The 56593-nt window shown below is 74.2% G+C and carries 52 protein-coding genes (1 of these 52 cut by a window edge); 14 read left to right on the top strand and 38 right to left on the bottom strand.

All coding sequences use genetic code 11. From position 1 onward, the window contains the following. The 3 genes from QP089_RS45640 to QP089_RS45630 all read left to right on the top strand — a co-directional run. Positions 1-46: the 3' portion of an ABC transporter ATP-binding protein gene (locus QP089_RS45640; protein WP_285920850.1), read on the top strand. 1745 nt of this gene lie to the left of the window's left edge; only the last 46 of its 1791 coding nucleotides appear in the window; its start codon lies off the left edge, out of view; the stop codon is at positions 44-46. A gap of 49 nt (positions 47-95) precedes the next feature. Next, positions 96-1349, top strand: a complete 1254-nt coding sequence (locus tag QP089_RS45635; RefSeq protein WP_285920849.1) for a hypothetical protein — start codon at positions 96-98, stop codon at positions 1347-1349. Positions 1350-1463: 114 nt separating this feature from the next. Further along, the gene (locus QP089_RS45630) at positions 1464-1910 is read left to right on the top strand and encodes a hypothetical protein (RefSeq protein ID WP_285920848.1); all 447 of its coding nucleotides are present in this window, start codon (positions 1464-1466) and stop codon (positions 1908-1910) included. Positions 1911-1922: 12 nt separating this feature from the next. Here QP089_RS45630 and QP089_RS45625 read toward each other — a convergent pair whose 3' ends face one another. Beyond that, the gene (locus tag QP089_RS45625; RefSeq protein ID WP_285920847.1) at positions 1923-2513 is read right to left on the bottom strand and encodes a phosphorylase family protein; all 591 of its coding nucleotides are present in this window, start codon (positions 2511-2513) and stop codon (positions 1923-1925) included. 79 nt (positions 2514-2592) lie between these two features. On the opposite strand from QP089_RS45625, the gene QP089_RS45620 reads away from it, so the two are divergent. Next, entirely contained in the window at positions 2593-3768 is a 1176-nt protein-coding gene (locus QP089_RS45620) for a winged helix DNA-binding domain-containing protein (RefSeq protein WP_285920846.1), read from the top strand. 28 nt (positions 3769-3796) lie between these two features. On the opposite strand, the gene QP089_RS45615 is transcribed toward QP089_RS45620, so the two are convergent. Genes QP089_RS45615 through QP089_RS45605 form a run of 3 tightly spaced genes read right to left on the bottom strand, consistent with a single transcriptional unit; the run spans position 3797 to position 5852 of the window. Further along, on the bottom strand, positions 3797-4078 hold the full coding sequence (locus QP089_RS45615) for a hypothetical protein (RefSeq protein ID WP_285920845.1): 282 nt from the start codon (positions 4076-4078) through the stop codon (positions 3797-3799). A gap of 38 nt (positions 4079-4116) precedes the next feature. After that, on the bottom strand, positions 4117-5316 hold the full coding sequence (locus QP089_RS45610; RefSeq protein ID WP_285920844.1) for a hypothetical protein: 1200 nt from the start codon (positions 5314-5316) through the stop codon (positions 4117-4119). Further along, positions 5313-5852: a SigE family RNA polymerase sigma factor gene (locus tag QP089_RS45605; RefSeq protein WP_285920843.1), complete on the bottom strand. Its 540-nt coding sequence runs from the start codon at positions 5850-5852 to the stop codon at positions 5313-5315. The genes QP089_RS45610 and QP089_RS45605 overlap by 4 nt, the downstream gene beginning before the upstream one ends. 132 nt (positions 5853-5984) lie before the next feature. On the opposite strand from QP089_RS45605, the gene QP089_RS45600 reads away from it, so the two are divergent. Continuing rightward, on the top strand, positions 5985-7139 hold the full coding sequence (locus tag QP089_RS45600) for an acyl-CoA dehydrogenase family protein (protein ID WP_285920842.1): 1155 nt from the start codon (positions 5985-5987) through the stop codon (positions 7137-7139). Between the two features lie 30 nt (positions 7140-7169). Here QP089_RS45600 and QP089_RS45595 read toward each other — a convergent pair whose 3' ends face one another. Further along, on the bottom strand, positions 7170-7829 hold the full coding sequence (locus tag QP089_RS45595; RefSeq protein ID WP_285920841.1) for a hypothetical protein: 660 nt from the start codon (positions 7827-7829) through the stop codon (positions 7170-7172). 150 nt (positions 7830-7979) lie between these two features. On the opposite strand from QP089_RS45595, the gene QP089_RS45590 reads away from it, so the two are divergent. Then, complete coding sequence (locus QP089_RS45590; protein WP_285920840.1) at positions 7980-9665, top strand: CocE/NonD family hydrolase; 1686 nt, start codon at positions 7980-7982, stop codon at positions 9663-9665. Positions 9666-9743: 78 nt separating this feature from the next. Here QP089_RS45590 and QP089_RS45585 read toward each other — a convergent pair whose 3' ends face one another. The 9 genes from QP089_RS45585 to QP089_RS45545 all read right to left on the bottom strand — a co-directional run bounded on the left by QP089_RS45585 (position 9744) and on the right by QP089_RS45545 (position 16989). Continuing rightward, entirely contained in the window at positions 9744-10655 is a 912-nt protein-coding gene (locus tag QP089_RS45585) for an ATP-grasp domain-containing protein (RefSeq protein WP_285920839.1), read from the bottom strand. Between the two features lie 71 nt (positions 10656-10726). Next, positions 10727-11488, bottom strand: coding sequence for an imidazole glycerol phosphate synthase subunit HisF (gene hisF, locus QP089_RS45580; RefSeq protein ID WP_285920838.1), 762 nt, complete (start codon positions 11486-11488; stop codon positions 10727-10729). Continuing rightward, on the bottom strand, positions 11485-12204 hold the full coding sequence (priA, locus tag QP089_RS45575) for a bifunctional 1-(5-phosphoribosyl)-5-((5-phosphoribosylamino)methylideneamino)imidazole-4-carboxamide isomerase/phosphoribosylanthranilate isomerase PriA (RefSeq protein ID WP_285920837.1): 720 nt from the start codon (positions 12202-12204) through the stop codon (positions 11485-11487). Before priA ends, hisF begins: the two co-directional genes overlap by 4 nt. Positions 12205-12243: 39 nt before the next feature. Then, complete coding sequence (hisH, locus tag QP089_RS45570; protein ID WP_285920836.1) at positions 12244-12882, bottom strand: imidazole glycerol phosphate synthase subunit HisH; 639 nt, start codon at positions 12880-12882, stop codon at positions 12244-12246. After that, positions 12879-13064, bottom strand: coding sequence for a CG2302 family histidine operon protein (locus QP089_RS45565; protein WP_285920835.1), 186 nt, complete (start codon positions 13062-13064; stop codon positions 12879-12881). Before QP089_RS45565 ends, hisH begins: the two co-directional genes overlap by 4 nt. A gap of 2 nt (positions 13065-13066) precedes the next feature. Further along, positions 13067-13660, bottom strand: a complete 594-nt coding sequence (hisB, locus tag QP089_RS45560) for an imidazoleglycerol-phosphate dehydratase HisB (protein ID WP_285920834.1) — start codon at positions 13658-13660, stop codon at positions 13067-13069. Further along, on the bottom strand, positions 13657-14745 hold the full coding sequence (locus QP089_RS45555) for a histidinol-phosphate transaminase (protein ID WP_285920833.1): 1089 nt from the start codon (positions 14743-14745) through the stop codon (positions 13657-13659). The genes hisB and QP089_RS45555 overlap by 4 nt, the downstream gene beginning before the upstream one ends. Beyond that, positions 14742-16049, bottom strand: coding sequence for a histidinol dehydrogenase (gene hisD / locus QP089_RS45550; protein WP_285920832.1), 1308 nt, complete (start codon positions 16047-16049; stop codon positions 14742-14744). Before hisD ends, QP089_RS45555 begins: the two co-directional genes overlap by 4 nt. 115 nt (positions 16050-16164) lie before the next feature. Continuing rightward, positions 16165-16989, bottom strand: coding sequence for a PhzF family protein (locus tag QP089_RS45545; RefSeq protein WP_285920831.1), 825 nt, complete (start codon positions 16987-16989; stop codon positions 16165-16167). Positions 16990-17177: 188 nt separating this feature from the next. Between QP089_RS45545 and QP089_RS45540 the strand changes: the two genes are divergently transcribed. Together QP089_RS45540 and ybaK are read left to right on the top strand one after the other, a co-directional pair. After that, positions 17178-17840: an LON peptidase substrate-binding domain-containing protein gene (locus QP089_RS45540; protein ID WP_285920830.1), complete on the top strand. Its 663-nt coding sequence runs from the start codon at positions 17178-17180 to the stop codon at positions 17838-17840. A gap of 54 nt (positions 17841-17894) precedes the next feature. Further along, positions 17895-18401 (top strand): Cys-tRNA(Pro) deacylase, encoded by a 507-nt coding sequence (gene ybaK / locus QP089_RS45535; RefSeq protein WP_285920829.1) that lies wholly within the window; start codon positions 17895-17897, stop codon positions 18399-18401. On the opposite strand, the gene QP089_RS45530 is transcribed toward ybaK, so the two are convergent. Beyond that, entirely contained in the window at positions 18285-18887 is a 603-nt protein-coding gene (locus QP089_RS45530) for a hypothetical protein (protein WP_285920828.1), read from the bottom strand. The genes ybaK and QP089_RS45530 overlap by 117 nt on opposite strands. Positions 18888-19029: 142 nt before the next feature. Between QP089_RS45530 and QP089_RS45525 the strand changes: the two genes are divergently transcribed. Continuing rightward, positions 19030-19743 carry a DUF6882 domain-containing protein gene (locus QP089_RS45525; RefSeq protein ID WP_285920827.1) on the top strand — a complete coding sequence of 238 codons (714 nt, stop codon included), beginning with the start codon at positions 19030-19032 and terminating at the stop codon, positions 19741-19743. Positions 19744-19777: 34 nt separating this feature from the next. Here QP089_RS45525 and dnaE read toward each other — a convergent pair whose 3' ends face one another. Then, a complete protein-coding gene (gene dnaE / locus QP089_RS45520; protein ID WP_285920826.1) occupies positions 19778-23308 on the bottom strand; it encodes a DNA polymerase III subunit alpha in 3531 nt (1176 codons plus the stop codon). A gap of 474 nt (positions 23309-23782) precedes the next feature. Between dnaE and QP089_RS45515 the strand changes: the two genes are divergently transcribed. After that, complete coding sequence (locus QP089_RS45515; protein ID WP_353070767.1) at positions 23783-24166, top strand: chorismate mutase; 384 nt, start codon at positions 23783-23785, stop codon at positions 24164-24166. 38 nt (positions 24167-24204) lie between these two features. Here the strand turns inward: QP089_RS45515 and QP089_RS45510 are convergent, their stop codons facing one another. Genes QP089_RS45510 through QP089_RS45500 form a run of 3 tightly spaced genes read right to left on the bottom strand, consistent with a single transcriptional unit; the run spans position 24205 to position 26287 of the window. Continuing rightward, on the bottom strand, positions 24205-25140 hold the full coding sequence (locus QP089_RS45510) for an RluA family pseudouridine synthase (RefSeq protein WP_285920825.1): 936 nt from the start codon (positions 25138-25140) through the stop codon (positions 24205-24207). Beyond that, on the bottom strand, positions 25137-25853 hold the full coding sequence (gene lspA / locus QP089_RS45505) for a signal peptidase II (protein WP_285920824.1): 717 nt from the start codon (positions 25851-25853) through the stop codon (positions 25137-25139). Before lspA ends, QP089_RS45510 begins: the two co-directional genes overlap by 4 nt. A gap of 38 nt (positions 25854-25891) precedes the next feature. Then, positions 25892-26287 carry a TraR/DksA family transcriptional regulator gene (locus QP089_RS45500; protein WP_285920863.1) on the bottom strand — a complete coding sequence of 132 codons (396 nt, stop codon included), beginning with the start codon at positions 26285-26287 and terminating at the stop codon, positions 25892-25894. A gap of 825 nt (positions 26288-27112) precedes the next feature. On the opposite strand from QP089_RS45500, the gene ileS reads away from it, so the two are divergent. Further along, complete coding sequence (gene ileS / locus QP089_RS45495; protein ID WP_285920823.1) at positions 27113-30289, top strand: isoleucine--tRNA ligase; 3177 nt, start codon at positions 27113-27115, stop codon at positions 30287-30289. 299 nt (positions 30290-30588) lie between these two features. Next, entirely contained in the window at positions 30589-31368 is a 780-nt protein-coding gene (locus QP089_RS45490) for a DUF1707 SHOCT-like domain-containing protein (protein ID WP_353070764.1), read from the top strand. A gap of 471 nt (positions 31369-31839) precedes the next feature. Here QP089_RS45490 and QP089_RS45485 read toward each other — a convergent pair whose 3' ends face one another. The 19 genes from QP089_RS45485 to mraZ form a co-directional block, all read right to left on the bottom strand. Further along, positions 31840-33246, bottom strand: a complete 1407-nt coding sequence (locus QP089_RS45485) for a hypothetical protein (protein WP_285920822.1) — start codon at positions 33244-33246, stop codon at positions 31840-31842. Positions 33247-33385: 139 nt separating this feature from the next. Further along, positions 33386-34336: a DivIVA domain-containing protein gene (locus QP089_RS45480; protein ID WP_285920821.1), complete on the bottom strand. Its 951-nt coding sequence runs from the start codon at positions 34334-34336 to the stop codon at positions 33386-33388. Positions 34337-34385: 49 nt separating this feature from the next. Next, entirely contained in the window at positions 34386-34670 is a 285-nt protein-coding gene (locus tag QP089_RS45475; protein ID WP_173100065.1) for a YggT family protein, read from the bottom strand. A 21-nt stretch (positions 34671-34691) separates the two neighbouring features. Then, a complete protein-coding gene (locus QP089_RS45470; RefSeq protein ID WP_285920820.1) occupies positions 34692-35228 on the bottom strand; it encodes a cell division protein SepF in 537 nt (178 codons plus the stop codon). Between the two features lie 103 nt (positions 35229-35331). After that, a complete protein-coding gene (locus tag QP089_RS45465) occupies positions 35332-36063 on the bottom strand; it encodes a YggS family pyridoxal phosphate-dependent enzyme (RefSeq protein WP_285920819.1) in 732 nt (243 codons plus the stop codon). After that, entirely contained in the window at positions 36060-36791 is a 732-nt protein-coding gene (pgeF, locus tag QP089_RS45460; protein WP_285920818.1) for a peptidoglycan editing factor PgeF, read from the bottom strand. Before pgeF ends, QP089_RS45465 begins: the two co-directional genes overlap by 4 nt. Beyond that, on the bottom strand, positions 36788-38335 hold the full coding sequence (gene ftsZ, locus QP089_RS45455) for a cell division protein FtsZ (protein ID WP_285920817.1): 1548 nt from the start codon (positions 38333-38335) through the stop codon (positions 36788-36790). The genes pgeF and ftsZ overlap by 4 nt, the downstream gene beginning before the upstream one ends. Before the next feature lie 475 nt (positions 38336-38810). After that, a complete protein-coding gene (locus QP089_RS45450; protein WP_285920816.1) occupies positions 38811-39572 on the bottom strand; it encodes a cell division protein FtsQ/DivIB in 762 nt (253 codons plus the stop codon). Between the two features lie 86 nt (positions 39573-39658). Further along, complete coding sequence (murC, locus tag QP089_RS45445) at positions 39659-41068, bottom strand: UDP-N-acetylmuramate--L-alanine ligase (protein WP_285920815.1); 1410 nt, start codon at positions 41066-41068, stop codon at positions 39659-39661. Beyond that, positions 41065-42159 (bottom strand): undecaprenyldiphospho-muramoylpentapeptide beta-N-acetylglucosaminyltransferase, encoded by a 1095-nt coding sequence (gene murG, locus QP089_RS45440; RefSeq protein WP_285920814.1) that lies wholly within the window; start codon positions 42157-42159, stop codon positions 41065-41067. Before murG ends, murC begins: the two co-directional genes overlap by 4 nt. A gap of 122 nt (positions 42160-42281) precedes the next feature. Next, positions 42282-43538: a putative lipid II flippase FtsW gene (ftsW, locus tag QP089_RS45435; RefSeq protein WP_285920813.1), complete on the bottom strand. Its 1257-nt coding sequence runs from the start codon at positions 43536-43538 to the stop codon at positions 42282-42284. After that, positions 43535-45010 carry a UDP-N-acetylmuramoyl-L-alanine--D-glutamate ligase gene (gene murD, locus QP089_RS45430; RefSeq protein WP_285920812.1) on the bottom strand — a complete coding sequence of 492 codons (1476 nt, stop codon included), beginning with the start codon at positions 45008-45010 and terminating at the stop codon, positions 43535-43537. The genes ftsW and murD overlap by 4 nt, the downstream gene beginning before the upstream one ends. Next, positions 44992-46050 carry a phospho-N-acetylmuramoyl-pentapeptide-transferase gene (gene mraY, locus QP089_RS45425; RefSeq protein WP_285920811.1) on the bottom strand — a complete coding sequence of 353 codons (1059 nt, stop codon included), beginning with the start codon at positions 46048-46050 and terminating at the stop codon, positions 44992-44994. The genes murD and mraY overlap by 19 nt, the downstream gene beginning before the upstream one ends. Beyond that, entirely contained in the window at positions 46047-47441 is a 1395-nt protein-coding gene (locus QP089_RS45420; protein WP_285920810.1) for a UDP-N-acetylmuramoyl-tripeptide--D-alanyl-D-alanine ligase, read from the bottom strand. The genes mraY and QP089_RS45420 overlap by 4 nt, the downstream gene beginning before the upstream one ends. 18 nt (positions 47442-47459) lie before the next feature. Next, the gene (locus tag QP089_RS45415) at positions 47460-48980 is read right to left on the bottom strand and encodes a UDP-N-acetylmuramoyl-L-alanyl-D-glutamate--2,6-diaminopimelate ligase (RefSeq protein WP_285920809.1); all 1521 of its coding nucleotides are present in this window, start codon (positions 48978-48980) and stop codon (positions 47460-47462) included. A gap of 81 nt (positions 48981-49061) precedes the next feature. Further along, the gene (locus tag QP089_RS45410) at positions 49062-50774 is read right to left on the bottom strand and encodes a peptidoglycan D,D-transpeptidase FtsI family protein (protein WP_446474148.1); all 1713 of its coding nucleotides are present in this window, start codon (positions 50772-50774) and stop codon (positions 49062-49064) included. 607 nt (positions 50775-51381) lie between these two features. Continuing rightward, positions 51382-52197: a cell division protein FtsL gene (ftsL, locus tag QP089_RS45405; protein ID WP_285920807.1), complete on the bottom strand. Its 816-nt coding sequence runs from the start codon at positions 52195-52197 to the stop codon at positions 51382-51384. After that, on the bottom strand, positions 52194-53180 hold the full coding sequence (rsmH, locus tag QP089_RS45400) for a 16S rRNA (cytosine(1402)-N(4))-methyltransferase RsmH (protein WP_285920806.1): 987 nt from the start codon (positions 53178-53180) through the stop codon (positions 52194-52196). The genes ftsL and rsmH overlap by 4 nt, the downstream gene beginning before the upstream one ends. A gap of 242 nt (positions 53181-53422) precedes the next feature. Then, complete coding sequence (gene mraZ / locus QP089_RS45395) at positions 53423-53854, bottom strand: division/cell wall cluster transcriptional repressor MraZ (protein ID WP_285920862.1); 432 nt, start codon at positions 53852-53854, stop codon at positions 53423-53425. A gap of 492 nt (positions 53855-54346) precedes the next feature. Between mraZ and QP089_RS45390 the strand changes: the two genes are divergently transcribed. Then, positions 54347-55435 carry an AAA family ATPase gene (locus QP089_RS45390; RefSeq protein WP_285920805.1) on the top strand — a complete coding sequence of 363 codons (1089 nt, stop codon included), beginning with the start codon at positions 54347-54349 and terminating at the stop codon, positions 55433-55435. 4 nt (positions 55436-55439) lie between these two features. Then, on the top strand, positions 55440-56593 hold a 1154-nt coding region (locus tag QP089_RS45385; RefSeq protein WP_285920804.1), incomplete at its 3' end, for a DUF58 domain-containing protein.

The raw sequence follows: 56593 nt of genomic DNA, 5'->3' as shown, positions 1-56593 counted from the left end.
CTACGCCGACCTGCACGCCTCCTGGATCGCCCAGAGAAGCATCTAGGGACCAAAAGCACTTGCCCGTTATCTGGTCGGGTGCGCATTCTGCTGGGGTGAGCAACGAGGTCGTGTTGGAATCGGCGAGCACGCTGCGCGGTCAACTGCAGCGAGGGCTCGGGAGGGCCGCGCTCCGCGCGGCGGACAGGCCCGGCGCGGGCGAGTACGTCTACGACTGCGTCCGCACGGATCCGCGGTGGGATCGGCAGTGCGAGACGCGGAGCCTGTACTACGCCCGGTTGATGGTGGACCTCGAGTTGCCGGTGTGGCCGGTCGCGGAGCATCTCGCCGACCCGGCCGACCAGGCGGACGGGGACGAGTGGCGGGTGCGGCTGGCGCTGGAGGTGCTGGGGGACCTGGTGCGGCTGAGCCGGCGGGAGGCGGCGATCCCGCTGCGCCGGTACGCCGAGGAGGGCGCGCACTGGTTCGACGCGCTCGACGAGCTGGTGCGGCTGGGCGACCCGGCGCTGGCGGACGGGTTGGACGGCCTGGTGGCGGCGCGGTGCGACGACGGCGACATCCGCAGGCTCATGGTGTGGGGGCCGAATCCGGTGACCGAGAGATGGGCGGCGCGGCAGCCGCGGATAGCCGAGGCGCTGGCGCGGCGGCGGGAGGCGGGGCGTCCGCGGCGGCCGGTGAACACGATCCCGGGCGGGGCGCAGCGCACCGAGGCCGAGTTGCTGGAGCTGGCCAGGCGCCGCGACGACGCCGCCATCGCGGCGATCTTCGAGCTGGGGCGGCGGCGGACCCCGGCGCTGCTGGACCTCGCGCAGGAGGTGCTGCCGCAGCGGCCGAGCAGGTTCGGCGGCGCGATGTGCCGGGCGCTGCGCGAGTACGGGCCGGAGGCGCTGCCGTGGGCGCGGGCGTGGGCCGCCGAACGCGGCGGCTGCGCGTTCATGGGGCTCAGCATGCTCGCCAGGCACGGCACCCGCCAGGACGTCCCATTGCTGATGGACGAGCTGCGCGAGGCCCTGGAGGCGCGCGAGTGGCGCGCCGCCGCGAGCCCGATCGAGGGGCTCGGGAGGCTGCGCGCCGGCGAGGCCGTCCCGCTGCTGAAGACCGCTTGGACCGAATCCCCCTACGCTTTCCTACGACCCCGCATTGTGACCGCTCTGACCCGCACCGCCCCGCACACCTCCGAGGCGTACACCATCGAGGGCCTCTGGGACTGCCAGGAGGGCGTCCGCATCGAGGCCGCCCGGTTCGCGCCGCTCACCCGCGAGACGCGCATCCGGCTGCAACGCCTCCACAACGACGACGCCGAGGAGACCGACGTGCGGGCCGCCGCCGGAGCCCGCCTGGCGACCTGAACCCGCGTCCCGTCCACGCCGACCTGTTTCGGCTGGCGTGGTCCGGCTGAACCCTTCCGGGTCCGCGCGCGTATGCCCCGTCGTACCGCGCATCTCACCCCGGGAGGACGGGCCATGGGCTCAACGCATCACCTCGGACGCGCAGCGGGACTCCCCCGCGCCGGCCTGGCCCTGGCGGTCGCCGCCGTGCTGGTGCTGCCGCTGGCGGCCGGCTGCAAGGCCGGCAGGGCCGGGGCGTCCGGCGACGGCGACCGGGCCGCCGCACCGGCGAGCCTGGACGAGCTGGCCGCCCGGACGGGCTGCGACCTCGTCGGCCGGCGCAAGGCGCAGCAGCTCCAGCAGGGCAACTGCCGCAACTCGCGCGGCCAGTACGTGCTGGTCAGCTTCACCAGCGACCAGGGCATGAACGCGTGGCTGAACGAGGCGAAACCGTGGGGCGGGACGTACCTGGTGGGGACGCGGTGGGTGGCGGTCAGCACCCAGGCGACGCTGCAGTCGCTGCGCAAGGACCTGGGCGGGCACATCCAGTCCGGCGACATGCACGGGATGAGCCACTCCTGACCAGGGCCGCCGTCAGACCGGCTCCGCGGCCCAGCGCTCCAGAGCCGGGCCGGTGCGGGCAAGGACGCGCCAGGCGGCCACGCCGCGGGTGATCGTGCCGGGCCGCAGCAGCGGGTGGCGCGGGCCGTCCACGATGACGCGCAGGGCGGCGACCGGCGTCCCCTGGGGAAGGGCCGCCGCGACGCGCGCCGACTCCATGTCGACCGCGCAGGCGCCGTCCGCCGCCCACACGTGGCGTTCCCGCTCCCGGACGACCCGGTCGGCGGAGACCAGCGGCCCGACGTGGACGCGCAGGCCGTCGCGGGCGAGGTCGGCGGCCAGCGCCCGCGCGCCGGGGCAGGGCACGGGCTTGCCGCCGCCGCGGATCTCGTCCGCCACCACGACGGTCCCCGGGGCGAGCCGGTCGTCGAGCGCGCCGCCGAAGCCGACGACGGCGACGGCCGCGCGCTCGGGCAGGCGGGGAACGCGCCGGGCGCGGTACCCGACGACCACGGCGGGGGCGCGGGCGAGCCCGCGCCGCACCGCGCGGGCCTCCAGCCGCAGCGCCGCGCACACGACCAGGCCCGCCGTGTCGTCACCGGTCGTCCGTACGTCACCGGTCATCCGCACAGTGCAGCACGGGGCGGGCCGAAGATCCAGTTCCCCGGCGCGCCGGGCGCCGCGCGGGCCCTATGATTCGTTCATGCGTTCGATCAGCGTCGCCGAGCGGCGGGCCAGGCTCATGCGGCGGCACCGCCTCGCCCCGTCCGGCCGGACCGACGACGTCACGGAGATCGCCCGGTCGCTGGTGGTGCTGCACGCCACCGACCCGGCCACGGTGTTCCTGTCGGTCGCGGCCCGCAGCGTCACGGCCGGGCCGTCCGACGTGGAGCGCGCCCTCTACGACGACCGGACGCTGCTGCGGATGCTGGCGATGCGCCGGACGATGTTCGTCGCGCCGGTCGAGCTGGTCCCGGCGCTCCAGGCGTCCACCGCGAACGCCCTCGCCGCCAAGCAGCGCCGCAGGTACGGCACCTTGATCGAGCGCGGCAGCGACATCGAGAACGTCGCCGAGTGGATCCGCGAGGTCGAGGACGCGACGCACCGGGTACTGCTGGAGCGCGGCGAGGCGACCGGCGCGCAGCTGAGCGCGGCCGTGCCGGAGCTGCGCACCCAGGTCGACCCCGCGCCGGGCAAGCCGTACTCGCGGCCGACGAACGTGACGACCTGGGTGCTGGTGACGCTCGGCTGCGAGGGCCTGATCGTGCGGGGCCGCCCGAACGGCGGCTGGACCAGCAGCCAGTACCGGTGGGCGCCGATCGAGACGTGGCTGCCCGGCGGGATCGAGCGGGTCCCGGCCGACGAGGCGCGCGCCGAGGTCGCCCGGCGCTGGCTGCGCGCCTTCGGCCCGGCGCCCGCCGCCGATCTCAAATGGTGGACGGGCTGGACGGCCGGGGAGGTCGGCAAGGCGCTCGCCCGCCTCGACACCGCCGAGGTCGACCTCGACGGCGCCCCCGGGATCGTCCTCGCCGACGACCTGGACCCCGCTCCCCCGCCCGAGCCCGCCGCAGCCCTGCTGCCCGCGCTCGACCCCACCCCGATGGGCTGGCAGGAGCGCGGCTGGTTCCTCGGCGACCACGGCCCGCTGCTGTTCGACCGCAACGGCAACATCGGCCCGTCCATATGGTGGGACGGGCGGATCGTCGGCGGCTGGGCCCAGCGCAAGGACGGCGAGATCGCCGTCCGGCTGCTGGAGGACGCCGGAGCCGACGCCGAGGCCGCCGTCGCGCGGGAGGCCGAGCGCATCGCCGCCTGGTACGGCGACGTGCGCCCGATCCCCCGCTTCCGCACCCCGCTGGAGAAGGAGCTCACCGCCTGAACCGGCGCCCGGAGCGGGAAGGCACCGGTCAGGCCCGCTTCGAGCGGGGCTCGCCGCCCGGTGAGAAGGCGGCGCGGGCGATGAGGCTCGCCACGACCTGGGCGGTCTCGGGCGGTCCGGCGGCGAGCCGGCGCAGCACCCGCCGGTCGTAGTCGCCCAGTTCGACGCCGTGGTCGGCGCAGGCGCGCAGGAGCAGGTCGAGGTTGCGGGCCCGCATCACGCCGTGCTTGGCGTGGCCGGTGTAGATGTCGCGGACGTCGGCGAACACGTCCGCCTCGGTGTCGTACGGCCCGCTCATCGCGTCCTCCATCGATGCGGGGATCCTTAGGTGCGGAGTCCTTGCGGCGGTCACCGGACGCGGCCCAGGTGGTAGGCGCGGCCGTCGCGCCACAGGAGCCAGTCGCCGGCGGCGAGGACCGGGCCCTGCACGACCGCGAAGCGGATGCCGGTCGGGTGCTTGCGCGCGCTCTCCAGCGCCCCGGTGTCGATCACGCCCGAGACGCCCGCGTTCGTGTAGGCGATCAGGTGGTCGCCCGCGGTGAGCCGCGTGCCGCCGTCCGCCTTCGCGCCCCGCGCCTTCCCCTGGTCGAGGGCGGTGACGGTCTTCCAGCCGTCGCGGGCGACGATCCGCAGCGTCCCGTCCACGAGTGAGGCGAAGTAGTCGCCGTTGGCCGCCGCCCGCCACTTCTGCTCGGGGCCGGTGCCGGACACGGCCCGGCGCTCGCCGCCGTTGCCGGACTTGCCGGTGAGCTTCAGGGGGCGGACGCCGGGCGGCAGCGGGTGCTCCCGGACGATCGCGTCGGTCCTGACGTCGATCTCGCGCAGGACCTTGTCGTTCATGGTGTCCGCGACGAACAGCGTCGGGTACGTGAACGCCAGCGCTTGCCCCAGCATGCCCTTGCCGTGGTTGGCGACGGTGCGGCCGGCGTCGCCGCAGCCGGTGGCGACGAACGGCTGGTTCATCGGGTCGTCGCCGATGACCGCGCCCCCGCCGACGAGGACGGGATCGGCGGGCGTGGCCCCCTGCGGGCCGATGACGCCGGTGCGTCCCCTGGAAGTGCGGCAGCTGAGCTTCCACGAGCCCGGCGCGATCCAGGTGACGAAGCCCTTCCCGGCCGCCAGTCCGCCCTCGGCGCGGACGCCGAGCGGCCTGGGCCGGCCGCCCTTCGGCCCGGCGGTGTAGACGCGGCCGTCGGCGGTGCGGCCGACGACCGAACCGTCGGCCCCGAGCGCGTCCGGGGTGAACGCCGCGCCGCCCGGCAGCGCCGCGGGGATCGTGACGATGGTCGAGGGGTCCACCAGGTTCCCCGGCGACCGGACGCCCGTCGCCGCGTTCGGTCCCGCCCGGTGCGACGCCTCGGGCAGGACCGTCGGAGCCGCCACCGCGGCGGCGACTGCGGTCACTGCGACCGCCGGCGCGGCCACCCGGCGCCGGGTCCGGGACCGGCCGATCCGGCGGGCGTTCTCCGCACGTGCGCCGGGGTGCGGGCGGACGGCGTCCGCCCGCGCGCCGAACGCGTCCTTGAGCCGTTCCTCGATGCCGTTCATGTCGCCTCCTCGTCCTTCAGGCGCCTGCCGAGCGCCGCGATGGCGCGGGCGGTGTGGGCCTTGACCGTGCCGACGGCGATGCCCAGGGTCTCGGCGGTGTCGCGTTCGCCGAGGTCCAGCCAGTAGCGCAGGACCAGCACCTCGCGCTGCCGTCCGGGCAGCTCCGCGACGGCGGCCAGCAGCGCGCGGACGTCCTCGTCGTGCACCACCTGGTGCTCGGCGGACCCGACGTCGGGCGGCGGCGCGAGCTGCGCGTGCCGGCGCCGCGCCATCCGCAGGTGCCGCAGCCGGCTGCGGGACGCGTTGCACACGCTGGACCGCAGGTAGGCCAGCGCGGCGTTCTGGTCGCGCAGCGTGCGGCGCTTGCGGTGCAGCCGGACGAACGCGTCCTGCACCACGTCCTCGGCGTCGTCGGCGCCGAGCAGCGTCGCGAGCCGGACCAGGCCCCAGAAGTGGGCGGTGAACAGTTCCTCGTACCCGTCGCCGGGACGCGTGAGCCCCACCGCGATGGCCCCTGTCGTCTGCTGGTACGTCACGGAGCAGAGACGAACGCGCGGTCGGAAGGTTTACCACGCTCGGGCGTTTTTGTTCCCCGCGCCAAAAGGAACAAAGCGGAGACCATTTCCGGTCCGCCGCCCACAGGGCCTCTGATCAGCCATGATGTGGGCATGCCCGCAGATCGCATGCTCCCCTCGCCCGAGGCCGCAGACGTCGTCGCGCTCGCCCGCGACATCGCCCGCCGCGAGCTCGCGCCGCGCGCCGCGCCCGCCGAGGAGGCCGGCGCGTTCCCGCGCGAGATCTTCCGGATGCTGGGCCGCGCCGGGCTGCTCGGCCTGCCCTACCCGCCCGACCTCGGCGGCGGCGGCCAGCCCTACGAGGTGTACCTCCAGGTGCTGGAGGAGATCGCGGCGGTGTGGGCGTCGGTCGCGGTCGGGGTGAGCGTGCACACGCTGTCGTGCTTCCCGCTGTTCGCCTGCGGCACCGACGTGCAGCGCAAGCAGCTGCCCGAGCTGCTGGAGGGCGACCTGCTCGGTGGGTACGCGCTGGCGGAGGAGTTCACCGGCCCGGACGCGGCGGGGGTCAGCACGCTGGCGGTCCCGGACGGCGACGGCTACCGGATCACCGGCACCAAGACGTGGATCACGCACGGCGGCGAGGCGGACTTCTACGTGCTGTTCGCCCGCACGTCCGGCAGCCCGGGCGGCCTCACCTGCTTCCTGGTCGAGGGGCGCATGGACGGGCTGGCCTTCGGGCCGCCCGAGCGGAAGATGGCCCTCACCGCCTCCACCACCGCGCGGCTGCACTTCGAGGACGCCTGGGTGCCCGACGACTGGCGGATCGCCGACGAGGGCTGCGGGTTCCCGATCGCGGCGGCGGCGCTGGACGCCGGGCGGCTCGGCATCGCCGCGTGCGCGGTCGGGCTGGCGCAGGGGGCGCTGGACCACGCCGTCCGGTACGCGGCGGGGCGCGGCCAGTTCGGCCGCCCCGTCATCGCCAACCAGGGGATCGCGTTCCTGCTCGCCGACATGGCCGCCGCCGTGGAGACGGCCCGCGCCGGATACCTGGAGGCGGCCCGGCGCAAGGACCGCGGGCTGCCGTTCGCGCGGCAGGCGTCCATCGCCAAGCTCGCCGCGACCGACGCGGCGATGAAGGTGACCGCCGACGCGGTGCAGGTGCTGGGCGGCGACGGCTACACCCGCGACCATCCGGTGGAACGGTACATGCGGGAGGCGAAGGTGATGCAGATCTTCGAGGGCGCCAACCAGATCCAGCGGATGGTCATCGGCCGCCACCTCGCCCGCGACGCCGGCTACGCCTGCTGACCCCCGCACTCCCGCGCGCGGGCCGGGCCGTCAGTGCGGGGGCAGTCCGGTGGCGAGGCGGCCCGTCCGGGAGTTCCCTCCGGCGGCGCGTGCGCGCGCCCGCCGCCGGGCGCGGCGCCGGCTCGCCAGTGTGAGACCGAACACGGCCGCGACGGCAGCGCCGAGGCCGAGCGCGGCGGAGGACGCGGCGCCGGCGTAGCAGCGGGCGCCTGCGTCCGGCGTCACCAGCAGCGGGCCGTCCGTGCCCCGGCAGGTCAGCACGGCCGTCCCGGTCACCGGCGCCGTCATCGACGCGGTGTAGCGGTAGCCCGGCCGGTCGGCCGCGCGCGAGGAGTTCTTGCGGGTGAGCCGGACGCGGCCGTGCTCGGCGCCCAGCGCGACGGCGCAGCCGAACGGCGACGAGCCGTCCCGGCGCACGTAGAGGAAGTAGGTGTGCCCGGCCGACAGCCGAACGGGCAGGCCGCTCACCGCGTCGCCGGTCGCGCTCGGCCCGCGCGCGGCGCCGGAGTCGTCCCGCACCAGCGCCGCCACGGTCAGGAGACCCGCCGCCAGGACGACGAGCGCGACGGGGAGCGCGTACCAGCCCGCGGACGGACCCGCCGGCCCGGGCCCGGCGGGCGGCGCGAATCCGGGGGACGGCGCGGGTCCGGCGGGCGCGGGCCCCGCCGGACTGTTCGCTCCCGGCCACATCCCGGTCCCCCCCGATCCGAACGCCACCGTGTCGTGCCGCCACCCTCCCAGACCGCGGACCCGCACGTCAGGGACTTTCCGCGGGCCGCGGAGGTGTCGGCCGGGCGGGAGCGGTTACCTTACTAGGTAGTAGCAATCTTGGGAGGTCGCATGGCCCTCAGGGACCGACTGCCCGCCCGGCAGATCCGCGTCCGCCCCCCGCGCGGGCTCCGCTACACGGTGGAGCGCGACCTGCCGGTCACGATGCCGGACGGCGTGACGCTGCTCGCCGACCGCTACGTCCCGGAGGGGACGCGGCGGCCGCCGCCGACGATCCTGGTGCGCACCCCCTACGGGCGGCGCGGCCCCGCCGCGCTGGCGAACGGCCTGCTGTTCGTCCCGTTCGGGTTCCAGCTCGTCGTGCAGAGCGCGCGCGGGACGTTCGGGTCCGGCGGCGAGTTCGACCCGCTCGGCGGCGAGCGCGACGACGGCCTCGCCACCGTCGCGTGGCTGAAGGAGCAGCCGTGGTTCGGCGGGACGTTCGCGACCTACGGCGCCAGCTATCTCGGCTACGCGGCCTGGGCGATCGCCGCCGAGGCCGGGCCCGAGCTCAGGGCGATGTCGCTGCAGATCACCGCGTCGTCGTTCCGGGACGCCGCCTACGTCGGCGGCTCGTTCGCGCTGGAGTCCACGCTCACCTGGACCGACCTCACCCACCGGCAGCAGCAGCCGCTCGGGCTGCTGACCGCGTCGCTGCTGTCGCGCCGCCGCGCCGTCCGCGCCGCCCGCTCGGGCCTGCCCCTGTCGGAGCTGGACGTGGCGACCGGCGGCGCGCAGATGCGCTTCTACCAGGACCTGCTCGCCAACCACGGCACGGACGCGGGCTACTGGGACGGCCGCGACTTCAGCGGCACCGTCGGCGAGGTCGAGGCGCCCGTCCGCCTGCTCGGCGGCTGGTACGACGTGTTCCTGCCGTGGGAGATCAAGGACTACCTCGCGCTGCGCGCCGCCGGGCACCGGCCCTACCTCACCATCGGCCCCTGGTGGCACACCGACGCCCGGCACGGGCTGGTGTCGTTCCGCGAGACGCTCGCCTGGTTCCGCGCGCACCTGCGCGGCGACCCGTCCGGGCTGCGCGCCGAACCCGTCCGGCTGTACGTCACCGGCGCTCGCGAGTGGCGGCACTACAGCGACTGGCCGCCGCCCGGCATGCGGCAGGAGCGCTGGCACCTGCACCCCGGCGGCGGGCTCGGCGAGGACGGCCCGCGCCCGTCCGAGCCGAGCACCTACCGGTTCGACCCGGCCCGCCCGACGCCCGCGCTCGGCGGCCCCACCCTGCTCGGCAGCTCCCGCCCGGTCGACAACCGGCCGCTGGAGCGCCGCCCGGACGTGCTGGTGTTCACCTCGCCGCCGCTCACCGAACCGCTCGACGTGATCGGCCCGGTCGGCGCCGACCTGTTCGTCCGGTCCGACCGCGAGCACACCGACTTCGTCGTGCGGCTCTGCGACGTCGCCCCGGACGGGACGTCCCGCAACGTGTGCGAGGGCGGGCTGCGGCTCCCCGCGTTCGCCGAGAAGCCGGTCGGCACGGCCGGCGTCCGCCGCATCGCGGTGGACCTGTGGCCCACCGGGCACCGCTTCGCGCGCGGGCACCGCGTCCGCGTGCACGTGGCCAGCGGCGCCCACCCGAAGGTCGCCGCGAACCCCGGCACGGGCGAGCCGCTCCTCACCGCCCGCCGGATGGTCCCGGCCGACCAGGAGGTCTTCCACGACCCGGACCACCCCTCCGCGATCATCTTGCCGGTCGTGGACCGCTCCCCCGAGTCCTCCGCCCCCGACGACGAGGATCCCGCTTAGCCCCGGAAAACGGTCTCAGCCCCCGCCCCGGGCGACCGCAGCGACGCGACGCACGTCCCCGCACGGTCTCAGTCGGTCTCAGCCGCGGCGCGAGGTTCGACCGGCTCGTGACGGGGGTTCCAGGGGGTCGCCCCCCTGGGCCAACACGGCCTCGGCGAGGCGGGTTTCGCTGCCGGGGGCGTGTTCGAGGTAGAGGGCGGGTTCCGTCAGTTCCAGTTCGATCAGGAGCGGGTCGCCGTCCGGGCCGGGGACGAGGTCGACGCGCGCGTAGAGCAGGTCGCGGCCGCCCGGGACGGCGGCGAGGACGCGGTGGGCGACGTCCAGTTCGGCGGCGGTCGCGGTGGTGGCGGTGACCCGGCCGCGGGTGTCGCCGAGGCCGGTGAGGCCCTCGATGCCGGCGCCGGGGTTCAGCACGCGCGCCTTGCGGCCCGCGTGGCTGTACTCGCCGCCGATGAAGACCAGGGCCGTCTCACCGGCGGTGTCGACGGCCTCCAGGTACGGCTGGAGCATCACCGTGCGGCCGGCGTCGCGGAGGTCGCGCAGGTGGGCGCGGGCGGCGTCCTCCTCGCCGCGGCCCCAGCGCGCGGTGTCGCGCGAGCCGGAGGACACCGACGGCTTCAGCACGTACTCCGGCCAGTCGGCGGGGATGTCGTCGGGGTCCCAGCGGGTCGGGACGACGGGGACGCCCGCGGCCTCCAGGTCGCGCAGGTAGCGCTTGTCGGTGTTCCAGCGCAGCACGTCCGCGGGGTTGAGCACGCGCGGCAGGCTCTGCGCCCAGGCGAGGAACGCGTCGCGCCGGTCGGTGTAGTCCCAGGTCGAGCGGATGACGACCAGGTCGTAGGCGGACCAGTCCACGGACGGGTCGTCCCAGACGGCGATGTCGGCGGCGACGCCGAGGCCGCCGAGGGCGGCGGCCAGCATCCGCGCGTCGTCGCTGCCCTCGGGCAGCCGGGCGCAGGTGGCGAGGGCGCACCGGGGTGATGCGGACACGGGGGGTTCCTTCTCGCGGCGGGGGGTCGGCGGACGGGAGGTCAGCGGACGGAGGGGCAGCGGACGGGAGGTCAGCGGACGGGGTTGCCCGCGGCGCGCAGCGCGTCCTTCACCTCGGAGATCTTCATCTCGCCGAAGTGGAAGACGCTGGCGGCGAGCACCGCGTCGGCGCCGGCGGCGACGGCCGGGACGAAGTGCTCCACGGCGCCCGCGCCGCCGCTGGCGATGACGGGCACGGTGACGGTCTCGCGGACGCGGCGCAGCATGTCCAGGTCGAAGCCGGCCTTGGTGCCGTCGGCGTCCATCGAGTTCAGCAGGATCTCGCCGACACCGAGCTCCTGGCCGCGCCGCGCCCATTCGACCGCGTCGATGCCGGTGCCCTGGCGGCCGCCGTGCGTCGTCACCTCGAAGCCGGACGCGGTGCCGTCGGCGCGGCGGGCGTCGACCGACAGCACGACGCACTGGGAGCCGAACCGGTGCGCGGCCTCCCGCAGGAACTCCGGCCGCGCGATCGCCGCGGTGTTGATCGACACCTTGTCGGCCCCGGCGCGCAGCAGCCGGTCGACGTCCTCGACGCTGCGGACGCCGCCGCCGACCGTCAGCGGGATGAACACCTGCTCGGCGGTGCGGCGCACGACGTCGTAGGTGGTGGAGCGGTCGGCGCTGGACGCGGTGATGTCCAGGAACGTCAGCTCGTCGGCGCCCTCGGCGTCGTAGCGGCGGGCCAGCTCGACGGGGTCGCCGGCGTCGCGCAGGTTCTGGAAGTTGACGCCCTTGACGACGCGCCCGGCGTCGACGTCCAGGCAGGGGATGACCCGTACGGCGACGGTCACTTCACGGCCTCCAGCGCCTCTTGCAGCGTGAACGCCTGCGCGTACAGCGCCTTCCCGACGATCGCGCCCTCGACGCCCACCCCGGCGAGCTTGGCGAGTTCGCGCAGGTCGTCGAGGGACGAGACGCCGCCGGACGCCACGACGGGCTTGTCGGTGCGGGAGCAGACCTCGCGCAGCAGCTCGGTGTTGGGGCCGCGCAGCGTGCCGTCCTTGGTGACGTCGGTGACGACGTAACGCGGGCAGCCGTCGGCCTCCAGCCGGGCGAGGACCTCCCACAGGTCGCCGCCCTCGCGCGTCCAGCCGCGCGCGGCGAGCGTCGTGCCCCGCACGTCGAGCCCGACCGCGATCTTGTCGCCGTGCGAGGCGATGATCTTGCGGCACCAGTCCGGGTCCTCCAGCGCGGCGGTGCCGATGTTGACCCGCGCGCAGCCGGTGGACAGCGCCGCCTCCAGCGACGCGTCGTCGCGGATGCCGCCCGACAGCTCCACCTTCACGTCCAGCCGCCCGGTCACCTCGGCGAGCAGCTCCCGGTTGGAGCCGCGCCCGAACGCCGCGTCCAGGTCGACCAGATGGATCCACTCCGCACCCGCGTCCTGCCAGGCCAGCGCGGCGTCGAGGGGCGCGCCGTAGGAGGTCTCGGTGCCGGCCTCGCCCTGCACCAGGCGGACCGCCTGGCCGTCGGCGACGTCAACGGCGGGAAGGAGCGTCAGAGTCATGCGGGAACCCTATCGATACAGGTGAACGGGCAAGCGCCGTCAGGAGAGGGTGGACAGCCAGTTGCGCAGGAGCCGCGCCCCCGCGTCGCCGGACTTCTCCGGATGGAACTGGGTCGCGCACAGCGGGCCGTTCTCGACCGCGGCGACGAACCGGTCGCCGTGCTCGGCCCAGGTGACCAGCGGCGGCCGGAGGGTGCCGGTCGGGTCGGGCTCCAGCTCCCAGCGGCGCGCCGCGTAGGAGTGGACGAAGTAGAACCGGGCGTCCGCCAGCCCCTCGAACAGGACGGAGCCCTCCGGGGCGTCCACGGTGTTCCAGCCCATGTGAGGGACGATCTGCGCCTCCAGCCGGTCGACCGTGCCGGGCCATTCGTCGCAGCCCTCGGTGGTGACGCCGTGCTCGATGCCCTTGGAGAACAGGATCTGCATGCCGACGCAGATGCCGAGGACCGGCAGGCCACCGGCGAGTCGGCGGCCGATGAGCTGCTCGCCGCGCACCTCCCGCAGCCCCTTCATGCAGGCGGCGAACGCGCCGACGCCCGGGACGACCAGGCCGTCGGCGGCGAGCGCGGCGTCCCAGTCGGCGGTGACGGTGACGTCGGCGCCCGCGCGGGCCACGGCGCGCTCGGCCGAGCGCAGGTTGCCCGACCCGTAGTCGAGCACGACGACCTTCGGGTTCACAGCCACATCACACCCCCGGCGAACGCCAGCCCGGCGAGGAACAGCACGATCAGCGCGGCGCCCTTGAGCCCCTGCCTGACGAAGCTGTAGACGCCGGCGAGCAGGAACAGCGCGACCGCGAAGACCGCGACGTTGCCGAACGTGAAGTGCAGTCCGCCAGTTTCGAGAGCAGCAGTGCCCACGGCTACAGCGCTCCCTTGGTGGACGGGATGCCGTGCACCTTCGGATCGAACGCCACCGCGTCGCGCAGCGCGCGCGCCAGCGCCTTGAACTGCGCCTCGACGATGTGGTGGGCGTTGCGCCCGTACGGGACGTGGACGTGCAGCGCGACCTGCGCGTTCGACACGAACGACTCGAGGATGTGCCGGGTCATCGTGGTGTCGTACTCGGGGCCGATCATCGGGGCCATGCCGTCCGGCTCCACGTGCACCAGGTACGGGCGGCCCGACACGTCCACCGTGACCTGGGCGAGCGCCTCGTCCAGCGGGATGGAGGCGTCGGCGAAGCGGCGGATGCCGGCCTTGTCGCCGAGCGCCTCGCGGAACGCCTGGCCGAGCGCGATCGCGGTGTCCTCGATCGTGTGGTGGCTGTCGATGTGCAGGTCCCCGGCCGTCTTGACGGTCAGGTCGAACGACCCGTGCTTGCCGAGCTGCGCCAGCATGTGGTCGAAGAACCCCACGCCGGTCGCCACGTCGACCTGCCCGGTGCCGTCCAGGTCGATCTCGACGAGGACCTGGGTCTCCTTGGTCCCGCGCTCGATCCGTCCCTTGCGCGTCACACGCTCTCCTTAAGTGCAGTGCGGAAGGCGGCCGTCTCCTCGGGGGTGCCGACGCTCACCCGCAGCCATTCGGGCGGCCCGACCTCGCGGATCAGCACGCCGCGCTCCAGCAGCGCCTCCCAGACCCTCCGGCGGTCCGGGAACGTCCCGAACAGCACGAAGTTGGCGTCGGAGTCGGCCACCCGGAACCCCTCGGCGCGCAGCCACGCGACCAGGCCGTCGCGCTCGCGGCGCAGCGCCTCGACGGTGCCGAGCAGCTCCTCGCCGTGCGCGAGGGCGGTGCGGGCTACCGCCTGAGTGACGGCCGACAGGTGGTACGGCAGCCGGACCAGCAGCAGCGCCTCGATCACGGCGGGGTCGGCGGCCAGATAGCCGAGCCGGGCGCCCGCCATCGCGAACGCCTTGGACATCGTCCGGGTGACGATCAGCCGCGGGTGGCCGTCCAGCAGGGTCAGCGCCGACGGGGTGCCCTCCCGGCGGAACTCGCCGTAGGCCTCGTCGACGACGACCATGCCGGGCGCCGCGTCCAGGACCGCCTCGATCGCCGCCAGCGGCAGCGCGGTGCCGGTCGGGTTGTTCGGCGAGGTGAGGAACACGATGTCGGGCCGGTGCTCCTCGACGGCCGCGATCGCGCGGGCCGGCTCGAGGCCGAAGTCCTCGTCGCGGAACGCGTCGATCCAGCGGGTCCCGGACACCCCGGTGATGATCGGGTGCATCGAGTAGGACGGCTCGAAGCCGAGCGCGGTGCGGCCCGCCCCGCCGAACGCCTGCAGGATCTGCTGGATGATCTCGTTGGAGCCGTTCGCCGCCCACACCCGCCCGGCGGTGAGGCCGGCGCCGGGCGTGTCGGCGTTCAGGAACGCGGCGAGGTCGGTGCGGAGCGCGACGGCGTCGCGGTCGGGGTAGCGGTTCAGCGATCCGGCGACGTCCATGACGGCCTCGCCGAGCGCCTTCACCAGCCGGTCCGACGGCGGGTAGGGGTTCTCGTTGGTGTTGAGCGCGTACGGCACGTCCAGCTGCGGGGCGCCATAGGGCTCCCGGCCGCGCAGGTCGTCCCGCAGCGGCAGGTCGTTGAGCGAGGTCACGAAGGGATCTCCCAGTCGAAGCGGGCCTTCAGGGCGGCCCCGTGCGCGGGCAGGTCCTCGGCCTCGGCGAGCGCGACGACGCGCCCGGTGGCCTCGGCGAGGGCGTCGCGGTCGTACTCCACGACATGGACGCCGCGCAGGAACGACTGCACCGACAGCCCGGACGAGTGGCACGCGCACCCGCCGGTCGGCAGCACGTGGTTGGACCCGGCGAGGTAGTCGCCGAGCGACACCGGCGCGTACCGGCCGACGAAGACCGCGCCGGCGTTGCGGACGCGGGCGGCGACGGCGGCCGCGTCGGCGGTCTGGATCTCCAGGTGCTCGGCGGCGTAGGCGTCGACGACCTTCAGGCCGTCGTCGATCCCGTCCACCAGCACGATGCCGGACTGCCGCCCGGCCAGGGCCTCGGTGATCCGCTCGGTGTGCTTGGTGCGGGCGACCTGCGCCTTCAGCTCCCGCTCGACCTCGTCGGCGAGCCGGACCGAGTCGGTGACCAGCACGGCGGCGGCGAGCGTGTCGTGCTCGGCCTGGCTGATCAGGTCGGCGGCGACGTCCACCGGGTCGGCGGTGTCGTCCGCGAGGATCGCGATCTCGGTCGGGCCGGCCTCGGCGTCGATGCCGATCACGCCCTTGAGCAGCCGCTTGGCGGCGGCGACGTAGACGTTGCCGGGGCCGGTGACGAGGTCGGCGCGGGGGCACTCGTCGGTGCCGTAGGCGAACATCGCGATCGCCTGCGCGCCGCCCACCGCGTAGACCTCCTCGACGCCGAGCAGCGCGCACGCCGCCAGGATCGTCGGGTGCGGCAGGCCGCCGAAGTCCTTCTGCGCGGGCGAGGTCACCGCGAGGGACTGGACGCCCGCCTCCTGCGCCGGGACGACGTTCATGACCACGCTGGACGGGTAGACGGCGCGGCCGCCCGGCACGTACAGGCCGACGCGGCCGACCGGGATCCACCGCTCGGTGACGGTGCCGCCGGGCACGACCCGCGTGGTGGTGTCGGTGCGGCGCTGGTCGCGGTGCACGGCGCGGGCGCGGCGGATGCTCTCCTCCAGCGCGTCGCGCACGGCGGCGTCGAGCCCCGCGAGGGCCTGGTGGACGGCCCGGACCGGGACCCGGGTGCTCTCCAGCTCGACCCCGTCCAGGGCCCTGGTGTGCTCCCGGACCGCCTGCGAGCCCCTATGGCGCACGTCCTCGCAGATCGGCCGCACCTTGTCCAGGGCGGCCTCGACGTCGAGTTCGGCGCGGGGCAGCACGGTGCGCGGGTCGCCGGGAAGGGAGCCGCGCAGGTCGATACGGGAAATCACCCGTCCAGTCTACGGAGTGGCCTCCGTCCCCCGTGCACCGTCTCAGGTGCCGAGACGCCCGTGTCGCGTGTCCCCCGAGCCTCCCCCGTCACTGCCGTCACGGGTGCGGCGCCGCTCACACGCGCAACGTGCCGTCCAGCACGGTGACCGCCTCACCGGAGATGATCACCCGGTCGCCGCGCATCGCCATCCGGACGTAGCCGCCGCGCTCGGACGCCTGGTACCCGGTCATCTCCTGCAGGTTCGTCCGCTCCGACCAGAAGGGGGCGAGCGCGCAGTGCGCCGACCCGGTGACGGGGTCCTCGCCGTCGCCGAGCAGGAGCCGCGCGCCGAAGAAGCGGGACACGAAGTCGTGCTCGCGGTCGTGCTCGCGCTCGGCGAGGTGCGCCGTGACGACCACGCCGCGCGCGTCGATCCGCGCCAGCGCCGCCATGTCGGGCTTCAGCCGGTGCACCACGTCCTCGTCGGCGAGCTCGACGATCAGGTCGTTCTGGACGTTGCGCCCCGTCCACCCGATCTCGACGCCGCCGAGCGCCTCGGCCAGCCCGGCCGGAGGCGGGGTGAACTCGGGCGGGCAGGACGGGAAGTCCATCGCCAGGCCGCCGTCCGCGTCCCGGGCGACGGTGAGGACGCCGCTCTTCAGCGTCCGGAAGCGGATCGGGCGGTCGGCGGCCACGGCGCCGGTCTCGTAGAGGGCGTGGGCGGCGGCCATGGTCGCGTGCCCGCAGAGCGCGACCTCGACGAGCGGCGTGAACCAGCGCAGCTCGAAGTCGGCCTCCGGTTCGTCGATGCGCCGGACGAAGGCGGTCTCCGAGTGCTTCATCTCGGCCGCGACCCGCTGCATCCAGTCCGGGTCGGCGGCGCCGTCCAGCAGGCAGACCCCGGCGGGGTTGCCGGCGAACGGGCGGTCGGTGAAGGCGTCCACGACGAGCATCCTCATGCCGCAGACGCTACCGGTGGCGCGTCCGGCGGCGGCACGGCCAATCGCGCGAAGTGGCCCGGTCCGCCCCGCGCGCCCGGGGACGTGACACCCGCTTCACACTGTGAAAAATCGCCCCTTACCAAGATCATCGACGGCGGCGTACGCTGGCGCCGAGGGCGTCCCGGCCGGCGCGGGAAAGAGGCGACATGACGGAGCGGCTCCCCCTGTTCCCGCTGGGCACCGTGCTGTTCCCGGGCCTGGTGCTGCCGCTGCACCTGTTCGAGGAGCGGTACCGGCTGCTCATCGGCGACCTGCTCGAGCGGCCCGAGCCGCGCGGCTTCGGCGTGGTCGGCATCGAGCTCGGCCACGAGGTCGGCCAGGACGCGGCGCGCCGCCTCGCCGGCGTCGGCTGCCTGGCCGAACTGCGCGAGGCCCGGCGGCACCCCGACGGCCGCTACGACATCGTCACCACCGGGACGCGCCGCTTCCGGGTCAAGGAGCTGGACCGGTCGCGCCCCTACCTGCAGGGCGAGGTGGAGTTCCTGGCCGAGGAGCCGGGCGCCGGCACCGGGCCCGCCGCGCGGCGGGTGCGGCGGCTGTTCCGGCTCTACCGGGAGCGGCTCTCGGCCGCCGGCGCCGGCCCCGTCGCCGACCCGGACCTGCCGGACGACCCGGTCGCCCTGTCCTACCTGATCGCCGCGTCGGTCGTGCTCGACGGGCACGAGAAGCAGCGGCTGCTGGAGTGCGAGGACGCGGCGCTGCGGCTGGCGGCCGAGCGCGACCTGCTGCTGCGGGAGAACCGGATCCTGGACGCGCTGCCGATGATCCCCGCCGGCCAGTTCCTGGACGGCTCGTTCACCCTGAACTGACGCCGCGTCCAGGCCCGGCGCCCCCGCAGCCGAAGATCACGGCAGACTGTCCCCATGAGCAAGCAGGCAGGGGGGAGCAGGGCGGGCGGCAAGGGCACGCCCGCCACGGTCGCCGCGTCCAAGGCCGGGATCGAGTTCACGCTGCACTCCTACGAGCCGGACCCGGACGCCGACTCCTACGGCGCGGCGGCGGCCGACGCGCTCGGCATCCCGCACGACCGGATCTTCAAGACGCTGCTGGCCGAGGTGGACGGGCGGCTGACCGTCGGGGTCGTCCCGGTGTCGGGGTCGCTGGACCTGAAGGCGCTGGCCGCGGCGGCGGGCGGCAAGAAGGCGGTCATGGCCCACCCGCGCGACGCCGAGCGCGCCACCGGCTACGTGGTCGGCGGGATCAGCCCGCTGGGGCAGCGCCGCCGGCTGCCGACGGTGATCGACGCGTCGGCGTCAGCGCTCGCCACCGTCTACGTCTCGGCCGGTCGGCGCGGACTCCAGATCGAGCTCGTCCCCGCCGACCTCATCGCCCTCACCGGCGCCGCCGTCGCGGCGATCGCCCGGCGGTAGCCGGCGGAACACCACCTCCAGCAGGCCGTACGCGGCGACCGCGACCAGCGGCCAGGCCATCAGCACGCCCTTGGCGCGCAGGTCGGGGACGCCGGTGACGGTGGCGCCGTCGCGGCCGTGCCGGACGACGTCCTGGTAGTGGCCGAGCCCGATCAGGTGGCCGGTCTTCCAGGCGAGCAGGGACGCGGCGACGCCGCCGGCGGCCAGGCCGAGCAGCAGCGCGATGTCGTTGCGGCGGCCGCCCGCCAGGTAGGCGGCGATGCCGCACAGCAGGCCGGCCGACAGGGCGATCAGCGCGAACCGGCCGTCCACCCCGATCGGGCCCTCGCCTTCCGGGTCGGCGACCAGGGCCTCACCCTGGATGACGACATACCCGACCCGGGGGATGGTGTTTCCCCAGAGCAGCCCCGCGAGCGGCCCGAGAGGCGTCACGATGGCGGTGGTGACCAGCCAGGTCGTCAACTGCCTCCCGGTCGGTCGCCGCACTGCGTACGCTCCTCGGTGGAAGTGTCCTCTGACAGCGAAAGCCTAGCCTGCCCAGGTCAGCCGATCGACAATCGAAGGGTGCCCGACTCCCGTTGTGATTCTCACCCGCGACCGCCCCGGCTACTGGGATAATGTGCCCGACATGTCCGGATTCAGTCCCGCGTTCGAACGCCTCGGCGCCGCCCTGGCGGCCGTCGTCCTGCAGCAGCAGGAGACGCTCGCCGAGTTCCTCCCGCGCGAGGACTGGAGCGCCGACCTCACCGCCCGCACCTACACCAGCGGCGGCGCCACCGTCCGCGTCTCGCTGCTCGGCTCCTACGCCGCGCGCGAGCGCACCTGGCTGTGGGGCTGGGCCAACCCGCAGTTCGGCGACGCGCACCCGGCCGTCGTCCCGACGCTGGCGATCCGCGCCCTCGGCGAGCGGCTCGGCATCACCGAGTTCACCACCCCCGAGGTCGACCTGTCCTGGTACGACGGGCCGGCCGGGCACGGCGGCGAGCTGATCGCGATGGCGGCGGGCGGGGTGCTGCGCGGCGCCGGCTACATCGGCGCCGGCTACGACGGCGGCTCGGCCTACCTGCACGTCGACGACCCGCAGGTGCCGGCCGCCGGCTGGGACCCGATCCCCGTACCCCGGCTGCTGACCGGCGCGACGAGCCTGTTCCCGCACGAGCCGCGGCTCACCCTCGCGGGCCTGCTGTCGCACCACCGGGTCGCCTACCGGCAGCGCGACGAGGTGACCGAGATGCCGCTGCCCGGCGGCGGCACGGCCCGCGCGCGCTTCGACGGCCTGGGCCGCTTCGTCGACTGGCAGGCCGACCTGACGCCCGCGACCCCGGCCGCCCTCGGCAGCTGACCGCCGCCCGGCCCGGGCGGCGGCAAACCCCCGGCTAGCCCAGGCAGGACGGGCCGAGCAGCTGCTTCAGGTCGCCCATCAGCGCCGGCGACGGCGCGACGCGCAGCCGGTCGTCCAGCCGGACGACCGTGGTGCGCGGCCCGTTCTGCAGGTGCAGGTGCACCTCCGACGAGCCGGGGTGGGTGATCAGCACCTCTTTCAGCCGCGACACCGTCGGCGGCGTGCAGCGGCCGAGCGGCAGCGTCACCGACAGCGGCCCGGTGCCCTCGGTGATGGTCAGGTCGGGCTGGGTGACCTCCATCGCGATGATCTTCGCGACGTCCTCGCGGCGGTCCAGCTTGCCCTTGACGATCAGGATCGCGTCCTCGGCGAGCAGCGTGGAGCACAGCTGGTACGACGAGGGGAAGCACAGCACCTCGATGGAGCCGGCGAGGTCCTCCAGCTGGAACATGGCCCACGAGTTGCCCTGCTTGGTGACCTTGCGCTGCAATCCGGACAGCAGCCCCGCGATCGTCACGATCTGCCCGTCGGGCCGCTCGCCCTCGTTCAGCGCGGCGATGGTGCAGTCGGCCTCGCGCTCCAGGATGTGCTCGACGCCCAGCAGCGGGTGGTCGGAGACGTACAGGCCGAGCATCTCCCGCTCGAAGGCCAGCAGGGTGGTCTTGTCCCACTCCTCGCCCTCGGGGATCGCGACGGCGAACGCGTCCTCGCCGCCGTCGTCCTCCAGCGCGCCGAACAGCGAGTCCTGCCCGACGGCCTCCTTGCGCTTGATGTCGATGACCGAGTCGATCGCCTGCTCGTGCACCATCAGCAGCGCCTTGCGCTGGTGCCCGAGCTCGTCGAACGCGCCCGCCTTGATCAGCGACTCCACGACCCGCTTGTTGCACACCTGCGGCGGGACCTTGTTGAGGAAGTCGTTGAAGTCGGTGTAGGCGCCCTTCTCCCTGCGGGCCGCGACGATCCCGTCCACCACGTTGTGGCCGACGTTGCGGACCGCCGACAGGCCGAACCGGATCTCGGCGTCGCCGAGCGGGGTGAAGTCGGCCTCGGAGGTGTTGACGTCCGGCGGCAGGACCTTCAGCCCCATCCGGCGGCACTCCGACAGGTAGAGGGCGCTCTTGTCCTTGTCGTCGCCGACGGACGTCAGCAGGCCCGCCATGTACTCGGCCGGGTAGTTCGCCTTGAGGTAGGCCGTCCAGTAGGAGACGAGGCCGTACGCGGCGGAGTGCGCCTTGTTGAACGCGTAGTCGGAGAACGGGACGAGGATGTCCCACAGCGTCTTGACGGCCTCCTTGGAGAAGCCGTTGTCGAGCATGCCCTTCTCGAACCCGACGAACTGGGCGTCCAGCTCGGCCTTCTTCTTCTTGCCCATGACGCGGCGGAGCAGGTCCGCCTTGCCGAGCGTGTAGCCCGCCACCTTCTGCGCGATCGCCATGACCTGCTCCTGGTAGACGATCAGGCCGTAGGTGGTGTCGAGGATCTCCTTGAGCGGCTCCTCCAGCTCCGGGTGGATCGGGGTGATCTCCTGGAGGCCGTTCTTGCGCAGCGCGTAGTTGGTGTGGGAGTTCGCGCCCATCGGGCCCGGCCGGTACAGCGCGCCGACGGCGGAGATGTCCTCGAAGTTGTCGGGCTTCATCAGCCGCAGCAGCGAGCGCATCGGGCCGCCGTCGAACTGGAACACCCCGAGCGTGTCGCCGCGGGCGAGCAGGTCGTAGGTCGGCTGGTCGTCCAGCGGCAGTTCGAGCAGGTCGACGTCGACGCCCTTGTTCTTCTTGATCCCCTTGAGCGCGTCGTCGATGATCGTCAGGTTCCGCAGGCCGAGGAAGTCCATCTTCAGCAGGCCGAGCGTCTCGCAGGTCGGGTAGTCGAACTGCGTGATGATCGCGCCGTCGGCGTCCCGCCGCATGATCGGCACGTGGTCGGTGATCGTCTCACCGGACATGATGATCCCGGCGGCGTGCACGCCGGTCTGCCGGATCAGCCCCTCCAGGCCCTGCGCCAGATCCATGATCTGCTTGACGTCGGCCTCTTCCTCGTACAGCTTGCGCAGCTCGCCGGCCTCGCCGTAGCGCGGGTGCTTGTCGTCGAAGATGCCCGACAGCGGGATGTCCTTGCCCATGACGGCGGGCGGGAACGCCTTGGAGATCCGGTCGCCCAGCGCGTAGGGGAAGCCGAGGACGCGGCCGGCGTCCTTGATGGCGGCCTTCGCCTTGATGGTGCCGAAGGTGGCGATGAAGGAGACCTTGTCGGCGCCCCACTTCTCCGTCGTGTACTTGATGACCTCGGCGCGCCGGTCTTCAGGGAAGTCGATGTCGATGTCGGGCATGGACGCGCGCTCGGGGTTGAGGAACCGCTCGAAGATCAGCCCGTGCGGGAGCGGGTCGAGGTCGGTGATGCCCATCGCGTAGGCGACCAGCGAGCCCGCGGCGCTGCCCCGCCCGGGGCCGACCAGGATGCCGTTCTCCTTGGCCCACATGATGAAGTCGGCGACGACGAGGAAGTAGGACGGGTACCCCTTGCCGAGGATGACGCCCATCTCGTACTCGGCCTGCCGCCGGTACTCGTCCGGGATCCCGTCGGGGAAGCGCCGCTCCAGGCCCTTCCAGACCTCCTTGCGGAACCAGCTCTCCTCGGTCTCCCCCTCGGGGACGGGGAACCGCGGGCTGAGGTCGCGGTGCTCGAACATGCCCTCCGGCTCGACCCGCTCGGCGACGAGGAGGGTGTTCTTGCAGCCCTCGAGCCAGATGTCGGACGCGTCGATCGCCCGCATCTCGTCGGCCGTCTTCAGGTAGTAGCCGCTGCCGTCGAACCGGAACCGGTCGGGGTCGGCGAGCTGCTTTCCGACCTGGACGCACAGGAGCGCGTCGTGCGCGGTCGCCTCCGACTCGTGGGTGTAGTGCGAGTCGTTGGTGACGACCGGCCGGATGTTCAGCTTCTTGCCGATGTCGATGAGGCCCTGCCGGACGCGGCGCTCGATGTCGAGGCCGTGGTCCATCAGCTCGAGGAAGTAGTTGTCCTTGCCGAGGATGTCCTGGAAGGTGGCGGCCGCCTTGAGCGCCTCGTCGAACTGGCCGAGCCGCAGCCGGGTCTGGATCTTGCCGGACGGGCATCCCGTCGTGCCCATCACGCCCTCGGCGTGCTCGGCGAGCAGCTCCTCGTCCATGCGCGCGTACTTGAAGACGAAGCCCTCGGTGTAGGCGCGGCTGGACAGCTTGAACATGTTGTGCAGGCCGGCCTTGTTGCGCGCCCACAGCGTCATGTGGTTGATCAGGCCGCCGCCGGAGACGTCGTCGCGCTTCTGGCTCGGCTCGCCCCACTGGACCTTCTTCTTGTGGAAGCGGGACTCGGGCGCCATGTACGCCTCGATGCCGATGATCGGGGTGACGCCGGCGGCGGTGGCCTGCCTGTGGAAGTCGTAGGCGCCGTGCATGTTGCCGTGGTCGGTCATCGCGATCGCCGGCATCTCCTGCCGCCCGACCTCCTCGAACATCTGCTTCAACCGGGCGGCTCCGTCCAGCATGGAGTACTCGGTATGAACATGCAGGTGAACGAAAGAGTCGGCCATGCCCGCTGCGCCTCCTGATGCTCGCATGCGACCGCCCACGTGCGTGGCCCGCACGTGGTCGCGTTATCGGTCCCGGGGGAAGATCGCCACCCCGGCGGGACACCGGGATGACGCGGTCCTGAGAGCCTAACCCCGTCCGGGGGCCGTCCGCTCCCCGACTCGCCCACCGTCTCGTGCGTCACGGCGGACACCCGGCGGAACACCCGTCGCACCCCTCCGGGCCGTCTCACGACGCGAGACCGGTGTCCGGGATTTGACTCGGCCCCGGCGTCCCGCCGTACCATCGCCGGGTGGAACATCGCCATTCCAGGTTTACGCGGCCGGCTCCGGGCGAGCCGGTCACCGCGACGACCTGAGCGATGACCCCGGAGCCGGCCAAAGGCAGAGCCCACTCGGGCCCTGCCTTTTCGATGGACGCGGCCCCGGGCACGGATCCCCTGCGCGGCACGGCCGCCGCGAGAGAGGGAGACCGACATGCACGACCAGGTCATCGACGCCGGTGGCGCCTCCGGGCCGTCCTGCCCCGCCTGCGGGACGCCCGGGGAACCCGACGGGCCGCGCGCCCCGCTGCTGCGCGTGCCGCTGCCGCCCGTCGAGGACCTCGCCACCGTGGCGGAGGCGCGCGCGGCGATCGACGGGCTGGACGCGGCGCTCGCCGTGCTGCTGGAGCACCGCGCCGCCGTCGCCGCCGTCGTGCAGCGACTCAAGCCCGTCGGCGGGTTCGCGGGCCGCAACCACGACCGGGAGCGCGAGATCGTCGACGCGATGGCCGAGCACGCCCCGTCCCTCGGCCGCGACCACCTCGCCAGGATCATGAACGCGGTGATCGAGGCGGGCCTGGACGCCGCCGAACGCTGACCGCCGGATGCTGACCGGCGTCCGCGACGGCGCCGCGGTCAGGACTCGGTGGAGACGATCTCCAGCGCGTGGGCGAGGTCGTCGGGGTACGGGCTCTCGAACTCCACCCAGTCGCCCCGCGACGGGTGCTCGAAGCCCAGCCGGGCGGCGTGCAGCCACTGCCGCCGCAGCCCGAGCCGCTCCGCGAGGGTCGGGTCGGCGCCGTAGGCCATGTCGCCCACGCACGGATGCCGGATCGCCGACATGTGCACCCGGATCTGGTGGGTGCGGCCGGTCTCCAGGTCGATGTCCAGCAGCGTGGCCGCGCGGAACGCCTCCACGGTGTCGTAGTGCGTCACCGACGGCTTGCCGCCCGCCACGACCGCGAACCGGCCGTCGCCGAACGGGTGCCGGTCGATCGGCGCGTCCACCGTCCCGCGGAACGGGTCGGGATGGCCCTGCACCAGCGCCCGGTAGCGCTTGTCGATGCGGCGCTCCTTGAACGCCCGCTTGAGCCGCGAGTAGGCGACCTCGCTCTTGGCCACCACCATCGCGCCGGTGGTGTTGGCGTCCAGCCGGTGCACGATGCCCTGCCGCTCGGACGCGCCGCTGGTGGCGATCGTGTGCCCGGCGCCGAGCAGCCCGCCGAGGACGGTCGGGCCCGTCCAGCCGGTGGTGGGGTGCGCGGCGACGCCGATCGGCTTGTTCACCACGACGATGTCGTCGTCCTCGTACAGGATCCCCATGCCGGCGACGGGCTCGGCGACCGGTGCGGGCGGCGCCGGCGGGGGCGGCAGCGTGACCTCCAGCCAGGCGCCCGCGTGCAGCCGCTCGGACTTGGTCGCCACCTCCTGGCCGTCCAGCAGGACCTCGCCCGCGGCGATGATGTCGGCGGCCCCGCCCCGCGACAGCCCGAACAGCCGGGCGAGCGCGGCGTCGATCCGCTCCCCCTCCAGGCCGTCCGGCACGTGGAGGCTGCGCACCTCGCCCGTCAAGGCTTCTCCTCCCGGGCCGGGACGTCACCGTTCGCAGCGGCGGGCCCGGTCTCCCGGGCGGCCGGCTCGTCACGGGCGGCCGGCTCGTCCCGCGCGGGGGGCTCGCCCTCGGCGGCGGGCGCGGACGGCCCGGCGGAGGGCGCGTCCGGTTTCCCGGGCCCTTCGTCGACCCCGTCCTCGACGGCGTCCCTCTGGGCGTCGCTGTCGGCGTCCTTGTCGTCCGCCAGGCGCGTGCCGTCGATCTGGAGGCCGCGGGCCGCCAGCAGGACGGCGAGGACGCCGCCGCAGACGATCGCCGAGTCCGCCAGGTTGAACACCGGGTAGTGCGGGAACTCGATCCAGTCGACGACGTGGCCCTTCAGCGGCGCCGGGGCCCGGAACAGCCGGTCGATCAGGTTGCCGATCGCGCCGCCGAGCAGCAGCCCCAGGCAGACCGCCCAGGGCAGGCTGCGCAGGTTGCGGGCGGTGCGCAGGATCGCTACCACCACACCGCAGGCGATCACGGTGAAGACGATCGTGTAGCCGGTGCCGATCGAGAACGCGGCACCGCTGTTGCGGGTCTCGCGCAGCTTCAGCAGCCCGCCGAGCAGCCGGACGGGCGCCCGGTCGTGCAGCGCGGCCACCACGATGGTCTTGGACACGATGTCGGCGGCGAGCGCGGCCAGGGCCACGGCGATCAGCACGCCGACGCGGCGGGGCCGGGGAGATCCCATGGATTCCCCGGCCCCTCCGTCAGGGTTCGTTGGGTCGCTCAGCGACGTTCCTCGCGTTGTTTGCATGTCACACACAGGGTCGCACGCGGAAAGACCTGGAGGCGCGCCTTGCCGATCGGCTCGACGCACGACTCGCAGATCCCGTACGTGCCGGCTTCCATCCGCTGGACGGCCCGCTCCATCTGGGCGAGCAGGTCCTGTGAATTGTATGCCAGCGCCAGCTCGTGCTCGCGCTCGTAGGTCTTGGCGCCCAGATCCGCCTGGTCGTCGCCGGCGCCCTCGCTGATGTCGCCCTCCGCGATCTGCACCGCGGACGCCGCGATCTCCCGGTGCAGCGCGGCGATCTGCTCCTCCAGCCCGGCCCGCACCTCGGCCAGCTCGGCGGGCGTCCAGTGCCCCTCGCCCTTGCGGACCGGCAGCTCCGCGGCCGTCACCGTCCCGGCCTTGCCCGGGTCCGTCCCGGCCGCGCCCGCCTTGGCCGCGGATTTGGCGGCACCGCGCTTGGCGGCGGGCTTGGCGGACCCGGCGGGCTTCGCCGCGGGCGCCTTCGCGGCGGCCTGCCGCCCGCCCCGGCCCTTCTTGGCGGCCGGTCCCTTCTTGCCGGAGGGCCCCGTCTTGCCTGATGACCCCGTCTTGCCCGATGACCCCGTCTTGCCGGAGGGCACCGCGCTCTTTCCCGCGCCGGCCATGGTGGCCTCGTCGGCGCTGATCGCCTCGACAGGCAGTGCGGGCAGCATAAGTCCCCTTTCAAAGGCCGGGTAAACACCCAGGGTCGGTTACCGACCCCTTATGCCCGGGGCCCGCTCACAAGGAAACTCCAGGAAACCGCAGAAGATCGCAAAGGAGCGGGGGCCGTCGCGGCCGGGCCGCGGGCGGGGTTCGGCGGGCCGGTAAACGGGAAGAGGCGCAGGGCGCGGTGCGTTAGAGTCGGGGCAGCAGTCTTTGTGGCAGGCCGTGAAGGGGACACCTGCCGCCGCACGCAGCCATGAGCGACCCGGGGACGGTGCGAGCCCGGGGGCGAGCGCGGCGGTCTGATCACCCCGGAGCCGCCGGAAGAACCGTCCCGGGCGCTTTCCGCCCGCGGGCCCAGTAGACCCGGCAGCCGAGACTCGAACGAAGCGGATCGCGCATGTCCGGGAGGCCGGGCGGCGCGGTCAAGGAGGGTGGTACCGCGGGTCCCCGCTCGGCCGGTCCGGGCAGGCGTCTCGTCCCTCCGGTCCACGTGCACGAGATACGCGCCGATCCGGAGGTCCGCCCCAGTGAGTCGTAGTTTCCGGCCGCTGCCCGCGCAGGTCGATCTGCCCGCCATGGAGCGGGACATGCTGCGCCGCTGGCGGGAGAGCAAGGTCTTCGAGCGGTCCCTGGAGCGCACCGCGTCCGGGACCCCCTGGGTCTTCTACGAGGGCCCGCCCACCGCGAACGGCATGCCCGGCGTCCACCACGTCGAGGCGCGCGTGTTCAAGGACATCTTCCCGCGCTTCAAGACGATGAAGGGCTATTACGTCCCCCGCAAGGCGGGCTGGGACTGCCACGGCCTGCCCGTCGAGGTCGCCGTGGAGAAGGAACTCGGCCTCACCGGCAAGAAGGACATCGAGGAGTACGGCGTCGCGGAGTTCAACGACCGCTGCCGCGAATCGGTCCTGCGCCACGTGGACGCGTTCGAAGAGATGACCGAGCGCATGGGCTACTGGGTCAACACCGACCAGGCGTACCGGACGATGGACCCCGAGTACGTCGAGGCCGTGTGGTGGTCGCTGAAGCAGGTCTTCGACAAGGGGCTGCTGTTCCGCGACTTCCGCATCACCCCGTACTGCCCGCGCTGCGGCACCGGCCTGTCCGACCATGAGCTGGGGCAGCCCGGCGGGTACGAGACGGTGTCGAGCCCGTCGGTGTACGTGCGGATGCCGGTGACGTCGGGCCCGCTGGCCGAGATGGGCGCCGCGCTGCTGATCTGGACGACGACGCCGTGGACGCTGGTGTCCAACACCGCCGTGGCCGTCCACCCGGACGTCACCTACGTCGCGGCCCGTCCCGCCGGGTCCGACGAGATCCTCGTGGTCGCCGAGCCGCTCGTCGACCAGGTCCTCGGCGAGGGCGCCGAGCGCCTCGCGACCTACCAGGGCCGCGAGCTGGAGCGCACCACCTACCGGCGGCCGTTCGAGCTCGTCGACATCCCGGACGCGCACTACGTCGTGCTCGGCGACTACGTGACCGTCGAGGACGGCACCGGGCTCGTCCACCAGGCGCCCGCGTTCGGCGCGGACGACATGACCGTCTGCAAGAACTACGGCATGCCGATCGTCAACCCGATCGGGCCGGACGGCCGGTTCCTGCGCGAGGTGCCCCTCGTCGGGAACAAGTTCTTCAAGGACGCCGACGAAGCCCTCACCGACGACCTGCGCGCGCGCGGGCTGCTGTACCGCGGCGGCCACTTCGAGCACAGCTACCCGCACTGCTGGCGCTGCCACACGCCCCTGCTGTACTACGCGCTCCCCGCCTGGTACATCCGCACCACGCAGATCAAGGACCGGCTGCTCGAGGAGAACGAGAAGACCAACTGGTTCCCCGAGACCGTCAAGACCGGCCGCTACGGCGAGTGGCTGCGCAACAACGTCGACTGGTCGCTGTCCCGCAGCCGCTACTGGGGCACGCCCCTGCCGCTGTGGGTGTGCGGCGACGACGAGGACCACATCACCTGCGTCGGCTCCCTCAAGGAACTGGGCGAGCTGGCCGGAAGCGACATGTCCTCGCTCGACCCGCACCGGCCCTACGTCGACGACGTCACGTTCCCCTGCCCGCGGTGCGGCGCCGAGGCGCGCCGCGTCCCCGACGTCATCGACGCCTGGTACGACTCGGGCTCCATGCCGTTCGCGCAGTGGGGCGCGCCGCACCGCAACAACGATGTCTTCGAGAACGCCTACCCCGCCCAGTACATCTGCGAGGCGCAGGACCAGACCCGCGGCTGGTTCTACTCCCTCATGGCCGTCGGGACGCTGGTGTTCGACCGGTCGTCCTACGAGAACGTCCTGTGCCTCGGCCTCATCCTCGCCGAAGACGGCCGCAAGATGAGCAAGCACCTCGGCAACGTGCTGCGGCCCATCCCGCTGATGGACCAGCACGGCGCCGACGCGGTGCGCTGGTTCATGCTCGCCAACGGCCTGCCCTGGGCGTCCCGCAGGGTCGGCAACCCCGTCCTGGAGGAGATCGTCCGGAAGGTCCTGCTGACCTACTGGAACACCGCGTCCTTCTTCGTCCTGTACGCGAACGCCGCGCAGGCGCAGGGCAAGGCGTGGACGCCGGACCGGCTCGGTGAGGCGCCCGCGCCCGCCGACCGCCCGCTGCTGGACCGCTGGGCGCTCGCCGAGCTGCACCGAACCGTCCGCGAGGTGGACGCGTCGCTGGAGCAGTTCGACACCGCCCGCGCCGGCCGCCGCCTCGCCGAGTTCGTCGACGACCTGTCCAACTGGTACGTCCGCCGGTCCCGGCGCCGCTTCTGGGAGGGCCCCGAGACGGCCGAGGGCGCCGCGGCGTTCGCCACGCTCTACGAGTGCCTGGAGACCCTCACCCGGCTGATGGCGCCGATGGTCCCGTTCATCACCGACCACGTGTGGGACGTCATCCGGCCCGAGGACGGCCCCGAGTCGGTGCACCTCGCCGACTGGCCCGCGGTGAACGAGGACCTCCTCGACGCCGACCTCACCGCGCAGATGGCCCTCGTCCGGCGGCTGGTCGAGCTCGGCCGGTCCGCGCGCGCCGCCAGCGGCGTCCGCACCCGCCAGCCCCTCGGCCGCGCCCTCGTCGGCGCCGCCGGCTGGACGGCGCTGCCCGAGCAGCTGCGCGCGCAGATCGCCGAGGAGCTGAACGTCCAGGCGTTCGAGGAGCTGTCCTCCATCGGCGGCGACCTCGTCGAGTACGAGGTCAAGCCGAACTTCCGGGAGCTCGGCAAGCGGTACGCCAAGGACACCCCGAAGGTCGCCAAGGCCGTCACCTCCGCCGACCCGGCCGCGCTCGTCCACGCGCTGCGCGACACCGGATCGGCCGAGGTCGACGCCGAGGGCGTCGGCGCCGTATCGCTGTCGCCCGGCGACGTCATCGTCACCGAGCGGCCGCGCAGCGGCTGGGCCGTCGAGAGCGCCGCGGGCGAGACCATCGCCCTCGACCTCACCGTCACCGCCGAGCTGCGCCGCGCCGGGCTGGTCCGGGAGGCCGTCCGGCTCGTCCAGGAGGCCCGCAAGGCCGCCGGCCTGGACGTCACCGACCGGATCGAGCTGTGGTGGCAGGCCGCCGGCGACGACCTCGCCGAGGCGCTGCGCGCCCACGGCGACGAGGTCGGCGCCGAGGTCCTGGCCACCTCCGTCACCGAGGGCCGCCCCGAGGGCCTCACCGCCGGCCGCGACGACGAACTCGGCCTGACGTACTGGCTCCGCAAGAGTTGATCTGCCCAGGGGGGCGACCCCCTGGAACCCCCGTCACAGTGTTGGCCCAGGGGGGGACCCCCTGGAACCCCCGTCAACGGTCGACAGGCTGTTTCCCCGCTCCGCTGGCGCTCCGCGGCGAAACAGCCTGTCGACCGGCGGGCAGGCCCGCTCCGCTCGCTGCACTCGCGCCGCGTGCCTGCCCGTGGCGGTGGCTGAGGTCCGGCTTTCCGTCGACGTGTGCAGCCGGGCCGGAGCGGTCGGGTCGGGTTTTTCGCGACACATCGCGTTCTGGATGCGGCGTTTGCGATGATGGTCGCGTGAACCTTCCCGAGCAGCCCTCCGAGCCCGACTCCCCGGCGCGCATGCGCGCATCGGACGCCGACCGCGACCAGGTCGCCGACCGTCTGCGCGAGGCGCTCGCGGAGGGGCGCATCACGCCGGAGGAACACGCCGAGCGCATCGACGCGGCCTACCGGGCCAAGACCTACGCCGACCTCGAGCCGCTCCTCGCCGACCTGCCGTCCGAGCAGGCGCCGCGGCCCAAGGTGCGGCTGCACAAGGACGAGGCACCGCTGCCGCCGCCGACCCCGCAGTCGTCCACCCTCGTGGCGGTCTTCAGCGGGGCGACCCGGAAGGGTCGCTGGCTGGTCGAGCCGACCACCAACGTCTCCTGCGTGTTCGGCGGCGTCGAGCTGGACTTCCGGCAGGCCGTCCTCAGCCAGGGCGAGGTCACCGTCAACGTCAGCTGCCTGTTCGGGGGCATCGAGATCACGGTGCCGCCCGGGGTGCGGGTGACCAACTCCGCCGCCATGGTGTTCGGCGGCGCCGAGCTGCCCGACGACGTCATCGACCCGGACGCGCCGCTGATCCGGCTGACCGGCATGGTGGTCTTCGGCGGGATCAACGTGAGCCGCCGCGAGATCGGCGAGGGCCGCGGCCGCCGCGACCGGCACATGGAGCGCCACCGGCGGCACCTCGATCGGATCGAGGAGCGCCACGAGCAGATCCTGGAGCGGCACACGGACATGCACCGCCGCCGGGACGAGCGCCGCGAACGCCTCCGCGAACTACGCGCCGAACGCCGCCGCCACCACTGACCCCAGCACCCCGTAACCCGCGCGCCTCAGCCCTGCCCACAGCAAGGACCCGAGCCGGGCCGCCAGCGACGACGGCGAGTACACGACGCCCGGCGGGACTAAGGCGTTGCCCACGCGCCGGACGGCGCCGGTCGCGATCACCCCTGCTAAATGATCTGCATCGCGCGGGCGCCGTCGTCCCACAGCGCGTTTACCCCGCCCTGGACGTCGTCGCTCGGCTCGATCTTGACCGACCTGCCGATCCCGCGCTCCGCGGCCGCAACCCCACGCAGACCGCAAGGGCCGCGCGTTCTAATCCCGGCCCCCGGCGACCTCAGCGTTGCGATCGCGTGCGAAGCCGGATTCGAGCTTGCGAGAATCCGATCGCGCAGCGAGGCCCCCAGGGCCGAGTCGGAGCGATGCAGCGATCGCCGCAGTGCCCGTTGAAGGGAAGGCGCCCTGGCGCCTGACCGCCAAGGGCACTGCAATCAACTACCGAGCGTGTTCGCGGTCGGGTTGGCAGACCAGGCAGGGGGTGCAACCGCGGGCCTTGGCCTCGGTTCGCGACAGCGACTCCAGGTCGTCCGCCTCGTCGCCGATGTCCTCGATCAGGGCGCAGTCGGTGCGGTGGTAGCGCTTGGTGCCGCTGAGGATGCGGACCTGCGGGCCGTCGTCACCGGGGTCCGCGGGCTCTTCCGGTTCGTCGGCCTCGGTCTCGTCGGCGGGCGCCTCGTCGGGCGTCTCGTCCAGGGCGGACTCGGCGGGCGGGGACGGTTCGGGGACGGTCTCGTCCTCGGCGTCGCGGGGACGCGGGGCCGCCGCGTCGCGCAGGTTCAGCGGGTCGGGGCCGAGATCGGCGGTGATGTCGGGGGACGGCGCGGGACCTGCCTCCGCGGACCGTTCCCGCGCGGGCTCGGGTTCGGGTTCGGGCGCGGCGTGCCGCGGCTCGGCCGCGGGCTCCTCGGCGCGCTCGGGCTCGGGCGCCGCGCCCGCGACGGGGATGTCCGTCAGCGTCGGCCCGGCGGGGCTCCGGAAGGGGGACGGAGCGTCCTCGGGCTCGGGGTCGGCGGGCGAGGACGGCCAGGCGGACGGCACGCGGCCGGCCGCCGGGTCCTCGCGGTCACCGGACGGCGGGCGGGCGTACTCCGGCTCGGCCGGCTCCGGGCCGCGCGGGATCTCCGCGGTCCGGTCGAACGGGGAGTGCGGGCCGGCGGGCGAGGGCTTGGCGAGGCCGGCGAGGCCGGCCCGGCCGGTCTCCGGGGCGGCGGTAGAGCGGTCCGCGCCGGGCTTGGTGAGGTCGGGGCCGTCCTTGGCCGTCCTGCCCGGGCCGGGTGACCCGGGGCCCGACGCCGCGGCGCGCGCCGCCAGTGCGGTGTCGGGCAGGCAGGCGGTACAGGGGCTGAACCCCTCCTCCTTCGCCTCGGCGTACGTGAGCTCCTCGGTGTCGCGCCCGGCGAGCTGCCGGCAGGTGTCGAGGTGGTAGCGCTTGCGGCCGCGCACGACGAACACCAGCGCGTCCTCGGGCACGTCGACCGGCTGGACGGGGATCTCGACCTCGTCGTCGGGGTCGGCCGCGGCGTCCGGCGCGGTGCGGGGCGCCGCGGGGGCGCCCGTCGCGCTCGTGGCCGCCGGTGCCGGCGGGGCCGGCCGGGGGCGCTTGGACTTCCTGCTCTTCCTGGCCGGCGCGGCGGGGGTCCCGTTGCCGAAGAGCTCCTTGCGGCGCAGGAACACCCCGATGGCCAGGCACAGCGCGGAGACGATGCTGACGGCGATCGAGATGTAGATCACCACCAGCGCGTCCAGGCCGAAGACCTGGGCGCTGTCTCCGTTGCCGGCGACGATCCCCGCAACCAGCAGGGCGATCGCCGCCACCACGAGAACGCCACTCAGGATGATCACAGGGTCTCTCCCCCTCGTTCGGACCGCTCGGCTCCGGGCCCCTCACGGCCCGGTGTGGACGCACCGACGCCGCCGGGACGGCTTCGATGCCATCCTCGGCGCGGCGATCGGAACGACACTATCGCCTGCGGTGCCCGCGTCAGCGCCTCTCGTGCGGCGGGTTGTCACCACCGCCGGAGTGGAACGCGCCGGTCGCCGAGTGCTGCACCTGCTGGGTGTGCTCGGCGGGCGACGGGAAGGCCGGTCCCGCGGGGCCCGCGCCGGCTCCGCCGTTGCGGTTCTCGCCGTGCGGCAGCGCGTTCTGCGGTCCGGTCTGCGGGCCGCCCTGCGGTCCGGTCGGCTGCGGGCCGGTGGGCTGCGCCACCGACGGCGCCGCGCCCGGGACGGCGGCGAACGCGCCGGTCTCGGTGCTGCCGGCCTCCAGGTCGCGCAGCTGGCCCTCGAGGTAGACCTTCAGGCGGCTGCGGTACTCGCGCTCGAAGGCGCGCAGGTTGTCGACCTCGCGCTCGAGCTCCTCGCGCTGCTGCACGAGCGAGCCCATGACCTGGCGGTGCCGCTCCTGGGCGTCGCGGTCGAGGGCCTCGGCGCGGGAGCGGGCCTCGCTGACGATCTGGTCGGCCTGCCGGCGGGCCTTGCCGAGGATCTCCTCGGCCTCGCGGCGGGCGCGGCCGAGCGTCTCGTCGGCCTCCCGGCGGGCGTCGGCGATCGCCTGGTCGGCGGTCTGCTGCGCCAGCGCGAGCACGCGCGCGGCGGTGTCCATGTTGTCCTCGCCGGTGGGCGCGGGCGCCATGCCGAGGCCGCCGAGGGGGGCGGGCTCCGGCTCGGGCTGCGGCTGCGGCTCCGGGCGGGGGGGCTCGGGGATCTTCTGGACGTCCGGCTTGGGCTCGACGATGGGGGCGGCCATGGCGGGGACCTTGCCGCGCAGGCACTCGGCGAGCTTGGCCCGCAGCTCCTCGTTCTCCTGGATGAGGCGGTCGAGCTCGGCCTCGACCTCGTCGAGGAAGGCGTCCACCTCCTCCTCGTCGTACCCCGGCCTCAGCCTGGTGGTACTGAACTGCTTGTTCCGCACATCGGCGGGTGTCAGCGGCATGTTCGTCTCCTTGGCGCGCTTGGAGTCTGTCCCAAAGGACGGTATCCGATCAGAGCCTCTGCACGAAGATGATCAAGACCCAGACCACAAGGATGAGGAAGGTGAAACTGAGGTCCAGCGCCACGTTACCCAGCCGTATGGGAGGGATGAAACGCCTCAGCAGCTTCAGCGGCGGATCGGTGATGGTGTAGGTCGCCTCGGCGATCACGAGCACCACCCCTCTGGGACGCCACTGCCTGGCGAACGACTGCAGCACCTCCAGGATCAGCCTGCCGATCAGGAACAGCAGGAAGATGTACAGGAGGTACGTCAGCACCTGTCCAACGATGTTCACGGACACTCTCGCATGTGGCTGTCAGCTTTGGTTGAAGAACCCTCGTTCTGCCATCCGGGCCTTGTCCTCCGCCGTCACCTCCACGTTGGCCGGTGACAGGAGGAACACCTTGTTGGTAACACGCTCGATGCTCCCGTGCAGGCCGAACACGAGACCCGCCGCGAAGTCGACCAGACGCTTGGCGTCGCTGTCGACCATCTCGGTCAGATTCATGATCACCGGTGTGCCCTCACGGAAGTGCTCCCCGATGGTCCTCGCCTCGTTGTAGGTCCTGGGGTGCAGCGTAGTGATGCGCGCGAGGTCGGTGGTACCGGACTCGTAGAGCGCCACGGAGCGTCGCTCGGCCGATGACGCGGCGTGATGATCGCGATCCCGGTCCGCGGCCTCCTCGGCTCGGGTAAGCTGACCGCCGGATTCGTCCTCGCGACGGCGCCCCTGGCCGGGGTCGGTCTCGTCGTCGTACGGCTCGTAGTCGTACTCGTCGCCGTACTTGTCGTCGTAGCGGTCGTCCTCCACCAGGCCGAGGTAGACCGCCATCTTGCGCATCGCGCTGGCCATACGCCCCTCCGTGTCCTGTGGCCGCGGCACCCGGCGCCGTCCGGCGCCGCTGGACCGATCCGTCTACGTGGGCCCGCGTCCGGCAGGTACCACTCCCGGGACATTACCTGACGATTGCCCGTCGGCCGCCGAGCAACGCCGTACCGATCCGCAGGTGTGTCGCGCCGCACGCGATCGCCTGCTCCAGATCACCGCTCATGCCCGCTGAGACGACCCGGGCGTGCGGATGGTTCCGGCGCATCTCCCCCGCGACCGCCGCGAGACGCTCGAAGGCGGGCAGCGGGTCGGCGCCGAGCGGCGCGACGGCCATGACCCCGCCCAGCTCCAGCGCCTCGGCCGCCGCGATCTCGTCGGCCAGGCCCGGGACCTCGTCGGGTGCGGCGCCGCCGCGGTGCTCGGCCTCGTCCAGCGAGACCTGGACGAGGCAGCGCAGCGTCCGGCCGGCCCGGGCAGCGGCGTCCGACAGCGCGGCGACCAGCCGGGACCGGTCGACGGAGTGGACGACGCCGGCGTACCCGGCGACGGCGCGGGCCTTGTTGGTCTGCAGCCGGCCGACGAAGTGCCAGGTGAGCGGCAGGTCGGCGCAGTCGGCCGCCTTCGGGCGGGCCTCCTGGTCGCGGTTCTCGCCGACCTCGGTGAGGCCGAGCCCGGCCAGCAGCCGGACGTCGGAGGCGGGGAAGGTCTTGGTCACCGCGATCAGGGTGAGCTCGGCGGGGTCGCGCCCGGCGGCCGCGCAGGCGGCGGCGATCCGGCCGCGGACCCGCGCCAGCGACTCGGCCAGTTCCGCGCGCCGCTCGTCCGGGTCCGCGGCGCCGCTCGGCTCGCCGGGGGTCACGCGCCGCCTCGCTGCAGCCAGACGAATCCGGCGAAGCGGCCGGTGCGGCCGTCGCGGCGGTAGGAGAACAGGTCGGGCGTCTCGAGGGTGCAGCGGGGGTCGACGGTGACGTCGTCGACACCGCTCGCGGCGAGCTGCGCGACGATGCCGGCGCGGAGGTCGAGCCCGGGAGTGCCCTTGGCGGTCGTCGCGCGGGCGGCGGGCACCACGGCGGCGACCTCGTCGCGCATCTCGGCGGGCACCTCGTAGCAGCCGCCGCACGCGGCGGGGCCGATCGCGGCGCGGATGCGGGCGGGGTCGGCGCCGCGCTCGCACATCACCTTCACCAGCGCGGGGACGACGCCGGCGGCGGTGCCGGGGCGGCCGGAGTGGGCGGCGCCGGCGACGCCGGCGGCCGGGTCGGCCAGCAGGACGGGGGCGCAGTCGGCGACCAGGACCGCGAGCACCAGGCCGGGGACGGTGGTGAGGACGGCGTCGATCGGGCCGTGGTCGCCGGGGGCGGTGACGAACGCGACGTCGGCGCCGTGCACCTGCCGCATCCAGACGGTGCGGCCGGGGTCGACGCCGAGGGCGGCGGCGGCGCGCCGCCGGTTGGCGGTGACGGCGGCCGGGTCGTCGCCGACCGCGCCGCCGAGGTTCAGGGAGTCGTAGGGGGCCGTGCTCACGCCGCCGGTCCGCCCGGTGAAGGCGGCGCCGACGCCGTCGCCCAGGGCGACGGTCGTGATCACTTCAGGAAGTCGGGCACGTCGAGGTCGTCGTCCTCCTCGAACACCACCCGGCGCGAGGAGCGCTGCCCGGTGGGGGCGGGGCCGCGGTCGTTCTCGCCGGCGTGCACCCGGGACGGGGAGCCCTCGGCGGACGGGCGGGGCGCGGGCGCGCGCGAGCCGGACTCGGCCGAGCCCTGGTCGCGGTCGCCCGGCTGCGTCCCCTGCTGGGAGGCGGGCTGCTGCTGCTCGGCGCGGGCCGGTTCGCTCCGGGACTCGCCCGGGGGCGATCCGCCCCGGCCGGCGGCGCGGTCGTCGCCGGCCGACCCGGCGGGCCGCTCGGGCTCGGACCGCGGCCCGGGCGCCGGGACGGGCGCCGACAGCGGCTGCGCCTGCTGGTGGCCCTGCTGGTGCGACGGCTGGTGCGACGGCTGGGACGGCTGCGCGGCGGCGGCCTGCGCGACCGACTGCGCCGGCACGGACTGCTGCGGGGCGCCGTCGGCGCGCCCGACCCGGCTCGGGATCGGGTTGGCCGGCGCCGGCGGCGCAGCGGGCGGCGGCACCGGGCGCGGCGGCGGGGCGGCCCGCCTGGCCTCCGGTTCGGGGGCCGGCTTGGCGGGACGCCCCTCGTCAAAACCCGCGGCGATCACGGTCACCCGCACCTCGTCGCCGAGCGCGTCGTCGATGACCGCGCCGAAGATGATGTTGGCGTCCGGGGCGGCGGCGTTGGAGACGAGCTGCGCCGCCTCGTTGATCTCGAACAGGCCGAGGTCGGAGCCGCCGGAGATGGACAGCAGCACGCCGTGCGCGCCGTCGATGCTGGCCTCCAGCAGCGGGCTGGAGATCGCCATCTCGGCGGCGGCCACGCTGCGGTCGTCGCCGCGCGCCGAGCCGATGCCCATCAGCGCCGAGCCGGCGCCGGACATCACGGACTTGACGTCGGCGAAGTCGAGGTTGATCAGGCCCGGCGTGGTGATCAGGTCGGTGATGCCCTGGACACCGGACAGCAGCACCTGGTCGGCGGCCTTGAAGGCGTCCAGCACGCTGACCTGCCGGTCGGAGATCGACAGCAGCCGGTCGTTGGGGATCACGATGAGGGTGTCGACCTCGTCGCGCAGCGTCTCGATGCCGGCCTCGGCCTGCATCGCGCGGCGCTTGCCCTCGAAGCTGAACGGGCGCGTCACCACGCCGATCGTCAGGGCGCCGAGCGAGCGGGCGATGTTGGCGACCACGGGCGCGCCGCCGGTGCCGGTGCCGCCGCCCTCACCCGCCGTGACGAAGACCATGTCGGCCCCCTTGAGGACCTCCTCGATCTCCTCCCGGTGGTCCTCGGCGGCCTTGCGGCCCACGTCCGGGTTCGCCCCGGCGCCGAGGCCCCGGGTGAGCTCGCGGCCCACGTCCAGCTTCACGTCGGCGTCACTCATCAGCAGCGCCTGGGCGTCCGTGTTGATCGCGATGAACTCGACGCCCTTGAGTCCCTCCTCGATCATCCGGTTGACGGCGTTGACGCCGCCGCCGCCGATGCCGACGACCTTGATGACCGCGAGGTAGTTCTGCGGTGCTGCCACGACGAGGGGCCTTTCCGCTCGCTCTATCCGACCCGCCGGTCCGGTCTGCCGACCGTCCGCCGCGGAGTTTCCTGACCTGGGTGCGTTTCCGGCGCGGGCCGGGGGCGGAACCGATCGTCGATCCGAGCCACCCTCAACCCTCACCCTCAACTTGAGGCTTACACTTATGTCAACCTGAGGACTGATACGGACAGTAGGGCGGCCTTACCGCCAGGGTCAACTAACCTCCCCCGAACTCCCCCGGCGTGTCGCAGTGGGCACGGGTTTGCCCTGGTTGGCGACGGACGTGTCCGCCCCCTGCCGCTGCGCACGCCGCGGTCCGCCCTCCGGTCCGTCCGACGCCGGCCGAACTCCGGCCGACCGTTCCAGCGTGCCCCATCGGACGCCCGGAATCGCCCCGACACACGCACGGGACCCGAACGCCTTGACATTCGGCCGCGCCCCGGTGCTCCCCCGGGACGCCCCGCCACCTGCCTCAACGGGTGACGAGGACCTCCGGCGAACTGACGTCGACGTGGTGCAGGGACCGTCCCGCCGCGGTGCGCTCCAGCGACTCCAGCAGCCTGATCTTCTCGCCGGCGCGCTCCGGCGGGCCCCACGTCACGGTCACGCCGCCCTCCAGGTGCAGCTCCACCGACGCCGGGTCGGCCGCCTCGACCTGCGTGACCCGGCCGCGCAGCCGTTCGGGCAGGCCGGTGAGCACCTTGAGGGCCGCGAGCGTCGCCGGGTCGGACGGCCCGGGCGAGGCGACGGCGAGTTCCGGCAGCCCCTCCGGGCGCGACACCCCGTCGGCCACGGTCACCCCGTGCCGGTCGACGCGCTCGTAGCGGCCGCCGCGCTCCAGCGTCGCCACCGGGACGCGCTCGCGGACGGCGATCCGGACCGTCGCGGGCCAGTCCCGGCGGACCTCGGCGGACTCGACCTCGCGGAGCCGCTCCACCCGCCCCCGGATCGCGCCGGTGTCCAGCCGGGCCATCGGGACGCCGAGCCGGATCCCGGCGGCGGCGACGATCCGGTCGCGCGGCGCGAGCGCGGTGCCGCTCACCTCCACGTGCCGCACGACCAGCAGCTTCGATCCGAGCAGCACCCAGCCGACGGCGGCCAGCACGGCGACCAGGAGAAGAGCGACGAAGATCACCTTCCAGCGGCCGGGGCGGGCCCGCGCCGCGGCGGTCCCCGGTCCGGCCGCCGGGTCCTCGTCCGCGCTCTCCCGTTGGTCCGTCCGCGCCTCGGTCATGACCCCAGCTTGACAGTGATCGGCCCGCGGACCGCCGATCCCGCGGGCGGCGGCGTGTCCCGGCGACCCGGCGGCGCCCGCGCGCCTCAGCGGGTCGCGAGCCGCTCCAGGATCACCGGGCCGAGCGCGGTCACGTCGCCCGCGCCCAGCGTGATCACGACGTCGCCGGGCCGCGCCAGCCCGGCCACCAGGCCCGGGACCTCGTCGCGGACGGGCGCGTAGACGGTCTCGGTGCCGGCCGGGACGGCGTCGGCGACGAGCGCCCCGGTCACCCCGGGTTCCGGGTCCTCCCGGGCGCCGTAGACGTCCAGCACGACGGCGACGTCGGCCAGGCCGAGCGCGGCGCCGAACTCGGCGGCGAAGAACCGGGTGCGGCTGTACAGGTGCGGCTGGAACACCGCGACGATCCGGCCCGGCTGCTGCTTCTCCCCCAGGTAGTCGCGGGTGGCGTCCAGGTCGGCGGTCAGCTCGGTCGGGTGGTGGGCGTAGCTGTCGAACACCTCGGTGCCGCCCGCCTCGCCCTTGCGCTCCAGCCGCCGCATCGCGCCGCCGAACGCCGCCAGCCCCTCGCGCACGGCCGCGTCGTCCATGCCCAGCGCCTGCGCCACCGCGACGACGGCGGCGGCGTTGAGCGCGTTGTGGCGGCCCGGGACGGCGAGCGCCACCTCGCCGACGCCCTCGATCGTGAACCGGGAGCCGAGGCCGCGCGGGGTGAACCCGGTGACCCGCAGGTCGGCGCCCTGCGCCTCCCCGTACGTCCGGACGGTCAGCCCGCGCGCCCGCGCCCGCTCCGCCAGCTCCATCGCGACGGGGTCGTCGGCGCCGGCGACGAGCGTCCCGCCCGGCTCGACCCGGTCGACGAACCGGGCGAAGTTCTCCTTCACCATCTCGAAGCCGCCGTAGTTGTCGAGGTGGTCGGCCTCGACGTTGGTGACGACCGCGATGCGCGGGGTGTACATCAGGAACGAGCCGTCGCTCTCGTCGGCCTCGGCGACGAACACGTCACCGGTGCCCTCGTCGGCGCCGAGCCCGGTCGTGACCAGCTGGCCGCCGATGCAGTACGACGGGTCGGCGCCCGCGTGCTGCAGCGCGACCGTCAGCATCGAGGTCGTGGTCGTCTTGCCGTGCGTGCCGGCGACGGCGACGGCGCGCCGCCCCGCCATCAGCGACGCCAGCGCCGCCGAGCGGTGCAGCACCCGCAGCCCGCGCTCGCGGGCGGCGACCAGCTCGGGGTTGGACGCGCGGATCGCGGTGGACACCACGACGGTGTCGGCGTCGCCGACGTACGCGGCGTCGTGCCCGACGAACACCTTCGCGCCGAGGTCGCCGAGCTGGCCGAGCAGCTCGGAGTCGCGCGCGTCGCTGCCGGACACGGCGAGGCCGCGCCGCAGCATGATCCGGGCGATGCCGGACATGCCGGCGCCGCCGATGGCGATGAAGTGGACCCGGCCGAGCTCGCCGGCCGGGACCACCTCGGACGGGTCGATCAGGCTCATCGGGCGGCGCCCGCCGCGCGGACCACGTCGTAGACCATCCGGGCCAGCGCGACGTCGGCGTCCCGGCGGCCCATCCGCCCGGCCGCCTCGGACATGTGCGCGACCCGTCCCGGGTCGGCCAGCACCGGCAGCAGGTTGCGGGCGATCCAGTCGGGCGACAGCTCGGCGTTGTCGACCAGCATCCCGCCGCCGGCGGCGACGATCGGCTCGGCGTTCAGCCGCTGCTCGCCGTTGCCGATCGGCAGCGGCACGTACACCGCGGGCAGCGCGACCGCGGCCAGCTCCGCGCAGGTCATCGCGCCCGCGCGGCACATCGCCATGTCGGCGGCGGCGTAGGCCAGGTCCATCCGGTCGCAGTAGGGGATGGTGACGTACTGCGGGCCGCCCTGCACCGGCTCGGGCTCCTCGGTGTTCTTCGGACCGACGATGTGCAGCACCTGGATGCCGGCCTGCCGGAAGTAGGGGGCGGCGGCCACCGCGGCCTGGTTGAGGGAGCGGGCGCCCTGCGACCCGCCGAAGATCAGCAGGGTGGGCAGGTCGGGCAGCAGGCCGAAGTAGGAGCGGGCCTTGTCGCCCATCGCGAGCCGGTCCAGCGCGGCGATCTCGCGGCGCAGCGGGATGCCGACGAAGGTGGCGTTCGGCAGCGGCGAGTCCTGGTGGGAGACCGCGACGTGGTCGGTGAAGCGGGCACCGAGCTTGTTGGCCAGCCCCGGCTTGGGGTTGGCCTCGTGCACGATGATCGGCACCTTGCGCTTGCGGGCGGCCAGGTAGCCGGGGGTCGCCACGTAGCCGCCGAAGCCGACCAGGATGTCGGCCCGCGCCTGGTCGAGGACGTTCGCCGCCGCGTTGATCGCGCCGCGCAGCCGTCCCGGGACCGACAGCAGCTGGGGGGTCAGCGTGCGCGGCAGCGGGACCGGCGGGATCAGCGCGAGCTCGTAGCCGCGCTGCGGCACCAGCCGGGTCTCCAGGCCCCGTTCGGTGCCGAGGCAGACGATCCCGGTGTTGGGGTCGTTGCGGCGCAGCGCGTCGGCGAGAGCCAGTGCGGGCTCGATGTGTCCGGCGGTGCCGCCGCCGGCCAGGACAACCCTCATGCTCGTTGACAACTCCTCAGCGTGTTCGACGTGTCGGGTGCCGCCCGCTCGCGTTCCGCCCGTCCCGCACGGGGCCGTGCGGGCCGCGGACGCCGGGTCGCCGGCACCCCGGCGGGGGGATTTCAGCGCCGTGCCGGTCGAAGCCAGCTTAGAGCCCTCACGACCGGTCCGGGGCCGCGTGCGGACAGTGCCTGCCGCGCGCCGGGCTCGCGCTTGGCGAACGCCAGCAGCATGCCGAGCGCGATCAGCGTCGGGATCAGCGCGGAGCCGCCGTAGGACACCAGCGGCAGCGGGATGCCGGTGATCGGCAGCACCCCGATCACCGCGCCGATGTTGACGATGGCCTGCACGACCAGCCAGGAGGTCGCGCCGGCGGCGGCGAGCCGGGTGAAGGGGTCCTTGACGCGGCGGGCGATGCGCAGCCCCGCGTAGGCCAGCAGGCCGAACAGCCCGAGCACGACGAGGGTGCCGACGAGGCCGAACTCCTCCCCCACGATCGCGAAGATGAAGTCGGTCTCGGCGTGCGGCAGGTAGTCCCACTTGGCGCGCCCCTCGCCGAGCCCGGTGCCGAACAGCCCGCCGGAGGCGACCGCGAACAGTCCCTGGATGCCCTGGTAGTTGCTGGTCAGCCGGTTGCCGGCCGGGTCCAGGAAGCCGGTGAGCCGCTGCATCCGGTACGGCTCGACGACGATCAGGATCGACACCAGCAGGCAGACCAGCCCGGCGATGCCGACGAACAGCCGTCCGGGCGCGCCGACCACCCACAGCAGCGCCAGGAAGATCGTCAGCAGCACCAGCGTGGTACCGAGGTCGTTGCCGAGCATCACCAGCAGCACCAGCACCCCGGCGCCCGGCAGCAGCGGCACCAGCAGCGGCCGCCACTCGGTGAGCTGGCCGAGCCGCTCCTTGCGGGCCAGCAGGTCGGCGCCCCACAGCACCAGCGCGAGCTTGGCGGGCTCGGACGGCTGGATCTGCACGGGCCCGAGGTCGATCCAGCGGGTGGCGCCGCCCGCGCTGCGGCCGAGACCGGGGATCAGCACCATCGCCAGCGCGACGATCGACAGCAGCAGCAGGGGGTAGGCCAGCGCGCGGAACGTCTTGACCGGCAGCCGGGACGCCAGCCACATCAGCGGCAGCCCGATCACCATCCACACGGCCTGCTTCTGGAACAGCGTGTAGGCGGAGCCGGTCTCCTGCAGCTGCTTGACCGACGACGCCGACAGCACCATGGTCAGGCCGAGCGCCAGCAGCATCACCGAGCAGCTCAGCACCAGGTAGTAGGAGGTGAGGGGGCGGTCGAGCAGCCCGACCGCGGCGGCCACCTGCTCGCGCGGCCCCGCCCGGCGCGTCCGTTCCTCTTCGGCCGGTACGGCGGTCATGAGACCCGCGGGTCTCCGGCGGCGGCGAGGCGCCCGACCGCGGCGATGAACGCCTCGCCGCGGGCCGGGTAGTTGGCGAACATGTCGAAGGAGGCCCCGACGGGGGCGAGCAGCACGGTGTCGCCGGGACGGGCGAGCCCGGCTGCTTCGGTGACGACGCGGTCCATGGCCCCAGTGTCGGTGTCGGGGACGTCCACGACCGGGACATCGGCCGCGTGTCGCGCGAGTGCCTCGGCGATCCGGTGCCGGTCGCGTCCCATCAGGACGACGCCGCGCAGCCGGCCGGCGCAGGAGCGCACCAGGTCGTCGACGTCCAGGCCCTTGAGGAGGCCCCCGGCGATCCACACGATGGACTCGTAGGCGGCCAGCGACGCGGCGGCGGCGTGCGGCTGGGTCGCCTTGGAGTCGTTGACGTAGGCGACGCCGGCGACGTCGGCGACGTGCTGGATGCGGTGCGGGTCGGGCACGAACGAGCGCAGCCCCTCCCGGACGGCCTCCGGCGGCGCCCCGAACGCCCGCGCCAGGCCCGCCGCCGCCAGCGCGTTGGCGACGTTGTGCGGCGCGAACGGCCGGACGTCGTCCAGCGCGGCCAGTTCGGCGGCCTCGGACGCCGGGTCGGCGACGAAGGCGCGGTCGACCAGCAGGTCCTCGACGACGCCGAGCTCGCCGGGGCGCGGCACCCGCAGCGTGAACCCGGCGCGCCGGTCGACGCCCACGGCGCGCTCGGCCAGGGCCGCGGAGGTGGCGTCGTCGGCGTTGTACACCGCGACGGTGCCCGGCGCGAAGATCTTCGCCTTGGCGCCGACGTAGGCGTCCATGGAGCCGTGCCAGTCGAGGTGGTCGGGCGCTATGTTCAGCACGGTCGCGGCCAGCGGCGCGACCGAGCTCGACCAGTGCAGCTGGTAGCTCGACAGCTCCACCGCCAGCACGTCGTAGGGCTCGGCGTGCTCTTCCTGGGGGGACGCCCCCCCGGAACCCCCGGAACCCCCTACGGCCTCGACGATCGGCGTGCCCACGTTGCCGACCGCGAGGGCCTTGTGCCCGGCGGCCGCAAGCATGCAGGCCAGCATCCGCACGACGGTGGTCTTGCCGTCGGTCCCGGTGATGGCCAGCCACGGCGCGGCGTCCGCGGGCCGCAGCCGCCAGGCCAGCTCCACCTCGCCGATGATCTCGATGCCGGCCGCGGCGGCCGCGGCGAGCAGCGGCGCGTCCGGCCGCCATCCCGGCGAGGTGACGACCAGCCCGGTGCCGTCCGGGAGCGTGTCGCCGTCGCCGAGCCGCACCGCGACGCCGCGCTCCTCCAGCTCGGCGGCCTGCGCGCGCTGCTCGTCGCCGTCGCGGGCGTCGACGGCCGTGACGCGGGCGCCGCGCGCTGCCAGGACGCGGGCCGCGGCCCGGCCGGAGACGCCGAGCCCGGCGACGCAGACGGCGAGGCCGTCCCAGGGACCTGTCGTCACTTCTTGGGCATCCATTCCAGGTAGAAGAGGCCGATGCCGATCCCGACGAACAGCGCCGACATCAGCCAGAACCGCACGACGATGGTCGTCTCGGCCCAGCCCGACAGCTCGAAGTGGTGCTGCAGCGGAGCCATCTTGAACACCCGTTTCTTGGTCATCTTGAAGCCGCCGACCTGGATGATCACCGACAGGGTGATCATCACGATCAGGCCGCACAGGATGGCCAGCAGGAACTGGGTGCGGGTGAGGATCGCCAGCCCGACCAGCACGCCGCCGAGGGCCAGCGAGCCGGTGTCGCCCATGAAGATCTTCGCGGGCGGGGCGTTCCACCACAGGAAGCCGAACACGCCGCCGAGCACGGCCGCGGCCACCACCGCCAGGTCCAGGGGGTCGCGCACGTTGTAGCAGTTGGGGGCGAGGGCGGCGGAGCAGGAGTTGCGCAGCTGCCAGTTGCCGATGACCACGTAGGCGGCCAGCACCATGCCGGCCGGGCCGGCGGCCAGGCCGTCCAGGCCGTCGGTGAGGTTCACGCCGTTGGACATCGCGGCGATCAGCAGCAGCGCCCAGACCACGAACAGGTACGGGCCGATCGAGGGGCCGAAGTCGCGCAGGAAGGACAGGTGGGGGTCGGCGGGGGTGATGTCGTAGCCGTTGGGGAAGTTCAGCGAGGCGACCGCGAAGACCACCCCGACCAGGACGATGCCGATCATCTTGGCGCCGCTGCGCAGCCCGAGGCTGCGCTGCTTGAACACCTTGATGAAGTCGTCGACGAAGCCGACGAACCCCAGGCCGGTCATCAGGAACAGCACCAGCACGCCCGAGATCGTCGGGACCTCGCCGGTGAACAGGTGCGCGACCGCGTAGCCGACGAGCGATCCGACGATGAAGACGGTGCCGCCCATGGTGGGGGTGCCGCGCTTGGTGAGGTGGGCCTCGGGGCCCTCGTCCCGGATCATCTGGCCGTAGCCCAGCCGGTTGACGATCCGGATCCACACCGGGGTGCCCACCATGACGAAGACCAGCGCGACCCCGGCCGCGATGAGGATGTTGGTCATCGACCGGCCCGCCCGTCCGGCGCCAGCAGCGCCTCGGCGACCCGTTCCAGTCCCGCCACCCGCGAGCCCTTCACCAGCACGACGTCCCGCGGCGCGAGCCGCTCGCTGAGCGCGGCCACCGCCGCGCCGACGTCATCCACCTGCACGCACTCTCCCGTCCATGACGCCACCTGCGCGGCACCCTCGGCCATCGCCGCCGCGTTCGCGCCGACGACGACGAGGCCGTCCAGCCCGCTGCGCGCGGCATGCCGCCCGATCCTGGCATGTTCGGCGGCGGACGAACCGCCCAGTTCGGCCATCTCGCCCAGCACCGCGAACGCGCGGCGGCCGCGGGCCATGTGCGCGAGCACGTCGATCGCGGCCCGCGTCGAGTCGGGGTTGGCGTTGTAGGCGTCGTTGACCACCGTCACCCCGTCGTCCCGCTCGGTGACCTCCATCCGCCACCGGCTGGCCGGCTCCGCCTCCGACAGGCCCGCGGCGACCTCGCCGACCGCCAGGCCCGCCGCCCGCGCCGCCGCCGCGGCCGCCAGCGCGTTCGCGACCGCGTGCGACCCGTACAGCCGCAGCGCGACCGGCGCCGAGCCCTCCGGCGTCACCAGCATGAACCGGGCCCGGCCCTGGTCGTCGAGCGTCTCGTCCACCGCGCGGACGGCGGCGCCCTCCGACCGGCCGAACGTCACGACCTCGCCCGCCGTGCGCGACGCCATCGCGCTCACCAGCGGGTCGTCGGCGTTGAGCACGGCGGTCCCGCCGGGGCGCAGCGCCTCCACCATCTCGCCCTTCGCCTCCGCGATCGCCTCGCGGCTGCCGAACTCGCCCAGGTGCGCGGTGCCGACGTTCAGCACCACGCCCACGTCGGGAGGGGCGATCCGGGTCAGGTAGGCGATGTGGCCGACGCCGCGGGCGCCCATCTCCAGCACCAGGTGGCGGGTCCGCTCGTCGGCGCGCAGCACCGTCAGCGGCAGCCCGATCTCGTTGTTGAACGAGCCCGGCGGCCACACCGTCGGCCCGGCGCGCCCGACGAGCTGCGCGATCAGGTCCTTGGTGGAGGTCTTGCCCGCCGAGCCGGTGACCGCGACGACGGTCGTGTCCGGCAGCCGCGCCAGCACGCCGCGGGCCAGCCGGCCGAGCGCCTCCTTCACGTCCTCGACCAGCACGGCCGGGCCGCCCACCGGGCGCTGCGCCAGCACCGCGGCGGCCCCGGCCGCCAGCGCGGCCGCGGCGAACTCGTGCCCGTCCGCGCGCTCGCCCTTGAACGCCGCGAACAGCGCCCCGGGCACCACCGCCCGGGAGTCGATGACCACGGGACCGCCCGCCACGGCGTCCGGGGGCGCCCCGTCGACGGTGCCCCCGGTGATCTCCGCGATCGCCGACAGCGCAAGTGGGATCACGCCTGCGTCCCGTCCCCTCTACTTCTCTTCCCGAGGCGCGGCACGCCGCAGCGCCTCCCGGACGACCTCGCGGTCGTCGAACGGCTGCACCTCGCCGGCCGCGTACTGGCCCTGCTCGTGCCCCTTGCCCGCGACGACGAGGACGTCGCCGCGGCGGGCCCGGCCGACGGCCAGCGCGATGGCGGCGGCGCGGTCGGGTTCCACGACGATGTGCGCCCGGTGCCGCTGCGGCACCTTGAGCCCGCCCTCGACCATAGCGGCGAGGATCGCCAGCGGATCTTCCGACCTCGGGTTGTCGTTGGTGAAATACGCCATGTCGGCCAGCCGGGCCGCCGCCTCCCCCATCAGCGGCCGCTTGCCGCGGTCGCGGTCGCCGCCGCAGCCGAGCACCACCGCGAGGGCGCCCTCGGTGACCGGGCGCAGCGCGGTCAGCACCGCCTCGACGGCGCCGGGCTTGTGCGAGTAGTCGACGAGCGCGACGAAGTCCTGCCCCTCGTCGATGCGCTCCAGCCGGCCGGGGACGCCCTCCAGCGACGCGACGCCGCGCACCGCGTCCGGCAGCCCGACCCCCGCCTCCACCAGCGCGACGATCGCGGCGAGCGCGTTGGCGACGTTGAACGGCCCGGCGAGCCGCACCGAGGCGTCGGCCTCGACGCCGCCCGGCCCGACGACGCGGAACACGCTGCCGTCCGCGCCGACCCGCACGTCCTCGGCGCGCCAGTCGGCGGCCGGGTCGCCGGACGCCGAGAACGTCGTCATCGGGATCGGGGCGATGTCCAGCAGCTCGCGGCCGTAGTGGTCGTCGAGGTTCACGACGCCGACCCGCGCGTACTGCGGCGTGAACAGCCGCGCCTTCGCCAGGAAGTAGTCCTGCATGGTGGGGTGGTAGTCCAGGTGGTCCTGGGACAGGTTGGTGAAGACGGCGACCTCGTAGCGGGCGCCGCCGACCCGGCCCTGCACCAGCGCGTGGCTGGACACCTCCATCGCGGCGGCGCCGACGCCGCGCTCGCGCATCATCGCCAGCAGCGCGTGCAGGTCGGTCGCCTCCGGCGTGGTCAGCGCGCTCGGCACCCGCTCGTCGGCCACGCGGATCTCCACGCCGCCGACCAGCCCGGTCGTCAGGCCGGCCCCGCGCAGCCCCGCCTCCACCAGGAACGCCGTGGTGCTCTTGCCGCTGGTGCCGGTGATGCCGATGAGCGCGATGTCGCGTCCCGGCTCCCCGTACACCCAGGCGGCCGCGTCGCCGAGCCGCGCCCGCACGTCCGCGACCACCAGCACCGGCAGGCCGGTCGCGGCGGCGCGGTCGCGGCCGGCGGGGTCGGTGAGGATCGCGGCCGCGCCCGACGCGGCGGCCTGCGCGGCGAACTCGGCGCCGTGCGCGCGGGTGCCGGGCAGCGCCGCGTACACGTCGCCAGGCCGCACCGCCCGCGAGTCGTGCGTGATCCCGGTGACCTCCGCGCCGCGCCGGTCGCCCCGCTCGATCCCGAGAGTCGCCGCGAGCCCGTCCAGCGGACGGGCCTGTGCAGTGGTCGGGCGCATGGCGGTTCTTTCGGTGCCGGTGGGACGGGAACGCTGGGAAACGGATGGTGGACTCACGGCGAGTGAGGGTACTCGCTGCGGTCAGTCTCGGGCGTAGATCTTGGTGATCGGCGGTTCGCTCCCCGTCGGCGGGATCTTCTCGGACTGCAGCGCGAAGCTCATCACGTCGCGGAACACGGGCGCGGCGACGTCGCCACCATAGTGGCTGCCCCGCCTGGGGTCCTGCAGGACGACCTGGACCACCAGCCGCGGGTCGTCGGCGGGCGCGAACCCGGCGAACGAGGCCGTGTAGCCCCTGTAGCAGCCGCAGCCCGCGTCGAAGCGCTGCGCGGTGCCGGTCTTGCCCGCCACCCGGTAGCCCTTGATCTGCGCCTTCGGCGCGGTGCCCTCAGGGGTGGTGACGCCCTCCAGCATGTCGCTGATCTGCCGGGCCGTGCCCTGGCTGATCACCTGCCTGCGCTGCGGCGCGGGCGCCGCGGTGAACCTGTCGTTCGGCCCGACGGTCCCCTCCACGAGGGTCGGGGCGACGCGGACGCCGCCGTTGGCGATGGTCGCGTAGACGCTCGCCATCTGCACCGCGTTGACCGACACGGTCTGCCCGAACGCGATCGGGTACCGGTCGGTGCCCGACCACTTCGACGGCGGGTTGAGCAGCCCCGCCGTCTCCCCCGGCAGCGGCAGGCCGGTCCTCTGCCCGAACCCGAAGTCCCGCAGCGTCCGGTAGAGCTGCTCCTCGCTGATGGTCTGGCTGGCCAGGATGGTGCCGACGTTGCTGGACTTGGCCAGCACCCCGGCGAACGTCAGGTGCTCCACGCCGTGCGGCTCGGAGTCGTGGAACTCCACGCTGTACTTCCGGATCTTGTCGGGGACGGTGAAGGGGGTGTCCTTGGTGACCCCGCCGTGCTCCATGACGGCCGCGGCGGTGACGACCTTGCCGGTGCTGCCCGGCTCGTAGGCGTCCTGCACCGGGGCGCTGCCCCACAGGTCCCGGTCGCCCTTCGTCACGTGGTTGGGGTCGTAGCCGGGCGCCGACGCCATCGCCAGCAGCCGCCCGGTGCGTGGGTCCATCACGATGGCGGTGCCGCCGCGCGCGCCGGTCGCCTTGACCTGCTTCTCGATCGCCTCCTGCGCCTTGAACTGCAGGTCCTGCTGGAGGGTGAGCCGGACGCCGCGGCCGGGCACGGGCGGCTTCTTCTGGTCCTCGCCCATGGGGATGTGCTGGCCCTCGAGGCTGATCTCCACGCGCTGCCAGCCGTCCCGGCCGGACAGCACGTCGTTCTGCGTGCTCTCCAGGCCGGCCGCGCCCTGTCCCGCTCCGTTCACGAAACCTATGACGCTCGCGGCCAGCGAACCGTTGGGATACTCCCGGCGATATTCCGGCAAAGTCCCGATGCCCTGGAAGTTCCACGACGTGATCAGGCTCGCCTGCTCGGGGGTGACGCCGTGCGCCAGGTAGACGAACTGGGTGCCCTTCTTGCTGATCGCCTTCACCACCGACGCCGGGTTCAGGCCGAGCGTCGGGGCGAGCGCGCTGGCGATCGCCTGCCGCTTCTCCGGCTTGATGACGTACGGGTCGGCGGTGATCGCGCGGGCCTCCACCGTCATGGCGAGCGGGTTGCCCTGCGCGTCGGTGATCGCGCCGCGCACGGCGGGCAGCGTCAGCTTCTTCAGCCGCTGCTCCATCGCCTGCGCGCTGTACTTGCCCGACTCGATCGTCTGCAGCTGGACGAGGCGCCCCGCGAACAGCGACAGCACGAACGCCACGACGAGCAGCCCGGCGTTCAGCCGCTTCATCGGGTCGCGCCGGTGGAAGGGGACGCGCGGCCTGCGCGGCGGGCGCGGCGGCCGTCCGCCCGAGCCGCCGCCGGGACGCGGCCCGCGCGGGCCCTCGCGGCGCGTCCCGCCGGGCCCGGACGCGCCGCCGGGCCGCGCGGTGGGCGCGGTCGTGCGGAACGCGGCCGTCCGGCTCCGCGCGGACGTCCCGCCCGTGCCTCGCCGGGACGCGCCCTTGGCGGCCGTCCTCTTCTTCTCTGTGTCGTTCTTTCCGGCGGCCTTCTTACCGCTCTCCTTGCCGCCGGTGCCTCCGGTGCCCCTGCGGGGCTGCGGGACCGTGCCGCCGCGCGACGCGCGGCGGGCGGCCGGGCCGCCCTTCTTCCCCGGCCGGCCCGCCGCGTCCGCCCGTCCTGCCGGGGGACGCGGCGGGTCGCCGGTCTGACGCCCGGGCGCGCGCGCCGCGCCCGGGCCGCTCTTGTCGTCCCGCCCCGCCGAGCCGCGGGACCCCGGGGAGCCGCGTCTGCGGCCGGGCGGCGGCCCGGCGGTCCCGCGTCCCGGCCCCTTCGTCACCGCGTCCCCCGCTCCTCGACTCCGCCGCCGGCGCGCTCACCGGCGTGTCCGCTGCGCGTCACGGCCGGCCGCTCCCGTTCCGGGCGCCGCCGCCCGCGGCGGCCGGCTGGGGGACGCCGTCGCCGGGCACCACCGTGCCGGGGACGCCCACCACGGCCGTCGCGCCCGCGGACGCGGTCGCCGCCTGCGGGACCGGCCGCAGCCTGCCCGCGCTGGTCCTGCCGGTGTCGGGGAAGTAGAACCGCGGCGTGGTGTTCGGGACCATGCCGAGCGCCTTGGCCTTGGACGAGAGGTTCTGCGGCGAGCTCTCCTCCTCGTTCTGCGCCTGCAGCGACTGGCTCTTCTGCTCGAGCTCCTTGTTCTGCTGCTCGAGCTTGCTCAGCGTGAAGGCGTCCTTCGCCAGGACGGTGTTGAGCAGCAGCAGGCTCACCAGGGCGCCGCCGAGCAGCGCGATGATGAGCAGCACGAACGGGGCGCGCGGCGGCCCGGCCGCGGCCCGCCGGGCCAGGCGGGGCTCGCGCCGCGCCGCGACGTCCGCCGGCTGCGCCCTCCGGGACCGCCGGGTGGTGGACGGGGCGCTCGCGGGCGGGGCCGCCGGAGCCGGCGCGCTCTTCACCGCGCCCTTGGCGCGGCCCTTCGCCGGGCTGCCCTTCGCCGGGCTGCCCTTGGACGGGGCCTTCTTACCCGGGGCCGGCCGGCGCGGCGGTGCGGGCCGGGCGGTCGTCGTGCCCGCGGCGCCGCCGCCGGACGGGCGGTCCGGATCCCGCGGCCCGCCCGGCGCGCCCGTCCTCTCCGCGCCCGTTCCCGGTGCGCCGTTCTTCGGTGCGTTCCTGGCGGGCGCGGTGGCCGGCGGGCGTCGGCTCGTCGTCGTCATGTCGCCTCCCGGACCCGCTCGGCGGCGCGCAACCGCACCGACCCGGCCCTTGGGTTGGTCGTGGTCTCCTCGTCGGACGGCAGCTCGGCCCCGCGCGTCAGGAGCCGGAACCTCGGCTCGTGCTCGGGCAGCGGGACGGGCAGCTCCGGCGGGGTGGTGTCGGCCGCCTGCGCGCCGAGGACCCGCTTGGTGATGCGGTCCTCCAGCGAGTGGTAGCTGAGGACGGCGACCCGGCCGCCGACCGGGAGCGCGTCCAGGGCGGCGGGCAGCGCCCGCCGCCAGATGTCCAGCTCGCCGTTCACCTCGATGCGCAGCGCCTGGAACGTCCGTTTGGCCGGGTTGCCGCCGGTGCGGCGGGTCGCGGCCGGGATGGAGGTGCGGACCAGGTCGGCGAGCCGCCTGGTGGTCTCGAGCGGGGCGCGCTCGCGCTCGCGGACGATCGCCGCGGCGATGCGCTGGGCGAACCGCTCCTCGCCGTACTCGCGCAGGATGCGGGCGAGCTCGGCGGGCGGGTAGCCGTTGACGACCTCCGCCGCGGTGAGGCCCTGGGTGCGGTCCATCCGCATGTCGAGGGGGGCGTCGTAGGAGTAGGCGAAGCCGCGGTCGGCCTCGTCGAGCTGCGGGGAGGAGACGCCGAGGTCGAACAGCACCGCGTCCACGGCCGGGACGCCGAGCCGGGCCAGGACGGCGGGGATCTCGTCGTAGACGGCGTGCTCGAGCGCGACGCGGTCGCCGAACCGCGCGAGCCGTCGCGCGGAGCGCTCCAGCGCGGTGGTGTCCCGGTCGAGGCCGATGAGCCGCAGGTCGGGGTGGGTCTCGAGCATGGCCTCGGCGTGGCCGCCCATGCCGAGGGTGGCGTCGAGGTAGCGGGGAGGGCGCCCGGCGTCGCGGGCGGCGGCCGCGGCGGGGGCGAGGAGCTCCAGAACGCGACCGAGCATGACCGGTACGTGACCGGCCCCCGTCGCGTGGTCTCCCACGTCCATGGTTCACCCCCTGGTACTGCCACCTCGCTCGCGGACTGTGTGGCATCGCCGGTCCGGACCTCCCGCCCCCGGCGGCGGCCTCGCCCGGCCAGGTCCCCATCCGCTGCCCTGAGGAAGATCACCGCGTTTCCGCGGGGGGTCGCCGTCTGGCGCCGGGGAAGCTGCGCCAGCTGGCTCGGAGAGCGGCTGGAGACCTGGCCGAACGTGGGCCGGTGCCGGTCAACGGACCGACGGGTCGTGCGTCACAGGATCCCTGGCAACACCTCCTCCGAGACCTCGGAGAACGCCTGCTCCTCCTGCTCGAGGTAGGACTCCCAGGCCTGCGCGTCCCAGATCTCCAGACGCGTGTTGGCGCCGATGACCGCGCAGTCGCGGGTGAGCCCCGCGTACCTGCGCAGCGGCGGCGGGATCGTGACGCGGCCCTGCTTGTCGGGGACCTCGTCGGAGGCGCTGGCGAAGAAGACCCTGCTGTAGGCGCGGACCGCCTTCTCGGTGACCGGCGCGGCGCGCAGAGCCTCGGTGATGCGCTGGAACTCCGCCATGGGGAAGACGTACAGGCAGCGTTCCTGGCCCTTCGTGATCACCAATCCCCCCGACAGCTCCTCGCGGTACTTCGCCGGCAGGAACAGTCGTCCCTTGTCGTCGAGACGCGGTGCATGGGTGCCGAGGAACACCGGCCCCACCTCCCGCGCCGTATGAGGCGCTACCGCTCCCCACGGCGCCCCACTCTACTCCACTCTTCCCCACCGTCAACAAGGAAAACGCCTTCCGCACACGAAGATCGTCAAGAAAGTCGCAGGTCAGACGGGGTGGAGCGGAGTGGGGGGCGGCGGGCGCCCGGGCGCGCGCCGCCTCCCGCCCCCTCCCGGGGGGCGTCGCCCGCGGCCCCCGCCGGGGTTCCGCACGGGGCCCGCGGGACGGGCGGGGAGCGGCGGGTGGGGGGAAGTGGTGGGCGCCGCGGGGCTGTGGCGGCGATCCCCGTGGAGCACAATGGGCTCGCGTTCCACATGAACATCGCGGCGGGCCCTCCGACGACGTACTGTCGGTTGGGCGGGCGCACAGAGCGCCGCACCGGTCGCGAGGAGACGGGCCCCCGCTCCCGGGGGGCGGGCTCCGTCAGGGGCCTTCGAGGAGCACCGCGCGGCCGGACGGCTGAGGAGGGTTTGGTGGCAGTAGGCACGCACGGAGAGTCGTTCATGGAGACCGACCCCCCGGCACCGCGCTCCGCCCGGCCCGGCGGCGCGGGCGGCGGCCTGGACGGCGGCGCGGCGAACGGCTCGGCGGGGGCGCGCGAGGGGAGCGGCCGCGACCTGGCCGGGCTCGCGCGGGTCGCGGGCCGGATCCGGGACGCCGTCGAGTCGGTGATCGAGGGCAAGCCGAAGGCGGTGCGGCTCGCGCTGACCGTGCTGCTCGCCGAGGGGCACCTGCTGATCGAGGACGTCCCCGGCGTCGGCAAGACGATGCTGGCCAAGGCGCTGGCGCGCTCGGTCGACTGCTCGGTGCGCCGGGTGCAGTTCACCCCGGACCTGCTGCCGAGCGACATCACCGGGGTGAGCGCCTACAACCAGGAGCTGCGCGAGTTCGAGTTCAAGCCCGGGCCGGTGTTCGCCAACATCGTGGTCGGCGACGAGATCAACCGCGCGTCGCCGAAGACGCAGTCGGCGCTGCTGGAGTGCATGGAGGAGCGCCAGGTCACGGTGGACGGCACCACCTACGCGCTGGAGCCGCCGTTCATGGTGATCTCCACGCAGAACCCGGTCGAGATGGAGGGCACCTACCCGCTGCCGGAGGCGCAGCGCGACCGGTTCACCGCGCGGATCTCGATGGGGTACCCCGACCCGGCGGCGGAGCTGGAGATGCTCGACGCGCACGGCGGGTCCTCGCCGCTGGACCGGCTGACCCCGGTCGCGCACGCCTCCGACGTCCGCGACCTGATCGAGGTGGTGCGCCGCCAGCACGTCGCGGCGTCGGTGCGGCAGTACGCGATCGACCTGGTCACCGCGACCCGCAAGCACCCGGAGCTGCGGCTCGGCGCCTCGCCCCGCGCCACGCTGCACCTGGTGCGGGCGGCGCGCGCGTGGGCGGCGCTGGACGAGCGCGACTACGTGCTGCCCGACGACGTCCAGGAGCTGGCCGTCCCCGTCCTCGCGCACCGGCTGCTGCCGACCGCGGAGGCGCAGGTGGAGCGGCGCCGCCCCGAGCAGGTGGTCGCCGACCTGGTGCGGCGGCTCCCGGTGCCCTCCCCCGGGAAGTGACCGGTTGAGAAGGGCGCTGGCCGGCCTGACCACGCGCGGGCGGTCCTTCGTGGCCGCCGGCGCGACCGCGATCGTGTGCGCGTTCGTGCTCGGCGAGCGCGACCTGCTGCGCGCCGGGGTGCTGGTGCTGGTGCTGCCGCTGCTGTCGACGCTGGCGGTGTCGCGGACCCGCTACCGGCTGGCGTGCGCGCGGCGGCTGGAGCCGGCCCGGCTGCCGGTCGGCCACGAGACCCGCGTCGACCTGCGGCTGGAGAACGTCTCGCGGCTGCCGAGCGGGCTGCTGCTGGTGGAGGACCGGGTGCCGTACGCGCTCGGCGGGCGGGCCCGGTTCGTGCTGGACCGGATCGAGTCGCAGGGCTCGCGCGAGCTCGGCTACCGGATCCGCTCCGACGTGCGGGGCCGGTTCCGGGTGGGGCCGCTGACGGTCCGGCTGGCCGACCCGTTCGGGATGGTGGAGCTGGTCCGCTCGTTCAGCATGTCCGACACCCTCACTGTCACCCCGGCGATCGTGCCGCTGCCGGCGACCCGGCTGACCGGCGCGTGGGGCGGGGGCGGCGAGAGCCTGGCCCGCGCGATGTCGGCGGCGGGCGAGGACGACGTGGCGCCGCGCGAGTACCGGCACGGCGACGACCTGCGCCGCGTGCACTGGCGGTCCACCGCCCGGCACGGCGAGCTGATGGTGCGGCGCGAGGAGCAGCACTTCCAGAGCAGCGGGACGCTGCTGCTCGACACGCGCCGCCGCGCGCACTGGGGCGACGGGCCCGGCGGCTCGTTCGAGCAGGCCGTGTCGGTGGCCGCGTCGATCGGCGTGCACCTCGGCCGGACGGGGATGACCCTGCGGTTCGTCACCGACGCGGGCGAGGCGCTGTCGGCGGCGGCGTCCTTCGACGGGGCGTTCGAGGGGCTGCTGCTGGAGGCGCTGGCGGTGGCGCGCCGGTCCAAGGCCGCGTCGCTGACGCCCGGGCTGGCCGCGCTGGGCGGCGCGGCCGGGACGGGCCGGGAGGGCGACGGCCTGATCGCGGCGGTGTTCGGCGCGCTGACCGCGGAGGAGGCGCACCGGGTCGCGGCGGCGCGGCGCGGCGCGGGCACCCGGCTGGCGGTGCTGGTCGACGCCGGTCCCGTCGACGGGCACGGCGGCGCGGGCCTCCAGCAGGATCC

The organism is Actinomadura opuntiae, from assembly GCF_030283205.1.
Classification (GTDB): domain Bacteria; phylum Actinomycetota; class Actinomycetes; order Streptosporangiales; family Streptosporangiaceae; genus Spirillospora.
The sequence above is the reverse complement of the archived record's forward strand: the minus strand, read 5'-3'. Positions and strand labels throughout refer to the sequence as shown.

Excerpts from the sequence above, each read along its gene's own strand:
- QP089_RS45630 (WP_285920848.1), top strand. The coding sequence starts at position 1,464 with ATGGGCTCAACGCATCACCTCGGACGCGCAGCGGGACTCCCCCGCGCC.
- QP089_RS45620 (WP_285920846.1), top strand. The coding sequence starts at position 2,593 with ATGCGTTCGATCAGCGTCGCCGAGCGGCGGGCCAGGCTCATGCGGCGG.
- murC (WP_285920815.1), bottom strand. The coding sequence starts at position 41,068 with ATGAGCCTGATCGACCCGTCCGAGGTGGTCCCGGCCGGCGAGCTCGGC.
- rsmH (WP_285920806.1), bottom strand. The coding sequence starts at position 53,180 with ATGGACGTGGGAGACCACGCGACGGGGGCCGGTCACGTACCGGTCATG.
- QP089_RS45525 (WP_285920827.1), top strand. The coding sequence starts at position 19,030 with ATGTCCGGATTCAGTCCCGCGTTCGAACGCCTCGGCGCCGCCCTGGCG.
- QP089_RS45545 (WP_285920831.1), bottom strand. The coding sequence starts at position 16,989 with ATGAGGATGCTCGTCGTGGACGCCTTCACCGACCGCCCGTTCGCCGGC.
- QP089_RS45615 (WP_285920845.1), bottom strand. The coding sequence starts at position 4,078 with ATGGAGGACGCGATGAGCGGGCCGTACGACACCGAGGCGGACGTGTTC.
- QP089_RS45610 (WP_285920844.1), bottom strand. The coding sequence starts at position 5,316 with ATGAACGGCATCGAGGAACGGCTCAAGGACGCGTTCGGCGCGCGGGCG.
- dnaE (WP_285920826.1), bottom strand. The coding sequence starts at position 23,308 with ATGGCCGACTCTTTCGTTCACCTGCATGTTCATACCGAGTACTCCATG.
- murD (WP_285920812.1), bottom strand. The coding sequence starts at position 45,010 with ATGGATGCCCAAGAAGTGACGACAGGTCCCTGGGACGGCCTCGCCGTC.
- QP089_RS45625 (WP_285920847.1), bottom strand. The coding sequence starts at position 2,513 with ATGACCGGTGACGTACGGACGACCGGTGACGACACGGCGGGCCTGGTC.
- ftsL (WP_285920807.1), bottom strand. The coding sequence starts at position 52,197 with ATGACGACGACGAGCCGACGCCCGCCGGCCACCGCGCCCGCCAGGAAC.
- lspA (WP_285920824.1), bottom strand. The coding sequence starts at position 25,853 with ATGGGATCTCCCCGGCCCCGCCGCGTCGGCGTGCTGATCGCCGTGGCC.
- QP089_RS45515 (WP_353070767.1), top strand. The coding sequence starts at position 23,783 with ATGCACGACCAGGTCATCGACGCCGGTGGCGCCTCCGGGCCGTCCTGC.
- mraY (WP_285920811.1), bottom strand. The coding sequence starts at position 46,050 with ATGACCAACATCCTCATCGCGGCCGGGGTCGCGCTGGTCTTCGTCATG.
- murG (WP_285920814.1), bottom strand. The coding sequence starts at position 42,159 with ATGAGGGTTGTCCTGGCCGGCGGCGGCACCGCCGGACACATCGAGCCC.
- QP089_RS45470 (WP_285920820.1), bottom strand. The coding sequence starts at position 35,228 with ATGGCCAGCGCGATGCGCAAGATGGCGGTCTACCTCGGCCTGGTGGAG.
- QP089_RS45595 (WP_285920841.1), bottom strand. The coding sequence starts at position 7,829 with ATGTGGCCGGGAGCGAACAGTCCGGCGGGGCCCGCGCCCGCCGGACCC.
- QP089_RS45450 (WP_285920816.1), bottom strand. The coding sequence starts at position 39,572 with ATGACCGAGGCGCGGACGGACCAACGGGAGAGCGCGGACGAGGACCCG.
- ftsW (WP_285920813.1), bottom strand. The coding sequence starts at position 43,538 with ATGACCGCCGTACCGGCCGAAGAGGAACGGACGCGCCGGGCGGGGCCG.
- priA (WP_285920837.1), bottom strand. The coding sequence starts at position 12,204 with ATGACTCTGACGCTCCTTCCCGCCGTTGACGTCGCCGACGGCCAGGCG.
- QP089_RS45600 (WP_285920842.1), top strand. The coding sequence starts at position 5,985 with ATGCCCGCAGATCGCATGCTCCCCTCGCCCGAGGCCGCAGACGTCGTC.
- ybaK (WP_285920829.1), top strand. The coding sequence starts at position 17,895 with ATGAGCAAGCAGGCAGGGGGGAGCAGGGCGGGCGGCAAGGGCACGCCC.
- QP089_RS45540 (WP_285920830.1), top strand. The coding sequence starts at position 17,178 with ATGACGGAGCGGCTCCCCCTGTTCCCGCTGGGCACCGTGCTGTTCCCG.
- QP089_RS45415 (WP_285920809.1), bottom strand. The coding sequence starts at position 48,980 with ATGCGCCCGACCACTGCACAGGCCCGTCCGCTGGACGGGCTCGCGGCG.
- QP089_RS45410 (WP_446474148.1), bottom strand. The coding sequence starts at position 50,774 with ATGAAGCGGCTGAACGCCGGGCTGCTCGTCGTGGCGTTCGTGCTGTCG.
- QP089_RS45480 (WP_285920821.1), bottom strand. The coding sequence starts at position 34,336 with ATGCCGCTGACACCCGCCGATGTGCGGAACAAGCAGTTCAGTACCACC.
- QP089_RS45590 (WP_285920840.1), top strand. The coding sequence starts at position 7,980 with ATGGCCCTCAGGGACCGACTGCCCGCCCGGCAGATCCGCGTCCGCCCC.